The sequence below is a fragment of the Streptomyces sp. NPDC020983 genome (assembly GCF_044333485.1).
Taxonomy (GTDB): domain Bacteria; phylum Actinomycetota; class Actinomycetes; order Streptomycetales; family Streptomycetaceae; genus Actinacidiphila.
This window is the reverse complement of sequence record NZ_JBIRRA010000005.1, coordinates 439,684-495,131: the sequence shown is the minus strand read 5'-3', so window position 1 is coordinate 495,131 and position 55,448 is coordinate 439,684. Positions and strand designations below refer to the sequence as shown.

Sequence of the window (55,448 nt, the reverse complement as noted above, 5' to 3'; positions counted from 1 at the left end):
CGACGCTGCGCCACGCGGGCGGCCGTTTCCACCTGGTCTGCACGCTCGTCGACGGCCCCGGCGCCTCGGGCAACTTCCTGCTCTCCGCCGACGACCCGGCCGGCGACTGGTCCGACCCGGTGTGGCTGCCCGAGGCGCCCGGCTTCGACCCCTCGCTGTTCTTCGACGACGACGGCTCCGTCCACCTGCTCGGCACCCGCGAGGTCCCGGGTACGGGCGGCCGCACCGAGATCTGGCTGCGCGGCCTGGACCTGGAGGCCGGCAAGCTCACCGGGCCCGAGCACGTCCTCTTCACCGGCGCGCTGGTCGACGCCCGCTGGGCCGAGGGCCCGCACCTGTACAAGGTGGGCGGCTGGTACGTGCTGCTGCTCGCCGAGGGCGGCACCGCGCACGAGCACGCCGTGACCGTGGCGCGCAGCCGGGAGATCGCCGGTCCGTACGAGAACCACCCCGGCAACCCGGTCCTCACCCACCGCCACCTGGGCCGGTCCTACCCGGTGTCCGGGGCCGGGCACGCCGATCTCGTCCAGACCCCGGCGGGCGACTGGTACGCCCTCGTGCTGGCCTCGCGGATCTACGGCGGCCCGCACTCCAACCTGGGCCGTGAGACGTTCCTGGCCCGCGTGGAGTGGGAGGACGGCTGGCCGGTCCTCAACCCCGGCGAGGGGCGGCTCACCGAGCACGTCGACGTCGCGCTGGACGCGCACCCCTGGCCCGAGCCGGACACCACCGACCACTTCGACACCGCCGAGCTCGACACCGCCGTGTGGAACCTGCTGCGCGGCCCCGCCGCCGGCGCCTACAGCCTCACCGAGCGCCCCGGCCACCTGCGGCTGCGCCTGCTCCCGCAGACCCTCGCCGAGCGCGGCACCCCCGCCTTCGCTGGGCGCCGCCAGCAGCACATCGACTGCGCGGCCGAGACCGAGCTGGACTTCACGCCGGGCGCGCCCGGCGAGGCCGCCGGGATCGCGGTGCTGCAGAACGACACGCACCACATCACGCTGCTCGTCACGGCCGCCGCGGACGGCGGCACCGTGGTGCGGCTGACCGAGTACAACGCCGGGACCGCCACCGTGCGCGGCGAGCTCCCCGTCGGCCCGGGCCCGCTGCGGCTGGGCCTGCGCACCCGGGGCCAGGACTACACCTTCTCCGTGACCCGGTCCCCCGACGGGCGCCGCGACGTCGGCACGGTCGACGGCCGCTTCCTCAGCAGCCAGGTCGCCGGCGGCTTCACCGGCGTCTACCTCGGCCCGTACGCGACCGGCCCGGCCGGCGGCACGGGCCACGCGGACTACGACTGGTTCCGCTACGGCCCAGCGGCCGACTAGACCCCGCCGCCGGTGCGGGAGGGAGAGCCGTACACCCGGCGCGTGGGCCGGGTGTACGGCGCCACCGCCGGGGACGCCTTGAGGGGGGCGTCCCCGGCACCCGGTCCGCAGCCGACGGTGCGCACGCGGTGTCAGGACAGGCGGTTGACCGCCGACGTGAACAGGGCCGGGCAGCGCGCGGCGGCCGGGACGATACGGCGGGCCGACCAGGGCCGGCCGCGCAGCCACAGCAGGGAGCCGGTCAGCAGCCGGTAGTCGCGGGAGACCCGGCGCCACGCCGCGTCGTAGTCCTGCGGGCGGTCCGCCAGCACGCAGCGGACCAGCTGCTCCGCTGCCGCCAGCGCCACCGCGATGCCCTCGCCGGTCAGCGCGTCGACGTAGCCCGCCGCGTCGCCCACCAGCAGCACCCGGCCCGCGGCTCTGGCGCGCACGCGCTGCCGCAGCGGCCCGGCGCCCCGGGCGGCCGTCGCCGCCCGCACGGGCAGCCGCTCCAGCAGCCGCGGGAAGGCGGCGAGCTGGGCGGCGAAGGGGCCGCGGTCGGCGGTCAGCACCGCCACGCCCACCAGATCCGGCCCGACCGGCGTCACGTACGCCTCGGCGCGCGCCGACCAGTGCACCTCGACGACATCGCTCCACGGCGGCACCGCGAAGTGCCGGCGCAGCCCGTAGCGGGCCGGCCGCTCCCCCGCCGCGGCCGGGGCGGCGTCCGTGCCGAGCCGCAGCGCGCGCCGCAGCGGCGAGTGCAGGCCGTCGGCCGCGGCCAGGTAGCGGGCGGTCACACCGGCCGCGGTGACGCTGCGCGCGTCCTGCCGCACGCCGTCGACCCGCACCGGCAGCGTCCGCACACCGAGCCCCGCGGCCGTCGCCGCCAGCGCGGCGTGCAGCGCGGTGCGCCGTACCCCGCGGCCGGGCACGCCGCGGAAGCGGGCCTCCGCGCGGTGCCGCCCGTCGAGGTAGGCGATGCCGTGCAGCGGGGCGCCCGGGACGTCGACGCCCAGCGCGGCCAGCCGCCGTACCGCCGAGGGCATCAGGCCCTCCCCGCACGCCTTGTCCACCGGGCCCGGCCGCGGCTCGGCGACCACCACCTCCAGGCCCGCACGGGCGGCGTGGATCGCGGTCGCCAGCCCCGCCGGGCCGCCGCCCGCCACCAGCAGGTCGATCATGCGGGCGCCGCCGCCGCCAGCGCCGCGTTCTCGCACCGCAGCCGCACCACGAGCAGCGCGGCGTTCGCCAGGCTGAAGCACAGCGCCGTCAGCCACGCCCCGTGCACGAGCGGCAGGGCCGCGCCCTCCACCACCACGGCCAGGTAGTTGGGGTGCCGCAGCACCCGGTACGGGCCGCGGTCCACCAGCGGCAGGCCGGGGACGACGATCACCCGGGTGTTCCAGCGCGGCCCCAGCGTCCCGACGCACCACCAGCGCAGCACCTGCGCGGCGAGCACCAGGCCCAGCATCGTCCCGCCCAGCGCGGGGGTGAACCCGCGCCCCGCGAGGTGGACCTCGGCCAGGCAGCCGGCCAGCAGCCCGGCGTGCAGCAGCACCATCACCGGGTAGTGCCCGGCGCCGTGTTCCGTGCCGCCGCGCGCGAAGCTCCAGCGCGCGCCGCGGCGGGCCGCGACCAGTTCGAGCAGCCGTTCGGCGGCCACCAGCAGCACCAGCAGGGTGTATGCGGACATCGGCGGCCTACCAGCGCAGCAGGACGGTCTCGGAGCAGAATCCCGGCCCCATCGCCAGCACCAGCCCCGGGCTGCCCGGCAGCGGCCGCTCCCCGTCGAGCACGTCCCGCAGGATGTGCAGCACCGACGCCGACGAGAGGTTGCCCACCTCGGCGAGCGAGCGCCAGGAGGCCTCCAGCGCGCGGGCCGGCAGGTCCAGCGCCTCGCGCACCGCGTCCAGCACCCGCGGACCGCCCGGATGGCACACCCAGCCGGTCACGTCCCGCGGCTTGAGCCCGTGACCGGCGAGGAAGTCCTCCACCTCCGGCCCGACGTGACGGCGCACCAGCTCCGGCAGCTCGCCGCCCAGCACGATACGGAAGCCGCCGGCGCCGATGTCCCAGCCGAGCAGGCCCTCGGTGTCCGGGTAGAGCCGGCTGCGGGCCGCCACCACCTCCGGCCCGGCCGCCTCGCGCTCGCGCCCCACGGCCACGACCGCCGCGGCGCCGTCCCCGAACAGCGAGCCGGCCACCGCGTTCGCCGCGGAGGTGTCGTCCCGCTGGAGCGTCAGCGAGCACAGCTCCACCGACAGCAGGACCGCCACCGCCCGCGGGCGCGCCCGGAGGTAGTCGTGCAGCCGCGCGAGGCCCGCGGCCCCGCCCGCGCACCCCAGCCCGAACAGCGGCAGCCGCTTGACGTCCGGCCGCAGCCCCAGCTTCCCCGCGAGCCGGGCCTCGACGGAGGGGGCGGCCACGCCCGTCACCGAGGTCGAGATCACCAGATCCACCTCGTCCGGCGCGATGCCCGCCGCGTCCAGGGCGCCCCGCACCGCCTCGCCGCCGAGCACCTGGGCCTGCTCGATGAAGCGGTCGTTGGCCTCACCGAAGCTCGTGAGCCGCGCGTAGCTCTCGAGGGGGAGGGCGAGGTGGCGGGTGCGCACGCCCGACGCGGCGTGCAGACGCGCCAGGACGTCGTGCCCCGGCACGCGGGAGGCGCGTTCCGGCTCCCGCCCCGCCGGGCCCGGCGCCATGCTCGCGAGGGCTTCCGTGATCTCGTACTGCTCGTACCGATACGGCGGAAGCACCGCATGGACGGCGCCGATTCGCGTCATTGGCTCAGCATACGTATGACTTCGCCTGATATGTCCCCTCGCTCGGCCGTGTCGTCCCCCGGCCCCCGCCGGGCGCGGTCCGCGGCCACCCGGCGGGCGGGGGGCTGTGCGCGCCGGAAGTGCGCGACCGCCCGCGGCGCCGCGGCGGCCCGCTCGCCGCCGCCGGCGGGGGAAGCGGGCGGCGTGGGAGCCGCCGGGCCACGGAGCGGCGGGGCATGGTGAAGGGATGGGTATCCGCGGTGTGGTGAGGGCGAGTCATCCGGAGGCGTGCGCCGTGGTCACCGCGCTGGCGACCGTGCTCGCGGCGGCCTCCGGCGGCAGCACCGCGCATTGCGTGCTCCTCGGGGCCGCCGTGCTGAGCGGCCAGCTCTCCGTCGGGTGGTGCAACGACGCCGTGGACGCCGCGCGCGACACCGCGGCCGCCCGCCACGACAAGCCCGTCGCCGCGGGTGCCGTGGACCGCGGGGCGATCGCCGCGGCGGCGGGGCTCGCGCTCGCGGCGTGCGTCCCGCTCTCCCTCGCCATGGGCGTCCTCGCCGGCTCCGCCCACCTGGCGGGCGTGGCGGCGGCGTGGGCGTACAACCTCGGCGTCAAGCGCACGGCCGCCTCGTGGCTGCCGTACGCGCTCGCGTTCGGGCTGCTGCCGGCGTTCGTGACGCTGGGCCTGCCGGGCCACCCGTGGCCGCCCGCGTGGGCGCTCGCGGCGGGCGCGCTGCTGGGCGTGGGCGCGCACGTCACGAATGTGCTGCCGGACATCGACGCGGATCTGGCCGCGGGCGTGCGGGGCCTGCCGCAGCGGCTGGGCCGGCGGCGCTGCCGGGTGCTGGGCCCGCTGCCGCTCTTCGCCGCCTCGGCGGTGCTGGTGTTCGGGCCGCCCGGCCCGGCCGGTCCGGCGGGCTGGGCGGCCCTCACGCTGACCGGCGTCCTGGCGGCGGCGACCACGGCGGTGGCCGTTCCCGTGGCGGTCCCTGCGCAGGGGGCGCCGACCGGGAGCCGGCTGCCCTTCCTGACGACGCTCGCCCTCGCCGTCACCGCCGTGGCGCTGCTGGTGCTGCACGGCGGCTCGCTGGCCGCCGGCACGCGCTGAGGCGCCCGCCGCGGTGTCACCGCACCGTTCTGCGGTGCCTGCGGGCGCGCATCGCCAGCAGGTCGAGGGGGATCAGGACGAGTCCCGCCGCCACCGTCACCAGCTGGGCCACGGCGGCGACCCACTTCTCCGTGAACCAGACCGGCTCGTACATGTCCGGCACCGGGCCGAGCTTGCCGACGTCGACGTAGCGGTAGATGACGATGAGCGCGAAACCGCCCGCGGCGAGGAGCCAGCCGAAGAGGTCGGCGGGCAGCCGGCGCCAGACCAGGACGAGGAGCGCGGCCAGTGCGGAGAGGGCCGCCTCGATGCGGAAGAGGTCGCCCTGGCTGACGGTGGCCTTCACCACGTCGTACTGCGGGGCGAGGTCGGCGTGGACGTACGCGTCCACGGCGAGGCCGGCGGCGGCCAGCACGCGGGCGGTCCACTCCAGTGCTCGGTTCGCCATCGCGGGCTCCTCCACCTCGTCCTCACTCGTCCCGTCGCCCGTCGCGCCGCCGGGCGACGGGACGGTGCCCTGCACGGAGGGGGGACCCGGGAGCGGTGCCGCCTCCCGGCCAGGTTGCGTCCCCCGCGGGCGCACCGCGCGCGGCGGTCGGCCGCCCGGGGGACGGCCCGGGGCGGATTCACGCCGACGGCCGCGCCCGCCGGGGGTTCCGGCGGGCGCGGCCGTCAGGCATGAGCTGTCAGGCGTCAGGCGTCAGAAGCTGCTGTACGACTGGAGGACGTACGCGCACTGGGTGTAGATGTAACCGCTCTGGAAGTTGCGGGTGTCGGCGACGGGCGTCGCGTCGTCGCTGGCGTCGAGCGGCTTCTGCATGATGTAGGAGGTGCCGGGAGGCACGTGCAGGGTGTGCTTGGCGTAGTGCGCCTTGCCGTCCTTGCAGGCAAGGCTCTGCGCGAGCGAGTCGCTCATGTAGGCGCTGCACCCGCTGCACCCCTTGAGGGTGAAGCTGCCGGTGGTCCTGCCCGTGTAGAGGATCTCGATCGCGTCGGGGCTGTCGTTGGTGAAGGTGACGCTGATGGAGCCGCCGTTGCCGTTGCCGGGCAGCTTCTTGCCCGCCGCAGGGATCTTGGTCGCTATCTCGGCGGCGATGGCGATCCTCTGCGCGGACGCGCGGTTCTTGTCCTTCGGGTACTTGCTCCGGAAGTCGTTCAGCGTCTCCAGCGCGTCGTCGAAGCTGCCGTCCTTGTACTGCGACACGCCGCAGTTGTACATGCCGGTCTCGGAGTAGCCGGCCGCCTTGCGGACGTCGGCGTCCAGGGCGGCGGTGATGCCCGCCTTGTCGCCGGGCAGGTCGGCGGCGTCGGAGCCGAGGGTGCCCAGCTTGTCGACGGCCGCGCAGGGGTCGCCGCCCGTGACGAGCTTGCCGCTGCTGTCGATCTCCGCACGCAGCGCCGGCTCGACCTTGGCGGCCTGCGGCGACCTGGGGAAGGTGGTCAGGAGCGTGCCGAGCTTGCCGCTCTCGCTCGCGGCACCCTCGGTGAAGGACGTCAGCTCCGTCCAGCCGCATTCGTACAGGGAGGTCGCGAGCCTGTCGTCCGGCCAGGTGGCGAGCCGGCCGACGGCCTTGGCGTCGATGTGCTGCGGCACCGTCCGCAGGTAGGTGAGCGGGTCTATCGCGTCGCAGTACTTCTTCTGCTCGTACGCCCCGCCGACGGCGGTGTAGAAGGTCTGCATCCGGTCCGGCACCTTCTTGCCCGCCTTGGAGTCCGCGTGCTTGGTGTGCAGGTCGTTGTACGTGGCGAGGGCGGACTCGAAGTCGCTCCTGGCGGACGCGAACGGCTTGGCGCCGGCCGCCTGGACGAGCTTGTCGGCCTTGTCGAGCCGGTCCAGCAGCTGCTGCTGGACGGCGTCGTCCTTGGCGCCCTTGTAGTAGACGACTGCGCCGGCGGGGACGGCGAGCAGGACCAGGCCCATCACCAGCGCCAGCGGCGCCTTCGGCGGGAAGGACAGCCGGGTGCGCAGCCCGCGCAGGGCGCCGTGCACGGCGGTGAGGACGAGGAAGACTAGGTACGTCACGAGCACGCCGCCGGACACGCCGTCCGGGTCGGCGGGCAGCGCGGTGACCAGGAAGACGGCGGTGCCCACGAGCGCCACGGCGAGGGCCACCCAGCGGCGGGTCACCAGGTAGCCGATCCCCAGGCCGCTGAGGTTGAGCAGGCCCACGGCCGCGGCGCGCAGCGGGTCGGCGGGCACGGGCGGGACCGGCGGCGCGGGGGGCATCGGTGGCGGGCCGAACGGCGGGGGCGGCGGGGGCGGCGGGGGTCCGAACCCACCGCCGCCGCCTGCCCCGTAACCGCCGCCGTTGTCACCCTGCTGGCCCCAGCTCATGGCAAACCCCCCGAGAAATCCGGACCCCACCCACGGTAAGTACGCGCATACCGGCGGTGCCGAGCGCGTGAGGGCCTATTTATATCTGATGCCCGGGACAGCCCGCCGGTTCCCCCGGACGGGTGAGGATGCGGTGGCGGCGGGACGGGCGCAGTCTGGACGGAGTGACAGCCGGGGGCGGCCGCGGTGTGCGCGCCGCGCCCTCCCGGACCTCCCGACGCCGGGGAGCGGACATGGGCGAGACCGAGGTGCTGGTGGTGGGCGCGGGCCCGGTCGGGCTGACCGCGGCGCTGGAGCTGCGCCGCCGGGGCGTCGGCTGCCGGATCGTCGACCGGCTCACCGCGCCGCAGCCCCACGCCAGAGCGGTCGGGGTGCTGCCGCGCACCTTCGAGGTGTGGGACGCGATGGGCCTGGTGCGCGACGCCCTCGACGCGGCCGTGCCGCTCTACGGCCAGCTGGTCTTCGTCGACGGCCGTCCGGGCCCGCGGATCGAGCTGCAGCTGCCGCCGGACGTCCCGTACGGCTTCGCGGCCCTGCCGCAGGACGTCACCGAGCAGCTGCTGACCCGGCACCTGGAGGCGTACGGCGGCCGCGTCGAGCGGGGCACCGAACTGCTCGGCCTGGACCAGGACGGCGACGGGGTGCGGGCCCGGATCGCGGCGCCCGGCGGCACCGAGACCGTACGGGCCCGCTACGTCGTCGGCTGCGACGGCGCGCACAGCCGGACCCGGCGGGAGCTGGGGATCGCCTTCGAGGGGGACGCCTTCCCCGAGGAGTACATGCTCGCCGACGTCGAGGTCGACTGGGACCTGCCGCCCGGCTACGCCGTCCGCTCGCTGCACCACGACGCCGCGGGCGAGGTCGACGACCTGCTGGTGTGCGTACCGCTGCCCGGGCGGGGCCGCTACCGGATGTCGATGCGGGTGCCCGGCGAGCTGGCGTCCGCGCCGCCGGAGGACGAGGAGGGCGCGCACGGCCTGGAGGCCGGGCGGGCGCCGGAGCCGGCGCACATCCAGGCGGTGCTCGACCGGCTCTCGCCGCGGGAGGTCACCGCACGGCGGCTGCGCTGGTCGTCGGTCTTCCGCATCAGCCACCGGCTGGCCGAACACTACGGCGCCGGACGCGTCTTCCTCGCCGGCGACGCCGCGCACATCCACCCGCCGACCGGCGCCCAGGGCATGAACACCGGCATCCAGGACGCGTACAACCTCGCCTGGAAGCTCGCCCTCGCCGTGCAGGGCGCCGCCGCGGACGGGCTGCTCGGCAGTTACGACGCGGAGCGGCGGCCGGTCGGGGCGGAGGTGGTGGACCGCACGGTGCTGCACGCCCGGCAGGGCGGTGCCCGGGCGGACGTGCTGCGCGAGGCGCAGCTCCTCGTCTCCTACGCCGGCAGCCCGGTCGTCGCACCCCCGTCCGGCGGCGGCCCCGGGCCCCTTCCCGGTGACCGCGCGCCCGACTGCCACGGACTCACCGGCGACATCGCGGCTTATCCCGTGCGGCTGTTCGACCTGCTGCGGAGTCCCCACCACACGCTGCTGCTCTACGCCGGGGAGGACGTGGCCGCCGAGGAGCTGCGGGCCTGCGCGACGGCCGCGCGGAGCGCCGCCCGCGGGCGCGTCAACGTCTTCGCCGTGCTCGCGCCGGGGGCCTTCGGCGAGGGGCTCGGCGTACCGCGCGTCCACGACCGCGACGCGGCCTTCCGCCGCGCGTACGGTGCGGTGGCCCCCGAGGCGTTCGTCATCCGCCCCGACGGCCACCTCTCGGCCCGCTTCCCCTCCCCCGCCCCGGCCGCCCTGGCGGCCCACCTCCACGCGTCCCTGCGGGCGGCGTAGCGGGGACCACCGGGCTGCCGCGTGCGGTGGACCGCGGCCGCCCCCTGCCGGGGCCGATCGCACGGGCCCCCGCGCCCCTGACGGGCTCGCCCCCACCCGCAAAAACCGCCGCCGGGGCCCGCCGTGGACCGGCGCAGTCGCCCCGTCGCCGGCGTGGCCGCCGGTCCCCCGCGCCCCGGTGGGACCCTCAGTGGGCATGCGTGGGGGCGCCGAAGCGGGCCAGGCAGTGCCAGACCTTTTTGACCGCCTGGGGGTCGTGGTCTTCGCAGGACGCGGCGGCTCCGAGCATCCGCGGGTCGAGGAGGCCGTCGACGGCGATCCGGGCGGCCAGGTCGACGTACTCCTGGCCGCGGTAACCGGGGTGGCGGCACAGCTCGGTGACGGTGAGCCGGAAGCCGCCGTGCCATTCGACGGGGCAGCCCAGGCGCAGCGCCGCCTCCTCGACCGGGGTGCCGCGGTGGCAGGGGTCGAGGACCAGCGCCTCCACGTGCCGGTCCGGGCGGACGGGGCCGTGGATCTGCGCCTCGACGTAGTCGTCGAGGTCGTCCTGGCGGTCGGCGGGGGCCTGCGCGACGAGGGGCATACGCGCGGCCACCCCGAAGTCGGCGGGCTCGTGGAAGCTGTCCGGGTGGCAGAAGGTGGTCCGCGCCAGGGTTTCGGCGGTCAGCCGGAAGTGGGCGGAGCCGAACCGCGGTGCGCCGCCGACGGGCTTGCGGCGGAAGTTCAGCGCGCCGTGGACGGGCCGTTCGCGGGCGGGCGCGTCGTCGTACGCCCCGGCGAAGATCCGGCTCTCCCAGCGCCACCGGTCGCCCCCCGGGTGGGCGGTCAGCCGGCCGTTGCCCGTGCCCGTCACGAACTGCGAGCGGTAGACGCCGTCCTCGGCCATGGCGTCCAGGACGAGCCTGCCGCGCACCGGGCGGTCCGGGTGGAAGTTGAGGGTCACCCGCAGCGCGGGGTCCACCGGCGGGCCCGAGGACAGCCCGGCGACATGGCCGAGCGCCCGTTCCTGCGGGGTGAGGGGTCCGCGGAGCTCATCCGCACAGTGTTCCGCCCGCCGCGCGGCGGGCGCACCCGGTTTCCCTAGCGCGCCCCGGCCCGTCAGGCGGCGCAGGAGGCGGGGGCGCCGCACGGGCGGGACGGCCTCCCCGGCGGGGTGGTGGGTACGGTGCCGCTTCGCGCGCAGGACGGCGGCCTGCACGCGGAGGCGTTCCGGGTCGAAGCCCGGCGGTGCCTGCCCGCCGCCCACGAGCGCGGCGAGCAGCGCCTCCTGGGCCGCGGCCAGGGCCGCCCGCTCGCGCGCGGTCATGCGCGGCGCCCGCGCGCGACGGCGGCGCGGATCGCGGCGAGCTCACCCGCGAGCTCCGCGTCGGTCGGGTAGGCGCCGTCGCGTTCGAGGAGGACGCCGGGCAGGCGGGCCCGGCCCGCGAGGCTGGCGAGCAGGTCGAGCACGGGGGCGGGGACGGGGTGGGTGTGGGTGTCGTGCCACACCCCGTCCCGCTCGACGCCCCCGGCGACATGGACGTAGCCGAGGCGCTCCAGCGGCAGCTCCCGCAGGACGTCGTACGGGTCGATGCCGAGGTTGACCCGCGCGGTGTGCAGGTTGGCGACGTCCACGAGCAGCAGTGCTCCCGTGCGCGCGGCGATCTCGGCGAGGAACTGCCCCTCCGTCAGCTCCTCGCCGGGCCACGCGAACAGCGGGGCGATGTTCTCCAGCGCCAGCGGCACGGGCAGGTGGTCCTGCGCGATCCTGACGTTCTCGGCGACGACGGCGACGGTGTCCCACGTCCGGGGCACCGGGATCAGGTGCCCGGCCTCCCACTGCCCGGCCCGGGTGAAGGCGATGTGCTCGCTGACCAGCGGCGCGTCCAGCGCCTTCGCGCAGGCGGCCAGGTGCGCCAGCCGGGCGGGGTCGGGGCGTCCGGCGCCCCCCAGCGACAGCGAGACGCCGTGCGGCACCACCGGTACGCCGCGCTCGCGCAGCACCGCCAGGGACGGGGGGATCCGCCGCGGGTCGAGGCCCTCGGCCACGGCCTCGACGAAGTCGACGCCGGTCAGGCGCTCGACGGTCAGGTCGATGGGGCGGCGCCAGCCGACACCGAAGCCCAGGCAGGGCGCGGGCGTCATCCGCCGCACCCGCCGCAGCCGCCCCCGCAACCGCCACCGCCACCGCCGCAGCCGCCGCCCGAGTCCGTGCCACAGCCACCGCCGCCGCCGGACGCGGAACCGGTGCCGGCGCCGCCGAAGAGCGCGTGGCGCAGGTCGCCGTCCGTGACCGCGCCGGCGCCGACGAGCGCGACACCCATCACCGCGGCCGGTACCGGCAGGCCGCCGCCGAGCAGCGCGGGCGCCGGGGCCGTGGCGGGCGCGGCCACGCCGCGGGCCTGCTCCAGCATCCGCTCGGCCGCCGCGGTGCGGCGCGGCGTGGAGTTGCCGACCATCAGCATGACCACCGCGCTGAACGCCAGCTCGGCCAGCAGCAGTCCCACCGGGTGGTGCCGGTGGATTCCGTAGCCGAGCCGGCCGAGACCTGCGCAGAAGACGGCGAGCATGGGCGCGAGCGCGGCGACGGCGGAGGCCGCGCGACGGCCGGGCGCCCGCAGCAGGCCGCGCGCGGTGGCGTGCGCCACGACCTGCTGCACGGCCGCGCCCCGGGCGACGCGCGCCCGGACCGTCGCGAGCGTGGCGCCGTGCGCGCCGCTCACCGCCGCGACGACGTCGGCGGCCACGGCGTCGGCGGGCACGGGCGAGCCGCACGGCGTGATCCGGTGGTCGCGGCCGACCCGCAGCCGGCCCTCCGCGACGAGGGCGTGGACGGCGGTGTCCACGACCCGTGTGGGACCGCCGCTCAGCACGGCGACGGTGTACGGGTCCGGCGGCAGCCAGCCGCCGCCGGGCGCGGCGGCGAGCCGTCGGCGCTGTGCCGAGCGCACGAGGGCCGTGGCGACACCGGCGAGGACGAACAGTGCCGCGTAGGCGGCGAGGAAAGCGGGTCCACTCACGCTTGTCACCTCCACCCGGGGTGACGTCCCCTCACCTCCGCCCGGTTCCCCGGGCAGGGGGTGCGCACCGCGTGCGGTGAGCCGGCGGTCCACGGGTCGCGGCCCTCCCCCCACGGGATGCCGCCCGGGTGCGTCACGCGGTGCGCGGCCGGTGCGGTCCTGCCGTGTGGCGGGGGCCGCGGGCCGGCACCGGATCCGCGGCGCCGGTGCAGGGTCAGTGCAGGGTCACGGTCAGCGACTCCCCGTACGTGTGGCGGGTCGTCGCCCGCAGGGTCGTACCGCCGGAGCCCTGGCGCGCGGTGAACGCGGGGGACGGGGCGGCGGGGCGCAGGGGGCGGCCCGCGAGGTGGAGGGTCACCGTGTCCCGCCCGGTGGTGGGGTCGGCGACGGCCACCTCGACCGTTCCGCCGCGCGACTCGCGCACCAGCACGCACGCCGCCCCGTCGACGGTCAGGCGCCCGACACGGTGCCTGCCCGGCGTGAAGGTGTTGACGGCGAGCAGGCCGAGCCCGGAGTGTCGTACGGCCTGGACGCCGGTGGTGTTGGCGAGCACCGAGACGGGGCCGCCCGCGGCGTACGCCCGCAGCCGCGGCTCGTCCGCGCCGGGGAGGACGGCGTACGCGAACGCCGCGTGCGGGGCGCCGGCGGCCTGGTGGAAGCTCAGGGTGAAGACCTGCTTGGTGACGGCCGTGTCCGGGTTGCCGAGCCGCACGGTGCGCCGGCTGCGGGTGACGGTGCCGAGCGAGACCGTGGCGTCCGGCCGGTGCGGGCCGAGGAGCACGTAGCCGACCGCCGTGCCCTGCGTGGTGTCGGCGTACCGCAGCCACGCCAGCGGCGCGGTACCGGGGCCGGTGACGGGGGCGCCGTGCCGGGTGCGCCCGGTGAGGGCGACGGCGGCCGGCGCCCCGGCGATGCGCGCGTCGGCGGTCGTCGTGACGGGCCGCCCGGCACGGTCGCCGACGCCTGCGGCGAGGACCACGACCTCGTCGTCCAGCATGAACCAGGACCGGGTGGCGTCGGCGGCGCGGTAGGCGGTGAAGTCGGCGGGGAGCAGGCCGGCCTGCGCGGCGGTCCAGGCCGCGTCGGGCGCGTAGACCATGGCCGCGCTGCCGTAGGGGCCCAGGGCGGCGCCGCCGGAGTGGGCGTTGGTGCCGCGCGGGAAGTAGACGTAGGCGTTCTGGGACTCCGAGGAGGAGGTGAAGCCGGCGGCGGGGTTGTCGTACCACTGCGTGCCGTACAGCTCGGGGACGCTGAGCCGGGTCTCGTCGGGGGCGGTGACGCCGGCGAGCCGGTCGGGCGGCACGGTGGTGAAGTAGTCGACGCCGAAGGCCTCCCTCTGGTCCTGGCCGGCGAGGTAGAGGTAGTGGGCGCCGGCGCCCTGGTGCCAGGGCAGCAGGTTCTCGCCGCTCATGTACTCGTAGCCGCTGACGCGCGCGGAGCTGCGGGCGAGTACGAAGGTCCAGCCGGGGCGGCGGTGGACGCTGCGGTCCATGGCGGGGTAGGCGCGGTGCAGGGCGGCCGGGTTGATGTCGCGCGCGGGGACGGCGGGATCGGCGAGGATCGCGGCGTAGGCAGCGACGCTGACGGGCGAGACGAAGCCGGCCGGGTCGGGCGCCGCCCGGGTGACCTGCCGCAGGTGCTTGACGTACGAGGCGAGCGCGGCGGCGCGCTCGCCGGTGGCGTGGCCGGACAGGTCGGTGACGGCCTCGACGACGGGGGCGGTGTCGGCGTAGCCGGTGCCGGTCCGGGAGACGGCCCGTCCCTTGACGGCCTCGGTCATCCAGCCCTCGACGATCAGCGGCGCGAAGCTGCCGGCGACCCAGTCGGCGGCGATGTCGGCGAGGTCTGCGCCGCCGGGCGCGTAGCCGGTGCCGTCGAGGAGTTTGACGGTCTGCACGACGCGGGTGAGCAGCCCGGTGCCGTAGGAGCCGGTGTAGGCGACGGAGGAGTGCTGGAGGAAGGAGCCGTCGGCGTAGAAGCCGTCGGTGACGCCGTGCCGGAGCGCGTACGGGTCGACGGTGGCGTAGACGGTGAGCTGGTCGGTGACGGCCTTGGTGATGCGGGCGGCGTCGCCGAGCGCGGCGCCCTGCAGGACGCGGTTGGTGGTGATGTCGGCGAGGTTGGCGCCGGTGTGGAAGCGCGAGTCGAGGTCGACGTCGCCGTTCTTGCCGTTGCGCAGGTACGCGTCCATCGTGGCGACGTAGGTGGCCGTCAGCGCGGGCGCGGTGGCCGCGAGGGTGTCGCCGAGCAGCACGAGGGTGCGGCTGGCGTAGGTGGAGATGCCGATCTCCCAGGTGAACCAGTTGCCGTAGTAACCGGCCGACTGGTCGCCGTAGTAGCGGTCGTGGAGCAGGCGCAGGCCGTCGACGACGCGCTGCTGCACGGCGGTGTCGGCGAGCAACGCGGAGCCGGGGGCGCGGGTGGCGACCGCGATCTCGTACAGGTACTGGAAGGTGGTGGACAGGTGCGGGTCGCTGGTGCCGAGCCCCAGGCCGTGGAAGAGCTCGCCGGCGCCCGCGGCGTCCATGGCGGCCAGGTGCGAGGTGGCGGCGGCCTCGATCGCGGCGAGCTTGCCCGCGACCTCGGGGCGGGCGTTGGACTCGGCGGTGCCGCAGAAGACGGCGGTGGCGTTGGCGACGACGCGGGCGGCGTCGTCCGGGTCGGCGGCGTCCGCGGCGGGGATCCGCCCGGCGAGCGCCAGCAGGGCGCCGGCGGGGAGCGTGGAGAGCAGGGCACGGCGGGACATCGGCACGGCGGACGCTCCGGCGGTCGGCGGACAGCGGGGGCGCCGCGGCGGGCCGGGCGCCTGACGCATTCAAGCAACCGCGGCCCCCGCTGTCACGGGGTGCGACACGCGTCCCGCGGGTCAACCGCCGTCACGGCACCACGATCACCGGCCAGCGGCGGGACTTGAGCAGCCGGACGCCCGGGGAGCCGAACAGCCGGTGCCACAGCCCGCGCGAGGTGCCGATGACGACGGTGTCGGCGCGCAGCTCGTCGGCGACGGCCGCGAGGCCGGCCGCGACGCTCGCGGAGCGCAGCAGGTGGAATTCCCAGCGCGGCGCGGGCAGTCCGGGGGCGGCCCCCAGTCCGCCGGCGATGCGGTCGCGCAACTGCCCGGCGAGCGCGACGTCGTCGGGGGCGAGCATCCACGCGACCCCGCCGAACAGTGCGGCGGTGTGCTGCGGCAGCACGTGGACGAGCGCGAGCAGCGCGTCCTGCCGGCGGGCGAGGCCGACGGCGTAGGCGACGGCGCGCCAGGAGGAGTCGGAGTCGTCCACGCCGACGACGACCACCCGGCCGCCGCCCCGCGGGGCGGCGGCCCGATCGATTCCCACGGCCTCGCGCCGTGTCCGCCGCTACGCGGCGGGCCCGTCGGCGCCGCCCGCCCCGGCGGTCGCCTCGTCGGACCCGGCCGGCGGCTCCTCGCGCTTCTCGAAGGCCGCACCGGTGGTCCGCAGCGGGACCTCCTTGAGCATCGTGGACAGCAGCATCGCGAGCACCAGGACGCCGGCGCAGGCGAGGAAGGCGACGTTCATGGCGTCGGTGAAGCCCACCTTGAAGGGGTGGCCGAGCACCGGGTCGAAGTGGTTCAGGAACGAGGTGTCGTTGAGGTTGTCCGAACTGCCGCTGGTGAGCGTCCTGAGCTGGTCCGGGTGCGCGGCCGCGGCCTGCTGGAAGTCCTGGGTGCGGCGGGCGGCGGCGAAGGCGGAGCTGATCTTGCCGGGGACGACGGAGTAGACGATGGACAGGAAGACGGCGACACCGAGGGTGCCGCCCATCTGCCGGAAGAACGTCGTGGAGGAGGTCGCCACGCCGATGTCCTGCGGGGGGACGGCGTTCTGCATGGCCAGCACGATGGTCTGGAAGTTCAGTCCGAGGCCGGCGCCGATCAGGAACATCGCCCCGTCGGCGTACAGCAGGCTGCTGTCGGCGCCGATCTGCCAGAGCATGAGCATGCCCGCGACGAGCAGGGCGCAGCCGATGACCGGGAAGACCTTGTAGCGGCCGGTGCGCGAGGTGATGATGCCGGAGACGGCCGAGAAGACCATGATGCCGAGCACCAGCGGCAGCATCAGCAGGCCGGCCTTGGTGGGCGAGTTGCCCTTGACCAGCTGGAGGTAGAACGGGATCAGGGTGATGCCGCCGAACATCCCGATGCCGATGATCGCGGACTGGGCGGAGCCCAGCGCGAAGACGCCGTTGCGGAACAGCCGCAGCGGCAGGAGCGCCTCCTCGCCCGCCCGGCGCTCGGCGAGGAGGAAGCAGACGATGCCGACGGCGCCGATGACGTAGCAGGCGAGCGAGCGGCCGCTGCCCCAGCCCCATTCGCGGCCCTGTTCGGCGACGATCAGCAGCGGCACGAGGGCGACGACGAGCGACGTGGCGCCGAAGGAGTCGACCCTGTGCGGGCGCTTGTCCTGCTTGATGTGCAGCACCTTGGCGACGACGACGAACGCGGCGACACCGATCGGCACGTTCACCAGGAAGATCCAGCGCCAGCCGTCGATGCCGAGCAGCGAGTCCTGGCCGGCGAGCGAGCCGCCGATGACCGGCCCGAGCACGCTGGAGGTGCCGAAGACGGCCATGAAGTAGCCCTGGTACTTGGCGCGTTCGCGCGGCGGGATGATGTCGCCGATGATCGCGAAGGCCAGCGAGAACAGGCCGCCCGCGCCGATGCCCTGGAAGGCGCGGAAGGCGGCGAGCATGTACATCGACGTCGAGAGCATGCACAGCACGGAGCCGACGACGAAGACGGATATCGCGAACAGGAAGAAGGGCTTGCGGCCGTACTGGTCGGACAGCTTGCCGTAGAGCGGGGTGGCGATGGTCGAGGTGATGAGGAAGGCGGTGGTCACCCAGGCCTGTGCGGTCAGCCCGTCGAGGCTCTCACCGATCTTGTAGATGGCGGTGGAGACCACCGTCTGGTCGAGTGCGGCGAGGAACATCGCCAGCAGCAGGCCCGACAGGATGATCATGATCTGCCGGTGCGAGTAGCCTGTCTGCGGTGCGGCGGTACCGGTCTGCGCGGCATCTGCTTGGGCGCTCATAGGGTCTCTCTCTCCAGATCCTGCTTGCCCTGGGCAACGATACTGCCGTCCGTCCGAAGCTTCGAACGAACGGGCGTCAATGCCCGCCGCGCGGCCCGTTGTTGCGCATGATGCCGGTTATGACCAGCCTGACGTACTCCGCCGCCTTCATCACGTTCTTCTCCGTGATCGGGCCGCCCAAGGTCCTCCTCGCCTTCGCCGGGCTCGCCCAGCACCACCCGCGGCGGGACCTGCGCGTCATCGCGCTGGTGTCGTCGGCGGGCGCGGTGCTGATCGGTGTGGCCACCGGCCTGTCGTCGCCGTGGCTGCTGGAGCTCTTCCACATCTCGACGCCCGCGCTGGCCCTGGCCGGCGGGATCATCTTCTTCCTCTACGCCGTCGGCCTGGTGCTCGGCCTGCACACCGGGGCGGAGGCGCCGGGCGACGACGGGCCCGACCTGACCAGCGGCATGCGGCAGCTGCTGATGCCGTACGTGGTCAGCCCGCTGGCGATGACGGGCCTGCTGATCGAGACCGCCGAGCGCACCGACTGGGGCTGGCGCGGCACCGTCGTCGCGGCGTTCACCACCGTCATCGCGGTGGACCTGGTGTGCGTGCTCCTGCTCGGACCGCTGCTCCAGCGCACGCACCACACCGTCGTCGAGCTGGTGGCCCGGCTGCTGGGACTGCTGCTCGCCGCCGTCGGCGTCGACCTCGTGCTGGACGGCCTGCTCGCCCTGGGCGTCACCACGCTGGGGCACCGCTCCTGACACCGCCGGCCCGCACCCCCGGGGCAGGTGCGGGGCATCCTAAGCCCGCGGCCCGCATGTACCGCAGGAAAATGCCAGAACTCCCCTGAACGAGCGGCACCGTGCGTAACGTGCTCGTCACCGCCCGCCCGGGCGGTCGTACGGCGGCGTGCGGTGAGGGGAGAGGTGTGTCCGGGATCGACGAGTGCCTGCTGCGGGCGATGGCCCTGCCCGGCGCGCGCGGCGCCGCCCTGGTGGAGTGGATCAGCGGGCTCGCGCTCGGGTCCGCCGGCGAGGCCGCGGCGGGCGACCACGGGACGGTCGCGGCCGAGACCGCCGCCTACGCCCGCGCCACCGCCGAGCACCCGGTCTTCACCGCCGGCCACGCCGGCCCCGGCCCCGCGGCCGAGGAGGCGGTGGTGCTCACCCGCACCGGCTACCACCTGATCCGCTTCCTCGAAGCCCCCTACGAGGGCGGGGTGTTCCTGTACGTCTGGCTCGACCGGACGCAGGCGAACCTGGCGCTGGCCCTGCTCAGACTGCGGGAGCTCGCCGAGGAGCTGGTCGTGGCATGACGGCCCGCGGTGCGGGCGGCGGCGGCACGGGCGGCGCGGCGGCGCACTCCCCCATGCTCGCCCGGCTCGCCGCACAGCGCGCGACCGGCGTGCTGTTACGGGACACCGGCGCGCTCTACCTGGCCGGAGGCGAGGTGGTGCACGCCGAGAGCCCGGCGGCGCCCGGTATCGAGGTGCTGCTCACGGCCGGCGGCCGGCTCGGCCCGGACGCCTGGCGCGAGGCCGTGGCCGAGGCCGGTGCGGAGTGCGCGGTCGGGCGGCGGCTCGTCGAGCGGCACCGCGTCGCGGCGGGCGAGCTGGAGATCTGCCGGCTCGGCGCGCTGCACGACGCGGCCTACTTCGTCCTCGGGCCGGCCGCGGGCCCGACCCGCTTCCGGCACGGGGTGCGGCACTGGTTCGGCTCGGACGGCGGGGTGCCGGTGGCCGCGGTGGAGACCGAGGCCGGGCGGCGGCGGCGGATGCTGGAGCGGCTGTGGCCGCACCCCGAGCTGGACGCGGCGCCCGTGACGCCGGCCCCGGCCGCCCGTGCGGCGGACGCCCGCCCGCCGCACCTGCCGCGCGGCCAGGCCGCGGTACTGGGGCTGGCCGACGGGGTGCGGACACCGTCGGCCCTCGCGGCGCTGCTGGGGCGGCCCGCCTTCCACGCACTGGTGGACGTCCGCCGGCTGGCCGCGCTCGGCCTGGTGCGGACCCCGCAGCCGGGGGTCCGGCAGCCCGCCCGGGCTCCGGCCTGGTTGCAGAGCATCGGCGACACCCCGGACGCGGCGCTGCTGCGCCGGCTGCTGGTCGCCCTGGAGCAGTTGTGAAGGGGGCGCGGCGGTGAAGCGCCTGCTGCAGCGGCGCGCCCTGCGTGCCGAGAGGAGAAGATCGATGGCCCACGAAGCCGCGATACGTACCGAGTTGGAGGGCCTGCGGGCGCGGTTGCCGGACGTCACCGGGGTCGTCGCCGCGACCGCGGACGGACTGCTGCTCGCCGACGACGCGCCCGGCCGGCCCGCCGAGGGCTTCGCGGCGCTGAGCGCCGCCGCGCTCGGACTGGGGCTGCGGCTGGCCGACGCGGCGGGCCAGGAGCCCTTCCACGAGCTGCTGATCCGCACGGGCGGCGGCTGCGTCGCGCTCTACCCGGCCGGGAGCGACGCCGTCCTGCTCGTGCTGTCCGGCCCGCAGACCAACGTCGGCCGGCTGCACCTGGAATCGCGCCGCAGCGGCGCCCGGGTGGCCGCGCTGCTGGACGGCTCCGCCGCGCGTTCCGCGGACGGCGGCGCGCCGTGACGGCCGAGCAGCGGCCGCGGGCGGCGCGCGGGAGCCGGGCAGCCCGGCCGCGCTCCGGCGGCACGGCCTCGGCACCGGGAACCGCCCCGCAGCCGAGAACCCCCCGCCCACCGCAAGAACCTGACACACCGTCGAAGGGAAGCAGGAAGATCATGGCCAACACCGAAACCGCCCTCAAGGACGCGATGACCTCGATCGAGGGCGTCATAGGCGTGGCGCTCGTCGACTACACCAGCGGCATGGCGCTGGGCACGATCGGCGGCGGGAAGGACCTCGACCTCACCGTGGCCGCGGCGGGCAACACCGACGTGGTCCGCGCCAAGGCGCGCACCATGGAGATGCTGGGGCTCAAGGACGAGATCGAGGACATCCTCATCACGCTGGGCTCGCAGTACCACCTGATCCGGCTGCTGCGCGGCCGCGGCAAGTCCGGGCTCTTCCTCTACCTGGCCCTGGACCGCGGCCGCGCGAACCTGGCGATGGCCCGGCACCAGCTCAGGGCGATCGAGAACGACCTGGAGGTGTGAACCCCCGTGTGACGCGGGGGCCCGGCCCCGCTCCCCCCGCCGCCCGGCGCGCCGTTGCTCGCTTCGGGTGACCCGCGGCCGCCGCGCGCGGCGGCCGCGGGCCCGGCGTGGTGTGCTGGGGCCGACAGCGCGGCCGCGGCCGCGGGCGGCCGGCGGCAGGAGCGGAAGTGGGCGGCGTCCCAGCGGATCCGGACACGGAGCAGGGCGCGGGCGGGGCCCCTGAGCCGGGCGCGAGGCCCGGCGCCGGGCGGCTGTGCCTGGTGACGGGCGCGACCGGCTACATCGGCGGGCGGCTCGTCCCCGAACTGCTGGCCGCCGGCTACCGGGTGCGCTGCCTGGCCCGCACGCCGGTCAAGCTGCGCGACCACCCCTGGGCGGGCCGGGCCGAGGTGGTCGCCGGGGACGTCACGGACGAGGAGTCGGTGGCGGCCGCGATGCGGGACGCCGACGTCGCCTACTACCTGGTGCACTCGCTGGGCAGCGGGCGCGACTTCGAGGCGACCGACCGCCGGGCGGCCCGGATCTTCGGCGAGCGGGCGCGGGCCGCCGGGGTGCGGCGCATCGTCTACCTCGGCGGGCTCACCCCGCGCGGCGTGCCGCGGCACGAGCTGTCACCGCACCTGCGCTCGCGCGCGGAGGTCGGCGAGGTGCTGCTGGCCTCCGGGGTGCCGACGACGGTCCTGCGCGCGGCGGTCATCATCGGCTCGGGCTCGGCGTCGTTCGAGATGCTGCGCTACCTCACCGAGCGGCTGCCGGTGATGGTGACGCCGAGCTGGGTGCGCACCCTGGTCCAGCCGGTGGCCGTACGGGACGTGCTGCGGCTGCTCGTCGGCAGCGCCGCCATGCCCGCGGACGTCAGCCGCGGCTTCGACGTGGGCGGCCCCGACGTGCTCACCTACCGGGACCTGATGCGCCGCTACGCGGCGGTCGCCGGGCTCCCCCGCCGGCTGATCGTCCCGGTGCCGGTGCTCACCCCGCGGCTGTCCAGCCTGTGGATCGGCCTGGTCACCCCCGTCCCGGCGGGGGTGGCGCGGCCGCTGGCCGAGTCGCTGCGGCACGAGGTGGTGTGCCACGAGCACGACATCCGGGCCTACGTCCCGGACCCGCCGGACGGCCCGGTCAGGGTGGACCGCGCCCTCACCCTGGCGCTGCGCCGGGTGCGCGAGGCACAGGTCGACACGCGCTGGTCGTCGGCGGCCGTCCCCGGCGCCCCCAGCGACCCGCTGCCCACGGACCCGGACTGGGCGGGCGGCAGCCTGTACACCGACCGGCGCCAGGCGCTCGTCGACGCGAGCCCGCAGGCGCTGTGGCGGGTGATCGAGGGCATCGGCGGCGAGCACGGCTGGTACTCGCTCGGCGTGGCGTGGGCGGTGCGGGGCCTGGTCGACCGGCTGTTCGGCGGGGTCGGGCTGCGGCGCGGGCGGCGGGACGCGCAGCGGCTGCGCGTGGGCGACTCGCTGGACTTCTGGCGCGTCGAGGAGATCGAGCGCGGGCGGCTGCTGCGGCTGCGGGCGGAGATGCGACTGCCGGGCCTGGCGTGGCTGGAGATGTGCGCCGAACGGGACACGGAGGGACGCACCCGCTACCGGCAGCGGGCCGTCTTCCTGCCGCGCGGGCTGCTGGGCCACGCCTACTGGTGGGGGGTCGCGCCCTTCCACGCCGCCGTCTTCGGCGGCATGGCCCGCAACATCGCACGGGCGGCGGCGCGTTCGGACGCGCGGGAGCAGACGGGAGGCGCGGGCGGATGAGGCGCGCGGTGGTGCTCTTCACGGGCGATCTGCGGCTGCACGACCACCCGCCGCTGCGGGCGGCGCTGGCGGCGGCCGACGAGGTGGTGCCGCTGTTCGTGCGGGACCCGGCGGTCGAGCGCGCGGGCTTCGCGGCCCCGCACCGGACGGCCTTCCTCGACGCGTGCCTGGCCGACCTGGACGCGGGCCTGCGCGAGCGGGGCGGGAGGCTGGTGCTGCGCGAGGGCGACCCGGCGCGGGAGGTGTGCGCGGTGGCCGCCGAGTGCGGCGCGGCCGAGGTGCACCTCGCGGCGGCCGACAGCGGCTTCGGGCAGCGCCGGGAGGACCGGCTGCGGCGGGCGCTCACCGCGGCGGGACGGCGGCTGCACGTGCACGACACGGTCGTCACGGCGGTGCCGCCGGGCGCGCTGGCACCGCAGGGCTCGGACCACTTCGCGGTCTTCACACCGTACTTCCGGCACTGGTCCGGCTACCGGCTGCGGGACACGCTCCCCGCGCCCCGCCGGGTGCCGGTGCCGGACGAGGTGGGCTCGGCGGCGCTGCCCGGGGTGCCCGCGGGCCCGGCGGAGGGCGGGGAGCGGGCGGCCCGGCGGCGGCTGACGGGGTGGCTGCGCGGCGGCCTGGCGTCGTACGCGACGGGCCAGGACGACCTGGCGGGCGACCGGACCTCGCGGCTGTCGCCGCACCTGCACTTCGGGACGCTGTCGGCGGTCGAGACGGTGCACCGCGCGCGGTCGGCCGGGGGCGCGGGCGCGGAGGCGTTCGTCCGGCAGCTGTGCTGGCGGGACTTCAACCGGCAGCTGCTCGCCGCGCGCCCGCGGGTGTCGGCGGCCGACTACCGCACCCGGCACGACCGCTGGCGCACCGGCCGGGCGGCCGACGCGGACGCGCAGGCGTGGCGCGAGGGCATGACCGGCTATCCGGTGGTGGACGCCGGGATGCGCCAGCTGCGCGCGGAGGGCTGGATGCACAACCGGGCGCGGCTGCTGGTGGCGAGCTTCCTGACGAAGACGCTGTACGTGGACTGGCGGGTGGGCGCGGCGCACTTCCTGGACCTCCTGGTGGACGGCGACGTCGCCAACAACCAGCTCAACTGGCAGTGGGTGGCGGGCACCGGCACGGACTCCCGGCCGAACCGGGTCCTCAACCCGCTGCTCCAGGCCCGCCGCTACGACCCGGACGGCGCGTACGTCCGCCGCTGGGTGCCCGAACTGGCCGCGGTGGACGGGCCCGCGGTGCACGAGCCCTGGAAGCTGCCGGCCGCCGGCCGCAAGGGCTATCCGGAGCCGCTGGTGGGGCTGCCGGACGGTCTGGCGCGCTTCCGGCAGGCGCGCGGCCTGGACTGAGCGGCACCGGCCGGGCGTCCCGCGGGAACGTACGGCGCAACGGGGTGTGCCGGGGATATTGACCGGCAGCTGAGCAGGCCTTAAGTTGCGTCCGCAAGTTGCGTGATCGACTTCGAAAGTTTCGAGAGGCCGCTCCGCCACGCCCTGCCGTCCCCTGCCCGAAGGACCCCCATGAGAGGAACGACCCGCGCCGCCGCCGGCGTGCCGGCCGTGGTCCCGCACCGGGTGTCCGTCCCGGGCCGGGACGAGCGCGGGGCACCGGCGGCCGCGGCGGCCCGGCCGCCGCGGTGCGTCCTGGCACGGCAGGCAGGCATCGGCCTCGGCACGGCCGCGGACCCCGGCACACCGGCGGGCGGGGCGTTCCGCGCGGCGTTCACCGGCGGCGGCTCCTCCCTCGGCGGCACGGGGTCGCGAGGGGCCGGCCCGGGCCGCACCGCGGATGCCTTCACCCGCGCCCGCGGGGCGGACCCGCACGCCGCCCCCTTCGCCAACGGCCACGGCGCCCGGAGCGCGGGCCCCGGGAGCGACGCGCCGCACGGTCCGGCCGCCACCGCGGCGGGACCCGGGGCGCCCGGCGTCCGGACCGCCGTCGCCCGGGCGGACGCACGCGTCCCGCGGCCCGACGGCGGCGGGGCCGGGGCGCGGCGGCAGGCGCACCGGGCAGCGCCGGACGGCTGCCCGCGCACCACGCGCGGCGCGGGCTCCACCGCGCGGGGTTCCGCCGGCGGGCGCCTCCGGGCGCCCGGCTCCTTCCCCGGCGAGGACCGGGCGGCCGTGCCCGGCGGGTACCACCGGCCGGGGAGCGCCCGCGGCGCCCTCGCCGCGGAGCTGCGGCAGGGCCGCAGCTGACACCGCTCCCCGCCAGGACCGGGCCGGCGGCTCGGACCGGTCCTGGCGGGGTCACCACCCGGCCCGGCGCGCCGCGGGCCCGGCCGCACGGCACCCGGTCGCCCGGACGGCCCAGCCCCGGGACCGCCCGGTTGCGGGCCCCGGGCGCCCGGCCTTGACTCGACGTGACATCCGGTGGCGGCGAGAGGAGAAGCGCCATGCTGTCGGCGCGCAGCCTTTTCACGGAGATCCTCGACAACGACGAGTCCTTCCGGCTCTTCTGCTCCATCGCGGCGAGCGGAGAGTCGCAGGGCGGCTGGGAGAACGGGCGGATCGCGGCCCTGGTGCCACCCGCGCTCGCGGGACTGGCCCCGAAGATCGCCCGGCACGGGGCGGACGAGGACAAGCACGGCCGGATCTTCAACGGGCTGCTGCACGGCCGCGGTCTGGAGCCGGCGCCGGTGCCCGCGGACACCGACTACACCATGCTGCTGGAGCGGTCCGGGATCGGCCTCGCCCACTCCCGGCTGAAGGCCGACGAGCCGCTGAGCGAGCAGGACATCATCACCTACCTGGCGCACAGCCGGGTGACCGAGCAGCGCGCCTCGGAGCAGATGGCGCTGCTGGTCAAGCTGTTCGGCACCCACCCGGAGATCGGCCGCGCGGTGCGGCAGATCGCCCGGGACGAGGACAACCACCTCGCCTACTGCCACGAGGAGCTGCTGCGGCTGGCCGGGGAGGGCCACGGGCGGCTGATCCAGCGGACGCTGGAGGAGTGCGCGACGGCCGAGATCGCGATCTACCGCGACGTCAGTATCGCGGTGATGACGCACATGGGCGAGATCCTGCGCTGGCCGGCGGCGAAGTCGGCGCTGCTGCGGGCGGCGATCCACGCCGTGTACACCTACGAGCGCCTGGTGGGCCGGCGGCGGATGACGCGCCTGGCCATGCCGGAGCCGCGGCTGCGCAACGCACTGGGTGGCGGCCCGGTCGCCGCCGAGGCGACGACCTGAGCGCCACCGGGCCGGTGCGCTGACGGCGGCCCCCGGTCCGCGGACCACCGGCGCCCCGGCAGGGGGAACGGCCGCCCCTCGCGACGGCCGCTTCCCCTGCCGGGCGCGCACGTGCGCGCGCCCTGCGGACCGCGCCCTCCGCCCGGCGGCCGGACCGCCGCCTGGGGCGTGTCCGGCACATCGCGTCGTCCGCCCGGAGGGCGGGGCCGGCGGTGTCCGGTGCGTGCGAGGGCAAGGCGGAGGGAGGAGAGCGCTGGGGCACCTCCCGCCGAAGGCAGCGGGAGGGCCGCGCCGGCGACCGGCAACGCCGCAACACGGCAACGCGGCAACGCGGCAACGCGGCAACGCGGCAAGCGTGCGTGCCAGACACCGCCAGGCGGACGGGATGCGTCAGACACGCCTAGGACTCGCCGAGCAGCTCCTGCGCCGTGCGCAGCACCGTGCCGAGGGCGGCCATCAGCCCGTCGCGCTCGGCGCCGGTCAGGCCCGCGGTCACCTGCCGCTCCAGCTCCCGCCGCCCGGACTCGACCGGTTCGCGCAGCGCCCGCCCGGCGTCGGTGAGCCACAGCCGCACCAGCCGGGCGTCCCGGGCGTCGCGGCGCCGCTCCAGCAGCCCGCTCGCGGTCATCCGGTCGGCCATCTTCACCACCGTGGGCGTCGTGACGTGCAGCCTGGCGGCGACCTCACCCGGTGTTCTGCCGTCCTGCTCCCACAGCGCGGCGAGCAGGTGGTGCTGCCCGTAGTGCAGGCCGTGCCGGCGCATGTCCTCCTCGGCGAGCGCGCGCAGCGCCTTGGTGGTCCTGCTGTGCAGGTCGAGGAATTCGGGCACGAGCGACCGGCCTTCCGCCCGGAACGGCGGCACGGACCGCCCGGGAATCGATTGACGGCTAATGATTAACCGGCTAACGTTCCCCCCGAACCGATCATTAGACGGCAAACGATACGGGGAGAAGCCATGATACTGGTCACCGGTGCGACCGGAAACGTCGGACGTGAGCTGGTCAGCCGGCTGGACGCGGCAGGAGCCGCGGTACGGGTCCTGGTACGCGATCCGGTCCGGGCCGCCGCGCTGCCCGGGGGCGCCGAGCGCTTCACCGGTGACCTGCTCTCGCCGGAGTCGCTGGCCGGCGCGGCCGCCGGCGCCGACCGGATGTTCCTGCTCACCCCCGGCATCGGCACCGAGGCCGCCGGCCTCGCGGTCTCCGCGGCGAAGGCCGCGGGAGTACGCCACATCGTCTTCCTGTCCTCGACGAACGTGCTCGGCGACCCCATGCCGAAGATGGGCCGGTGGCACCACGCCCGCGAGGAGATCGTCCGCGCCTCCGGCATCCCGTCGACGATCCTGCGGCCGGGCGGCTTCATGACCAACGCACTGGACTGGCTGCCCACCATCCGCGAGGCCAACTACGTCCTCGACCCCGTCGGCCCCGGCCGGGCGGCGCCGATCGACCCGGCCGACATCGCGGCCGTCGCCGCCCTCGTGCTCACCACCGGCGGGCACGAGGGCAAGGTGTACGAGCTCACCGGCGCGGAGCTGTTCACCGTCGCCGAGCAGGCGGCGGTCATCTCCGCCACCATCGGCAGGACGATCACCGCACGCCCCGTCGGCACCCCCGAGGAGGCGGTCGCCGCCCGCTTCCCGAACGGCGCGCCCCCCGCCCTCGCCGAGGCCGTCGTGGAGGGCTTCCGCCTGATGCGCGAGGACACCGAGGGCTACCGCACCGGCACCGTCGAGGAGCTGCTGGGCCGCGGGCCCGCCACCTTCGCCGACTGGTGCGCCCGGCACGCCGGCGTCTTCCGGGCGGCGGCCGACGCCTGACCGGCCCGGCCGGGCGGCGCAGGGGCCGCGCGGGCGGGACGCACCGCCGCTCCGGCTCAGGCCGCGAGCGAGGCCGCGTCCCCCATGACCACCACCGGGTGCAGCGCCGGGTCGAGGGTCGCGAGCAGTTGCTTCATGTGCGCCTCGGAGACGCTCACGCACCCGTGCGTGGGCCCGCCGTGGTCGACGTGGAACCATATGCCGCCGCCCCGGGAAGCGCCCAGCGGCCGCGTCCAGTCCAGCGGGGACGTCCCGGGCTTGCGGTTGTAGTCGATCGCGACGACGTAGTCGAAGGAGCCGGCGAGCGGCTCCCCCTCGAAGCCGCGCCCGCCGACGTGGAAGCCGCCGGAGTGGTGGTACGGCAGCCTGCTGCCCGGATCGGCACGCAGCCCGCCGGCGTCGGAGAGCGTGAAGACGCCGATCGGCGAGCGCAGGTCGCCGCCGTGGTGGTCGGCGGTCCAGCCGTCCTTGGCGTTGTGCGCGGGCCACGCGGCGCCGTCCGGCTGCCAGCCGCCCGCGGTCCGGCGGTAGAGCACGACCGTGGCGTCCGGGGAGTCGATCCCGCGGCCGGTGACCACGACGAGCTGGCGGCTGTCGCGCGGTATGCGGGCCAGCATGGCCGGCCCGAGCCCGGCCGGCATGCGCAGCGCCGGCGTCGCCGCCGGCGCCGGCACGGTGCGGACGGCGCCCGGCGGGGTGGCCGCGGCCGTCGCCGCGTGGTCCTGCGCACGGGAGCCGACGGCCGTTCCGCAGCCGGCGAGCGCGGTGAGCGCGACCGCGCCCAGACCGGACAGCAGGACGCGCGGGGAGGGGGAAACCATGGGAAGAAGTCCTTCGGTACGGAAAACAAGTGCGGGCAGCGGGAGTTGCGGGCGCCTCCGGCGCGCCTACCCGCTTCGGGCCGCCGCAGTCGGCGGCGCGGTCGCGGCGCGCGAGGACCCCGCCGGCCGCGGGCACGAGCCGCCGCCGTCCACCGTCGCCGTACGAGAATCACTGGCCATACCCTGAGCAACCATCCGGCCCCGCCACCGGGTTGCCCCGCCACCTGGACGAATCCGCGCACGGGCGGCGGAGACAGCCGTACGGCCGTGCGGGCGCGGCGCCGCCCGGACGCCGGCACCGGCTCCCGCCGGACCGGACGCCGGGGGCCGCGCGGCCGGGAACCGGGACCCGATACCGGCCGGGCGACCGGCCGTTGGGGCGCCCCGGCCCGCGCGGGCACGCACCGGCAGGAGGGCCGGCCGGATCCCCGCCCCGCCGGTACGGCAGCGCGGCGGCGAAGACCCGCCGGGCGACCGGGCCCGGGGGCCCGCGGCCCCGGTGTCAGGGCGTCACATCGACCAGAGGCCCTTGGCCGTGGTCGTCACGCCGCCCGCCAGGGCCAGGGTGAGGATCACCACGCGGGCCCAGCGTTCCGGGACGCGCCCCGCGAGGATCCGGCCGGCCAGGGTGCCGACCGCCATGCCGGTGGCGGCCAGTGCCCACACCGGCGGCGCCAGCTGGGGAACACCGCCCTTCGCGGCGATCGAGAAGGCGTTGACCAGCACGCCGTAGAACTGCGCGTTGGGCACGAACTCCGCGACCGACCACTCGGCGTTGACCGCGTAGAGCGACACCGCGGGTCCGCCGACCCCGGCGGAGGCGTTCATGAAGCCGCTCGCCGCGCCCGCGGTGACGGCTCCCCCGCGGCCGCGCAGCGCCGGCACCCGCACCCCGCAGGCGACCACCGCGACGGCGAGCACCACCAGCAGCCCCATCCCGGTGAGCAGGCCCGGTTCGGGCACGTGGCCGAGCGCCCATGCACCGGCCGGCACGGTGCACGCCGCCGCGGCGACGAGCGGCGCCATCGCCCTCAGCCGCACCTGGCGCCAGGTGTCGGCCAGGCCCACCGCGCTGATCGCCAGTGCGGCGCAGTTGGACAGGCCCACACCCTCGGCGGGCCCCACCAGCAGGACCAGGGACGGGACGGCGACCAGCGCGAAGCCCATTCCGGTCATGCGCTGGACGGTTGACCCGGCGAGGACCGTCCCGGCCAGCGCGAGCGCGTCGGCCGTGCCGTTCACGACGCGCTGCTGCGACGGGCCAGCGCGGCCCGGGCGACCGCGGCGTAACCGGCCAGGCCCACGGCGGCGCCCGCGCCGCCGCCGAAGGCGACGGCCGGGATCAGGTCGAAGACGGTCGCGTCGCGCAGCGGCGGCCCGTCCCAGCCCGCCAGCCGCGCCGCGACCCCCGCCGCCGCGGCCGCACCGATCACCACGGTGGCCGCCGCCTTCGTCCGCCGGGACAGCCGCAGCCGGCGCGCCCCCCGGCCGGCGGGCTGCGGCCCGGCGGCGGCCCGCAGGGTACGGGCGCCGTACCAGCCGATCGCGCCGAGGCCCAGCACGGATGTGGAGAACTGGAGGTCGTAGTACAGCGGATGCCCCAGCACCGTGCGGTCCAGCACCGGCAGCAGCCGTACGCCCACCCGGCCGCCGTGGGTGAAGGCGTCCCAGGCCACGTGGGTGGCCGCGCCCGCGGCGGCGGAGAGCGCGAACCAGCCGGCGCCCGCGGCGCCGCGGCTGCGCCCGGTGGGGGCCGTGAGCGTACCGGCGGCGGCGGCCCAGCGGTCCGGCAGCAGCGCGAGCAGCGGCTCGCGCAGGAGCCAGTGCCATCCGGCGGCCAGCAGTGCGGCGACGGCGACGTCCGCGGTGGGGATGCCGAGCAGGCTGTGGGTGAATTCCCCGTAGCCGAAGGTGCCGTGCACCAGCGACTCGGTGAAGTAGGGGACATCGGGCGCGAGCGACCCGGCGACCAGCGCCGAGGCCACCAGCGGGCCGCGGGGCCGCCCACCGGGCAGCAGCGGGAGCACGGCGGCGGGGTGGCTCAGGGTGAACGGCATCCCGCCATTCTGCCTCCCGCCACCGGCGGCCTTGGTTGGGCCGCCCCGCGGGGTGCCCCCGTCCGGGCCACCCGCCGACGCGGTGTCACGGTGGGCGGGCCTGCGGCCCGGTGGGGGCGGTCGGCACGCCGTCGCCGAGGAGGGAGCCCGCAGGCGCGGCCGGTCGCGGGGCACTTGCGTGCGGCGCACAGCGTGGGTGACCCGCGGGCCCACGACGGTCGCGGGCCGGGTGGCGTGCTCGCGCCGGTCGCCGAACGGGCGGCGGGACGGGGTGGGGGCAGCCGCGTTGTCGCTGTGGACGCCGGATGCGGGCAGCCGCCGGTGCCGTACGTGGGGATGCGGGCGCCGCCGGGCAGCGCGGACCGGGTGGCCGCGGTCCGCCGGGCAGCGCGGACCGGGTGGCCGCGGCGGGCGAGGAGACCGGCTGCGTCGCCGATGGTCTCGCCGCTCCTCCGACCGCACCGCGACCGGTCCCCGGCGCGGGGGGGTGTTCGCTCAGCCGCGCTGCCGGTCCCGGGCGACGACGCGGAACACCGGTACGTCCGGCGCCGCCGCGGCGAACGCCTCGCCGGTGGGCTCGGCGACCAGCCCGTTGCGCAGGAAGGCGCCGACGCCGCGCGGGTTCTGCGCCGGGAACTCCCGCAGGACGGTCCCGCGCTCGGCGAGTGGCACCTCGACGAGGTCGACCTCCCGGCCCGCGCGCCCGCGGGTGAGCGTGCCGCGGCCGGCCGCGCGGGCGTTCTTCACCCAGTCCGCGTGCGGATACGCCTGGCAGATGTACGTGGCGCCGTGGATCGTCACCGGCGCGACCGGAGTGGTGCGCGCGATGCCCGTCGTGCGGCCGGGGACCGTCAGCAGCTGCATCGGGCCGAAGGGCAGCCCGGCACGGTGGAAGAGGACGACCACCCGGTTGCGGAACCGGTCCTTCGTGCGGATCGCGCTGCGCTTCGTCATGGCGGGCATCCTGCCACGCGGCGGGTCTGACGGGATGCCGTACCCCGGCGTCCGGCCGGGGCCGTTCGGGCGCCCCGGCCGCCCCCGTGACGGCCGGCGCGCCGCCGCCGGTCGTCACCGGGGCGGGCGAAGGACGTCCGGTGCCCGGCCGGCGAGGCGGGCCCGGGCCGCCGCGGTCGCCCCGCCGTCAGTCGCCGTGCATGCCCGCCATGTCGTACGGGTCGCTGACGCCCTCGTAGGCCAGCGTCAGCGACATGCCCTGCGAGGCGTGCACCAGGTTGTGGCAGTGGACCATCCACAGGCCCGGGTTGTCCGCGGTGAAGGCGACCTTCCACACCTCGCCCGGCCTGACGTCGAAGGTGTCCATGGTCAGCGGGCTGCCGGTCACCGCGTGGCCGTCACGGGACAGGACACGGACCGAGTGGCCGTGCAGATGCCAGGGGTGGGTGGCCAGGCTGCGGTTGACCACGGTCATCTCCACCCGGTCGCCCTTGCGCACCACCAGGGCCGGCACGTCGGGGAAGGCGTGCCCGTTGACCGTCCAGTCGCGGCCCTTGACCGGTCCGGACAGGGACAGGCCGCGGTCCAGGACGAGGGTGAAGCGGCGGTCGAAGGGGCCCGGCGCGGTGGGGCGGGCGGCGGGGCGGCCGTAGGAGAGCAGGTCCAGTACGGGCCAGGCGGCGGTGTCCGGCGCCGCCGCGGGCCTGCCTGCGCCCGGGAGCAGGCGCAGGCCGTGCGCCCGGTCGTCGTCGGCCAGCAGCGCGACGGAACCGGACGGCATCGTCAGCCGCAGGTCGTAGCGGCCGCCCGCGGCGAGGCTGAGTGCGGTCCGTGTCAGGGTGCCGGGCCCGTCGACGTCGTTGCCGTCGACCGCGGCGAGGGTGAAGGGGGCGCCGGCCAGGGTGAAGCGGTGGGTGACGTTGTCGGTGTTGATCAGCCGCAGCAGCACCGGCCTGCCGGGCGCGACCTGCCGGGTGTCGAGGGTGTCGTGGTCGCCGACCGCGGTGATCCCGTCGAAGGTGTGCACGGGGACGGCGATGTCGGCGGGCGCGGTCGCGGCCCGGCCCCGGGCGGGCCGCGGGGTGACGACGAGCGAGCCGAAGAGGCCTTTCTGCACGCCCTGGTTGGAGTCCTGGTGGGTGTGGTACCAGTACGTGCCCGCCTGGTCGGCGAGGAAGCGGTAGGTGAAGCTGTGCCCGGGGGTGACGGAGTCCTGGGTGAGGCCGACCGCGCCGTCCTCGGCGGACGGGACGTCGTAGCCGTGCCAGTGGATCGACACCCCCGCGGATATGTCGACGTTGTGCAGGGTGACCTCGACCAGGTCGCCCTGCACGGCGGTGATCGGCGGGCCGGGCACGGTGCCGTCGAAGGTCCAGGCGGCGACCTTGCGGCCGGAGGCCAGCGTGACGGTCGCGGTGCGGGCCCGGAGGCTGTAGCGGCGGACGGCGCCGCCGGGTCGGGGGGCCGTGGGGCCGGTGAGGGTGGCCACGGAGACGCCCTTGGCCGGCGGGTACACGATCGCGGGGCCGCCTCCGGCGTCGGTCGCCGGGGTGCCGGCGAAGGTGGTCAGCGCGCCGGCCACGCCGACCACGAAGGCCACTCCCCCGGCGCCGAGCACGACGCCGCGCGGCCGCCCGTCCAGCACCCACCAGGCGGCCAGCGCGAGCAGCGCCACCAGCGCGACGGTGACCAGCGCGACGGCCGCGGTGACCGGGTAGCCGATCAGCAGTGTCACCACCAGGCCCGCGAGGGCCGCGATCCCGGCGGCGAAGAGCGGTACGGCCACCGGCGCGGTGTCGCCCTCCAGGGCGCCGCGGGCGAGGGCGGGCCGGAGCAGCCGCCGGGTGGCGACGACCGCGGCGAGCGCTGCCGTGGCTGCCTGCAGCGGAAGTTCGAGCAGCACCTTCTCCTGCACGAACCACCAGCCGCCACCCGTACCGAGCAGCACGACGAGCACCACGCGCAGCACGGTCAGCAGCAGGCCGAGGCCGGTGAGGCCGGCGGCGACCGGCGCCTTGCGGGAGACGGCGGTGGCGCCCGCCGCGAGCCAGGCCGCCGCGGTGAGCGCGACGGCGATCAGGTCGAGGGTGATCAGGTCAGCAGTCACGGGCGGTGTCCTCGTCGTCCCTGTCTCGCGTCCGGTGGATGAACGTGCGCAGGCCGCACCGCTCCGGGGGTACGGAGACGCGGGGCTCCGCCCGGCCGTCCCCGCCGACAGCCCCATAAATCTAACATGCTGTCAAAGCACGCGCGCCGGGCCCCCGTACCGGCCGGCGTCCCGTCACCGCGCCCGGCGGCGGGCGGACGCGCGGATATCCTGACCGCCATGGACGACGACTCCGCGGGCCGCGGCGGCGAGGCGGGACGGCGCCGCCGCTCCGACGCCGAGCGGAGCATCACCGCCATCCTGGACGCCGCGCTCGCGTGCGTCCCGGTCGACGGGAACGTCAACATGTCGGCCATCGCCCGCACCGCGGGGGTGAGCCGGGTGACGCTCTACACGCACTTCCCCACCCGGGAGGCACTGGTCGACGCGGCCCTCGAACGGGCCTTCGCGCAGACCCTCGACACGATCGGGCTGCTCCCGCTGGACGACGGCCCGCCGCGCGAGGTGCTCGGGCAGCTGATCGGCTCCTCGTGGCAGGTCCTGGAGCGGCACCGCAACCTCTACCGGGTGGCCTCCACCACGCTGCCGCCCGAGCGGCTGCGCGGCTACGCCGGGACGGTCCTCGGCACGATCGGGCGGCTGGTGCGGCGCGGCCGGGAGAGCGGCGACTTCCGTACCGACCTGCCGGCCGACTGGCTCGTGGCGAGCGTCTACACGCTGATGCACCTGGCCGCGGAGGAGGTCGCCGAGGGCCGCCTGGAGCCGGGCGCGGCCGGCGACCTGGCGAGCAGGACGATCCTGTCGCTGATGACCGCGGGCGCCACGCCGTAGGCCGGCCGCCCAACGGCCTTACGCTGCACGGATTCCGGGACAACCCCTACTTCCCCCCGGGTCCCGGTGCGGCCGGCCGGCGGTCGCTACCCTTGACGCGCAGACAGAGTTAGCCGGTGTCGTTCCGTCACGGCCGGATTCCGGCATGCCCGCTTTCCGAAAGGACGCCCCGCCATGCGCAAGGTCTTCCTCGTCCTGTGTGTCCTGCTGCTCGTAGCGATAGGCGTGCAGTTCTACCTCGCCGGCGTCGCCGTCTTCACCAAGCCGCAGACGGACAGCACCTTCGACGCGCACAAGGTGAACGGGGAGATGGTCATCCTGCCGCTGGCCGTGGTCGCCACCGTCGTCGGCGCGCTGGCCAAGGTGCCCCGCAAGCTGATCGGCACCACCTTCCTGATCGCGCTGCTGGTGCCCGTGCAGGTGCTCATCAACACCGTGGGCGGCCGGGACGACGACCGGAGCAGCCACATGGGCACCGCCATCATGGGCTTCCACGTGATCAACGGCCTGATCATCCTGCTGGTCGCCCGCGCCGCTTTCGACGGCGCCCGGGCCCTGATGAAGTCCGGCGCCGAGCCGGTGCCCGCCGCCGAGCCCGCGGCCCCGGGCACCGGCTCCGGGTCGGCGGCCGATCCGGTCGGCTGACACCCGCACCGCCCACGGCGTCCCCTTGTCCGGTGGCCGTCTCCTCACCTGTCAGAGGAGACGGCCACCGCTGCTTTCCCGCCGCACCTCCGGCGAATGGCGGCTCCTCCCGCGGGTCGTCGAAACGGCCCGCCTTCAGTACGGTGAACTCGCCCGGCCCGGGGGCGTCCGGGTCGGATATCATGAACGGATCACTGAGTTGTACAGAACAACCGCTTCCGCGGCGGCACCTGCCGTCGCGGCGGCGCGCCGATCAGGGGTTGTCCCTCGCAGCCCACGGAGGTGGTAATGCACGCCGGACCGCACCATGTCCTGGAGATGGCTATCGACGGCCTGCTCAGGCAACGCGGTGTGCTGGACCCGTCGCGGGCGGTGCCGGGGCTCGGGGCCTCGCTCTCGGAGTCGCTCGCCCTCGGCTACCTGTCCGCCGGACCGTGCGTGCAGCACGAACTCGGCTCGTATCTGGGCCTGGAGAAGAGCACCGTGAGCCGGCTGGTGGCCGGCATGACGGGCAAGGGATGGGTCGAGCGCGCCCGCGATCCCAGCAACCGGCGCTTCCAGAAGGTGGTGCTGACCGGGGCCGGCCGCCGGGTCGCCGTCGAGATCGCCGAGGCGATGCGGCTGCGCCACGAACGCTGGCTCGCCGCGCTGTCCCCGGAGGAGCAGCGTGCCCTGGCCGTCGGGCTGCCCGCGCTGGTACGCGTCATGTCAGCGGAGTTCGAGGGCGAGGCGGCCGGCTGAGGCGGTCAGGCGCGCGCCTCGGGGACGGGGACCGGTGACGTGAGCGGGACGCCCCGTACCAGCTGCACCATGACCAGGACGACGCCCGCCGTCACGCACTGGTCGCCCAGGTTGAAGATGCCGCCGTGGCCGACCTGGATGAAGTCCAGCACCGCCCCGCGCCCGAAGGCGGGGGTGCGGAAGAGCCGGTCGGCGAGGTTGCCGCCCGCGCCCGCGAAGACCAGCCCGAGGCCGACGGCCCAGCCGGTGGAGCGTACCTCCGGCGCCTTGCGGGCGATGAACACCAGCACGCAGACCGCCAGCAGCGTGAACAGCAGCGTCGCGCGGGGCGCGAAGGAGCCCGCGGCCCCCGAGTTGCGGTAGGCCGTGAAGGTGACCAGCCCGCCCAGCACATGGCTGGGCTGGTGGCCCTCCACCAGCTCCGCCGCGACCGCCTTGGTGGACTGGTCGACGGCGAACCCGGCCGCCGCCGTGATCCACAGCGCGCGCTGCGCCACACCCCAACCCGGCACCGGCAGCCTCCCGCGTCGTCGTCGCCCGCCCACGAGCCTACGCCTGCGGCGCGCGGTCCCCCGCGGCCGTCCCGGGCCCGTCCCGCAAGGCACCTCGCGGACATCCCCCCCGAACGGCCCCGTTGCCCGGCGCCGGGGGCGGGAAGGCTTGCGGGACGACCCCTCGCCGGCTGGAGGCCAGCATGCCCGACGCATCCGAACCCGCGACGCCCCCCACGCTCGCCGGCCCGGACCTGCCCGACGACGAGCTGCGGTCCCTGGACGCCCACTGGCGTGCGGCGAACTATCTCGCGGTCGGCCAGATCTACCTGATGGCCAATCCGCTGCTGACCGAGCCGCTGCGTCCGGAGCACGTCAAGCCGCGGCTGCTGGGTCACTGGGGCACCTCGCCGGGGCTGAACCTGGTGCACACCCACCTCAACCGGGTGGTCAGGGCGCGTGGTCTGGACGCGATCTGCGTGTGGGGCCCCGGGCACGGGGGGCCGGCGGTGCTGGCGAACTCCTGGCTGGAGGGCAGCTACAGCGAGACCTACCCGGACGTCAGCCGGGACGCGGTGGGGATGGGCCGGCTGTTCCGGCAGTTCTCCTTCCCCGGCGGGGTGCCCTCGCACGTCGCGCCCGAGACACCGGGCTCCATCCACGAGGGCGGCGAGCTGGGCTACTCCCTCTCCCACGCCTACGGCGCCGCACTGGACAACCCCGGCCTGCTCGTCGCGTGCGTCATCGGCGACGGCGAGGCCGAGACGGGACCGCTGGCCGCGTCCTGGCACTCCAACAAGTTCCTCGACCCCGTCCACGACGGGGCCGTCCTGCCGATCCTGCACCTGAACGGCTACAAGATCGCCAACCCGACCGTCCTGTCCCGGCTCCCGCAGTCCGAGCTCGACGACCTGCTGCGCGGCTACGGCCACGATCCGCTGCACGTCACCGGCGACGACCCCGCCCAGGTGCACCGCGCGATGGCCGCGGCGATGGACACCGCCCTGGACCGCATCGCCGCCTACCAGCAGGCCGCCCGGGAACAGGGCTCCACCCAGCGGCCCCGCTGGCCGGTCATCGTGCTGCGCACCCCCAAGGGATGGACCGGGCCCGCCGAGGTCGACGGCCTGCCCGTGGAAGGAACCTGGCGCGCCCACCAGGTCCCGCTGCCCGAAGTGCGCGACAACCCGCAGCACCTGCGGCAGCTGGAGGAATGGCTGCGCTCCTACCGCCCGGCCGAGCTGTTCGACGAGGACGGCCGCCCGCGCCCGCAGGTCCTGGAGTGCGTCCCCGACGGTGAGCGGCGGCTCGGCGCCAACCCGCACACCAACGGCGGCCTGCTCCTGCGCGACCTGCCACTGCCGCCGCTGGACCGCTTCGCCGTCCCCGTCGACAAACCCGGCGTCAGCCTGCACGAACCCACCCGCGTCCTGGGCGATCTCCTGGAACACGTCATGGCCGCGACCACCGGACGCCGGGACTTCCGGATCGTGGGGCCCGACGAGACGGCGTCCAACCGGCTGCAGGCCGTCTACCAGGCGACCGGCAAGGCGTGGCAGGCCGGAACGCTGGAGGTGGACGAGGATCTGGACCGGCACGGCAGGGTCATGGAGATCCTCTCCGAACACACCTGCCAGGGCTGGCTGGAGGGCTACCTGCTCACCGGGCGGCACGGCCTGTTCTCCTGCTACGAGGCCTTCGTGCACATCGTCGACTCCATGGTCAACCAGCACATCAAGTGGCTGCGCACCACCCGCACCCTGCACTGGCGCCGCCCCGTCGCCTCCCTGAACTACCTGCTCACCTCGCACGTGTGGCGGCAGGACCACAACGGCTTCTCCCACCAGGACCCCGGCTTCGTCGACCACGTGCTCAACAAGGCCCCCGAAGTCGTCCGCGTCTACCTGCCGCCGGACACCAACACCCTGCTCTCCGTCGCCGACCACGTGCTCGCCTCCCGCGACTACGTCAACGTGGTGGTCGCGGGCAAGCAGCCGTCCTTCGACTGGCTGCCGATGGACGCCGCGATCGCGCACTGCGCACGCGGTGCGGGCCTGTGGGAGTGGGCGGGCAACGAGGACGTCCGGCGCGGGCCCGACGTGGTGCTGGCGTGCGCGGGCGACGTCCCCACCCTGGAGGTGCTGGCCGCGGCCCAGCTGCTGCGGCACCACCTGCCGCAGCTGGCCGTACGCGTCGTCAACGTCGTGGACCTCGCACGGCTGCTGCCCCGGGAGGAGCACCCGCACGGCATGCCGGACGCGGAGTACGACGCCCTGTTCACCCCCGACAAACCGGTGATCTTCGCCTACCACGGCTACCCGTGGCTGATCCACCGCCTCGCCTACCGCCGCCGCGGCCACACCAACCTGCACGTCCGCGGCTACAAGGAGATCGGCACCACCACCACACCCTTCGACATGGTCGTCCGCAACGACCTCGACCGCTACCGCCTGGTCATGGACGTCATCGACCGCGTCCCCGGCCTCGCCGTCACCGCCGCCCCCGTCCGGCAGCTCATGGAGGACACCCGGCTGCGCCACCACGCCTGGATCCGCGAGCACGGCACCGACCTGCCCGAAGTCGCCGACTGGAGCTGGCAGGGCTGACCGTCCGGCGCCGCTGCCGGCCGGTCAGCGCGCGGCGCGCGCCCGGCCGGCGGGGGTGTCCGGCCGCCCGGCGAGATCCGCGAGCGCGGCCAGGGCCGCGGCCAGCCCCCCCGTGTCGCCGAGGGCTTCCAGCAGCCCTGCGTGATCGGCGGCGACCCGCGCGGCCGCGCGCTCGTACAGCGCCCGGCCGCGCGGGGCCAGGTGCAGCAGCACCCGGCGCCGGTCGCCCGGGTCCGCCCGGCGGTGGACCAGGTTGTCGGCGACCATCCGGTCGACCAGCTTGGTCAGGCTCGGCGCCGGCATCAGCGCGTGGTCCGCGATCTCCGACATGGGCAGCCCGCCGGACCCGGCGACCGCGCTGAGCACCCGCCACTGCTCGACCGAGCAGCCCTCGTCGGCGAGCAGCCGGGCCTGCCGTGCCACGACACGCCGTTCGGCACGGCTGAGGACGAGCGCGAGGTCGCGTCCGGGGTGCGGCTGCGAGGGCATGTTTGCCGGTGTCCTTTCCCGCGGCTACTGTTCGGCCACACTAGGAGGTCTCCGCAAGGGTGCCGGGACCGGGTCCGTCCCTGACACGCCGTCCGCCGCGCCCTTGCCCCCACCGGAGGTGGCCGCATGCTCCCCTCGGCCCGCAGCCTCCGGACCGCGTCTTTCCACGCCGGGGCGGCCGCGCGTGACCGGGACCGGCCGCTGGCGGTGGCCCTGGTGGTGCCGCTGCACGGGCCGGGCGGCATCCTCGGACCGTCCTGCGAGCTGGCCGCGCAGCTCGCCGCGGAGGAGCTGAACGCCGCCGGCGGGGTCGCGGGCCGGCCGGTGCGGCTGGTCCCGGTGGACGGTGCGGGGCCGCCGCGGGAGGTGGCGGCCGAGGTCGAGGCACTGGTGCGGCTGGGGGCGGTCGAGGCGGTGGTCGGCTGGCACATCTCGGCGGTGCGAAGGCAGCTGGCCCCGCGCGTCGCGCACCTGGTGCCGTACGTGTACACCGCGCAGTACGAGGGCGGCGAGCGCACCCCGGGCGTCTTCCTGACCGGCGAGAGCGACCGCCGTCAGCTGGGCCCGGCGATGCGGCTGCTGGCGGAGGCCACGGGGGTACGGCGCTGGTTCACGGTCGGCAACGACTACGTGTGGCCGCGCGTCACGGCGGCGGCGGCCCGGCGGTACGCGCGGGCCTGCGGCGGGCGCGCGGTGGGCGAGGCGCTGCTGCCGCTGGGCACCGCCGACTTCGGCCCGGTGCTCCGTCGGATCGAGCGCGCGGAGGCGGACGCGGTCCTGATGCTGCTGGTGGGCGCGGACGCGGCCGGCTTCAACCGGGCTTTCGCCGCCCGGGGGCTGCCGTCCCGCTGCCAGCGGCTGAGCACCCACATGGACGAGAACATCCTGCTGGCCAGCGGCACCGAGGGGACGGCGGGCCTGTGGGCGGCGGCGGGCTACTTCGCGTCGCTGGCCACCGCGCCCTCGCTGGACTTCACCGGGCGGCTGGCCGGACGCTTCGGGCTGGACGCCCCGGTGGTGGGCAGTCTCGGCGAGTCCTGCTACGAGGGGCTGCGGCTGCTGGGGGCGCTCGCCGCGCGGGCGGGGAGCTGCGACGTCCGGGCGATGCACGCGGTACGGCAGTCGGTCGGCTACGAGGGCCCGCGCGGCGCGCTGCGGCTGCGGGGCAGCCATCTCGACCAGCCCCTCTACCTGGCCCGGGCGGACACCTTCGACTTCGCGGTCCTCTCGCAGCTGTGACCCCTCCTCCCCCGCGCACGGTGCCGGGACGGTTCCCAACCGCCCGGCGCGAGACGGGGATTGACAGTACCTTCCGCAGGAAATAGTTTCTGCGGGAAGCATCTGCCCCCGGGGGACCGTCCGTGACGGCACCGGGGCGCTCCCGCCCCCGCGGCGGCCCGCGCCCCCGCATCCGCCGGGCCCGCGGCAGAAATGCGCGCCCCGCCGCGCGGCAAAAGAACTCCCCCATCTTTTCCCTGCCTTTCTTTCTACGCGCGTCACGCATATCCCTTTCCGGTCACCCCTTTTAAAGAACCGGACATCGCCGGGAAACACGCGGGCGGGACTCTTCCAACGCCGCCGGGCCCCACGTCCGAGCGGCGGCACCACGACCCGCGGACGTGAAAAAGGGGAGTTCTCGTGACGGACACGGTCGACACCTCCGCGCCCCCCGGCGGCGCCACCGGCACCAGGACCCGCCGGTACAGCAACTGGGCGAGGAACACCACGCTGGAGGACTACTCGCTGCGCTACGCGCCGAAGTCCTTCCGCCGCTGGTCCCCCTACGTGGTGGCCACCACCGCGCTCGGCGGCATCGCCTACCTCGCCGACTTCGCCATCGGCGGCTCCATCGCGATATCGCACGGATTCGGCAGCGCGCTGCTGGCGATCCTCGCCGCCGCGGTCACCATATTCCTCACCGGAATTCCGATCTCCTACTACTCGGCCCGCTACTCCATCGACATGGACCTGCTGACCCGGGGCGCCGGATTCGGCTACCTCGGCTCGACGCTGACGTCCGTCATCTACGCGAGTTTCACCTTCATCTTCTTCGCCCTCGAAGGCTCGATCATGGCCCAGGCACTCGACCTGGGCCTGCACATCCCGCTGGCCGCCGGCTACCTGATCTGCGCGCTGATCATCCTGCCGCTGGTCTTCTACGGGATGACCGCGCTGTCGAAGATGCAGGTGTGGACGCAGCCGGTGTGGCTGGTGCTGATGGTCGCGCCCTTCGTGTCGATCGCGGTCCAGGACCCGCACGCCTTCTCCCGGTTCACGCACTTCGCCGGGAACTCGCCGACCGGTTCGTCGGTCAGCCTGCTCGGGGTGGGCGCGGGCGCCGGGGTGGCGCTGTCGCTCATCGCGCAGATCGGCGAGCAGGTCGACTACCTGCGCTTCATGCCGGACAAGACGCCCGGCAACGCCCGCCGCTGGTGGAGTGCCGTGCTGGCCGCGGGGCCGGGCTGGGTGGTGCTGGGCGCGGCCAAGCAGATCGGGGGCGCCTTCCTCGCCTTCTACATCGCCGGGCACGTCGGTCTGAGCAAGGCGAACGAGCCGATCCAGCAGTTCGTGTCGGGCATCCACACCTTCGCCGCGCCGGTGGCGCTGGGGCTGGCGACCTTCTTCGTGATCCTCTCGCAGGTCAAGATCAACACGACCAACGCCTACTCCGGGTCGCTGTCCTGGTCCAACTTCTTCTCCCGGCTCACGCACCGCCACCCGGGCCGGGTCGTCTACATCTTCCTCAACGTCGGCATCGCGCTCGCGCTGATGGAGGGCGGCGTGTTCGGCTTCCTCAACACCGTGCTGGGCTTCTACTCGAACGTGGCCATCGCGTGGATCGGCGCGGTGGTCGCCGACCTGGTGATCAACAAGCCGCTGAAGCTCAGCCCCTCCTACATCGAGTTCAAGCGCGCGCACCTGTACAACTTCAACCCGGTGGGCTTCGGTTCGATGCTGGTGGCCTCCGGCGTCTCCATCGCCGCCTACTTCCACGCCTTCGGGGCGTACGCCAAGGCGTTCTCGCCGTTCATCGCGCTGCTGGTCGCCCTGGTGCTGTCGCCGCTGCTCGCGGTGGCGACCAGGGGCCGCTACTACATCGCGCGGGTCGACGACCAGCCCGAACCGCTCTTCACCGAGGACGGGCTGCTGTCGGCGGCGACGCTGACCTGCTCGGTGTGCGCGGAGGACTTCGAGCGCCCGGACGTCGCCGGCTGTCCCTTCCACGCCGGGGCGGTGTGCTCGCTGTGCTGCAGCCTGGAGAAGGACTGCCACGACATGTGCAAGCCCGCCGGGCGCCGCGCCGGGCCGGTCGACCTCGGGATGCCCGCACGGGCGAGCGGCTGACGCCACGCCACGGCCCCCGCGGCTCCCCTGCGTCGAGCACGTGACGGGGCCCGGGCCGGCCGGAGCACCCCGCCGCTCCGGCCGCCGTGGCGGCCAGGTGGCCCGGCGCCCCGGCGAGGGGGCGCGCTCGTGACAGGGGGGCGGTCCGGCCGGGCCGCCCCCCGCGTCGCGTCCGCCCTACGCGTGGCCGGCGATGCCCCGCGGGCTGTAGTGCTCCTCCAGCCGGCGGCAGTCGTCGTCGCTCAGCTCCACCCCGACCGCCGCGACCGCGTCGGTGAGGTGCTGCTGCTTCGTCGCCCCGATGATCGGCGCGGTCACCCCGGGCTGCCGCAGCAGCCAGGCCAGCGCGACCTGCGCGGGGCTGACCCCGTGGTCCGCGGCGACGGCCGCGACCGCCTCGACGATGTGCCGGTCGCCCTCCCTGTAGAGCGTCTTGCCGAACTCGTCGGTCTCGCTGCGGGCACTGGTCGCGTCCCACGGGCGGGTCAGCCGGCCGCGCGCCAGCGGGCTCCACGGGATGACGCCGACGCCCTGGTCCGCGCACAGCGGCAGCATCTCCCGCTCCTCCTCGCGGTAGAGCAGGTTGTAGTGGTCCTGCATGCTCACGAAGCGCGTCCAGCCGTGCCGCTCCGCGGCGTACTGCATCTTGGAGAACTGCCAGGCGTACATCGAACTCGCCCCGATGTAGCGGGCCTTGCCGGCCTTCACCACGTCGTGCAGCGCCTCCATCGTCTCCTCGACGGGGGTGTGGGGGTCGAAGCGGTGGATCTGGTAGAGGTCCACGTAGTCGGTGCCGAGCCGGCGCAGGCTGTGGTCGATCTCGGTGAGGACCGCCTTGCGGGACAGGCCGCCGCCGTTGGGGCCCGGCCGCATCCGGCCGTGCACCTTCGTGGCGAGCACGATCTCGTCGCGGGACGCGAAGTCGCGCAGCGCCCGGCCGACGATCTCCTCGCTGGTGCCGTCGGAGTAGACGTTCGCGGTGTCGAAGAAGTTGATGCCCGCCTCGACGGCCTGGCGCACGAAGGGCCGGCTCGCCTCCTCGTCGAGGGTCCAGCTGTGGTTGCCGCGGTCGGCGACCCCGTAGCTCATGCAGCCCAGGCAGATGCGGGAGACGTCGAGTCCGGTGGTACCGAGCTTCACATAGTCCATGGCCGGAAGCCTACGTTCCCGCTCGCCGCGCCTGCCGCGGTGTCAGGCGGCGAGTGCCGCGCGGGCCGCGGCGGCCGCCTGCCGGCCGTAGCCGGCCCCGAACAGGACGGTGTGGACCAGCAGCGGGAAGAGCTGGTGCAGCGGCACGCGGGCCTCGGCGCCGGGGGCGAGCGGAGCCGCCTCGCCGTAGGCGGCGAGGACGCGGTCCAGGTGGGGGCAGCCGAACAGCCGCAGCATCGCGAGATCCGTCTCGCGGTGGCCGCCGTGCGCCGCCGGGTCGATGAGCCGTACCTCGCCGTCCGCGCCCCACAGCACGTTGCCGCTCCACAGGTCGCCGTGCAGCCGGGCGGGCGGCTCGGCGGGCCCGGCGATCTCCGGCAGGCGCGCGCACGCCCGCTCCACCGCGGCGGCCCCGGCGCCGCCGAGGTCCCCGGCGTCCACCGCGTCGCGCAGGTACGGCTGGACGCGGTGCTCGGCGTACCAGCGCGGCCAGTCGGCGCCGGGCACGTTGCGCATCGGGGCCGCGCCGATGTACGCCTCGGCCGGCCCGCCCGGCGGGGCGGCGCCGAACGCGGGCGCGCCCGCCGCGTGCAGGGCGGCGAGCGCGCGGCCGAAGCGCTCGGCGGCGGCGGGGGTCGCCGCGCCCTCCGCGACGTGGTCGGTCACCAGCCACTGCCCGTCCCTCCCGCGGACCGCGGGGACCCGCACCGCGCGGGCAGCCGCGAGCCACTCCAGGCCCGCCGCCTCGGCGGCGACCGCGCCGGGGGCGGCCGCGTGCTTGGCCATCACGGTGCGGCCGCCGTCGACGCCGACCTCCACGAGCGAGCCGGTCACCGGGCGTTCGGCGGTGGCCCGCAGCCCGGTGAGCCGGGTGACCGCCGCGGCCGCGGCGCTCACGCGTCCAGGTGCTCGCGCACCCACTCCAGCAGGCCGGCGGACGCGTCCTCGATCATGACCAGCACGGCGTCGAAGCCGGCGGGGCCGCCGTAGTACGGGTCCGGTACGTCCGTGCCGTCCGCGTCCGGGTCGAACGAGCGCAGCAGCCGCACACGTGACGGGTCGTCGACGAGCGCGCGCAGCGCCTTCTCGTGACCGCGGTCCATCGCGACGAGCAGGTCCGCGCCCAGGTGCCCGGTACCGACCTGGGCGGCGACGTGCTCGACGGGGTACCCCTGCCGGGCCAGCGCCTCCCCGGCCCGCTCGTCGATGCCCTCGCCCTCGTGCCAGTCCCCGATCCCGGCGCTGCTGACCCGCACCCGGTCGGCGAGGCCCGCCTCGCGCAGCTTCTCCCGGAAGACCAGTTCCGCGGAGGGCGAGCGGCAGATGTTGCCCGTACAGACGAAGCAGATGTGCACGGCCCCAGCCTACGACGGCGCCCGGCGTCAGCCGGGCGGCCTCCGGCCGATGGTCATGCCGGGCCGGCGGCGGTGGACGGTCAGATACGTCAGGCCCTCGCTCCCGGCCGACAGGGAGCGGTGCGAGCCGTGCGGGAGCCACGCGAGGGAGCCCTCGCCGAGCGCCTGCGGCGCCTCGCCGCCGGCGAGTTCACCACTGCCGCCGAGCACGAGGACGAGGACGTCGAGGTCCGGCTCGACGTGCGGGGCGACCCGCGCGCCGGGCCCGAGCCGCACGACGTTGGCGTCGAGCTGCCGGCCCGGCTCGCTGAGCTTCCACAGCACGCCGCCGGGATCCCCCGCGGCCGCGGCCGCCGCGGCGGCGTCGCCCACCACCCTGGCCCGCTCGTCCCCCGCTCCGGACGGTGGCGCCATCTGTGCCTCCCTGGGCCGCTGACAGTCCCCGAATTATTACATGTAGCATTCGTGAAAAATGCCGGGCCCCGGTCCGCGGGGCTCACCGCAGCCGCCCGTGCCGTGGCGGCGGTACGGGGTGTCGCCGGCCGCACCCCGGGAGGAACCGGCCGCGGCCCGTGGCGCCGTGGGGATCCGCCCCTGCGGGGCACCGGCGGAGGGAGGCGAGATGGCGGGGACGCAGGAGCGGCCGCGCGGCGTGCGGCGGCGGGCCGTGCTCGACGCGGTGCGCGCCGCGGCCGAGCCGCAGGGCGTCGCGCAGCTGGCCGCGCGGCTCGGCGTGCACGCCAACACCGTCCGCTTCCACCTCGACGCACTGGTCGCCGAGGGCGCCGTCAGCCGCCGCACGCAGCGTCCCGAGGGGCGCGGGCGGCCGCGTACCGTCTACACCGGCGCTCCCGGCATGGACCGCGGCGGCGCCCGGGGCTACCGGCTGCTCGCACAGGTCCTCGTCGGCGGGCTCGCCGCGAAGGACACGCAGGGGCGCGCCGACGCGGAGGCCGCGGGCCGCGCGTGGGGCGGCGCCCTGGCCGGCGCCCGGCAGACCCCGGCGCCCACCGCCGCCGCGGCCACGGCCCGGCTCACCGCGCTGCTGGCCGACCTCGGGTTCGAGCCCGCCGTCGAGCCGGACGCGATCCGGCTGCGGCACTGCCCCTTCCTCGAACTCGCCGAGGAGCACGGCCAGGTGGTCTGCTCCGTGCACCTCGGCCTGATGCGCGGGGCGCTCGCCGCCATGGGCGCCCCGCTGACCGCCGGGCGCCTCGAACCCTTCGCGGCGCCCGGCTCCTGTCTCGCCCGTCTGGCCCCCGCGGGGCCCCGCCCGGAAGGAGCGCCCCGATGAGCTCCGGCGCCGCCGCCACGGCAAACGCGTTCGTCTTCGTCTGGCTCGGGATGGTGCTGGCCATCTCGTTCATGGAGACCCCGCTGAAATTCCGCGCGCCCGGTGTGACGGTCCCCGTCGGACTGGGGATCGGGCGGCTCGTGTTCCGCGCGCTCAACGCCGCCGAGGCGGCCCTCGCGGTGGCGGTGCTCGCCACGCTGGCCACCGGCGGTGCCCCCGCCGCCCCCACCGCACTCGCAGCGGCCGTCACCGCCCTGCTCGCCGTCCAGGTGGGCGTGGTGCGCCGCCGCCTCACGGCCCGCACCGACCGCGTCCTGGCCGGCGAGGACCTCCCGCGCTCCCGCCGCCACCTCGCGTACGTGGCGTGCGAGGTCGCGAAGGTGGCGCTGCTGATCGCCCTGGGCGTGGCGGCGGCCACGTCCTGAGCGGCCGCCCCCGCACCCGGCCCGTGACGGCGGGCCGGCCCCACGCCCGCCGCGCCCTAAGCCGCTGCGCCCGCACCCAGCCCGTAACGCCAGCAGGCCGGCCCCACGCCCGCCGCGCCCTGAACCGCTGCCCCACACCCGGCCCGTAACGCCAGCAGGCCCCGGCACCAGCCCCACCACCGCAACCGCGCCGACCACCGAACCACCCCCCACCCGGCTCCGCGGGTCCCGACGCCCGACGACCGGCGGCCAGGCCGAAGCCCGCGAAGGCGACCACGGAACCGCGACGGGCGCGCTGCGTCGCACGGCCCGTGCGGGGCTCGCGGGCCGGGCGCCTGTGCGCCCGGAGGGTCGCCGGTCGTCGGGCGGCGCGACCCGGAGCGAGCCGGTGGGCTCGGGGCAGCGGGCTCGTGGTCGCTGAGCGAGTCCACCACCGCCTCGGCTCCCAGCCCACGAGCGCGCCGTCGCCGAGAGGGTCCACCACCGCGTCGACGCCCGGGGCGCCCGCTCGGCGTCGAGGAGAGCCGGGCCCCTGTCGTGTCCACCGCGCGGGCGTCGCGCCCCCCGCCCTGTCCCGGGCGGCCACGTGGGGCGAGGGCCCCGAGTCCTTGCCGGGCCGGACGGGTGGGGCGGCGGCCCCGGGCGTTCACGCGTCCCCGGTCGCGTCGACGCCCGGGGCGCCCGCTCGGCGTCGAGGAGAGCCGGGCCCGTGTCGTGTCCACCGCGCGGGCGTCGCGCCCCCGCCCTGTCCCGGGCGGCCCCGTAGGGCGAGGGCCCCGAGTCCTTGCCGGGCCGGACGGGTGGGGCGGCGGCCCCGGGCGTTCACGCGTTCCCGGTCCCCAGCCCCGCGGCCTGTGCCGCCTCGTGCAGGACGTCGCGGATCATCGCGGGGGTCACCGTTCGGGTGGAGATGTTGCGCCGGCTCGGGTGGTAGCAGCCGAACAGCAGCAGTTCCCCGCCACCGTCCTGCGCCCGCAGCCGTACCCGGGCGCCGTGGCCGAAGGCGGGGCGCGGGCGCGGCAGCAGCCAGCCCGCGTCGGCGAGCACGGGGAGCAGCGCCTGCCAGCCGAAGCCGCCCAGCACGACGGCGGCGCGCAGGCCCGGCCGCAGCAGCCGCATCTCGCGGGCCAGCCAGGGGCGGCACGTGTCGCGCTCCGCGGTGGTGGGCCGGTTGTCGGGCGGCGCGCAGTGCACGGGAGCGGTGATGCGCACGCCGTGCAGGGTGAGCCCGTCGTCCCGCGCGACGGAGGTGGGCTGCGACGCCAGGCCGAGCGCGTGCAGGGCCGCGTAGAGGACGTCGCCGGAGGGGTCGCCGGTGAACATCCGCCCGGTGCGGTTCCCGCCGTGCGCGGCCGGGGCGAGGCCGACGACGGCGAGCGCCGCGTCCGGCGGCCCGAAGCCGGGCACGGGTCTCGCCCAGTACGTCCGGTCGTGGTAGGCGCGGCGCCTGACCCGCGCGACCTCCTCGCGCCATGCCACGAGCCGCGGGCACGCCCGGCAGCCGGTGACCCGCGCGTCCAGCGCGGCGACGTCCGGGGCGGAGGCCGCCGCCACGGCCGGGTGGCCTGGGTCCTCCGGCCCTGCGCTCGGCCCCATCCGCTGCTCCGCCTCTCGGTGCGTCTCCGGTCCCCTCGTACGCGGCGCCCGCGCGCTGCCCTGCCGGGGCGCCGGGCCTGCGCGGGCTGCGCGAACCACCAGCGCCGGGCGGCGGCCGGTACGGACCGTACCGCCCCGCCGTGTGCGGGTCGCAGCCGAAGACGCTCCCGCGGCGCAGCCGCCCGGCTACCACGCGTAGATGCGGGCCATGATGTCGTGGCGGGCGGCGCCCTGGGGGCCGGGGTGGGAGATGACCACGGGGAGGCCGTCCGGGTCCCGGCCCTCGATCATCCGGACGCCGTCCTCGCTGTCGCGCGACGACACGTGCGCGGCGCGCTGCTTCAGGACGCGCTCGCAGCGGTCCAGGTCCTGCGGGCCGTCGGCCGTCCAGATCACGTACTGGACGCCGATCGCCCCGAGCGGGTGCTCGCCGCCCGGACCCATGACGCGCAGGTACAGCTGCGCGTCGCCCGCTCCGACGAGGAGCGCCGCGGTCGCGGTGCGGACGGTTTCGGTCATGAGGAGGAGTTCCCGGTAGAAGTCCACCGACTGGCCGAGATCGCGGACGAACACGACCACGGAGGACAACTGGGGGCCACGGTCGGCCGACGCATCCGATGCCATGCGGAGCCCTTCGTGCGCGTTCGCCGGCAATGCTCCTGCTCACGCTACAGGCGCCCCGTCCGGATCGCCCGGTACGCGGGGACCGGTCCGGGGCGAGTGTCCTGGTACCGGGCGGGGGGCCGGGGCGCTACCGTCGGGGGTGTAGCGGAGGCGCTGTCGCCGGACGCCGCCCGGATGACGGGCGGGGGCGGGGGCGGCGCCGTCGGCCGAGCCGGGAGTGACCGCATGACCACACCGCAGGACGTGCTGATCACGAGCCTGGACGTGCCGTCCAGCCGCCCCGTGGAGACGGGCGACCTCTCGCTCGTACTGGCCGGGGCGGAACTGATCGACCTGCTCGGCGACGGCTCCGTCGCGCTGGACGGCGAGCTGATCGTGCCGGGCCTGGCCCGTACGCCCGCCGACCGGCTGCTGGTGGACGCGGCGAGCGCGCTGGTGCGGCGGCCGCCGTACGAATCGGCGCAGGACTGGCTGTGGCGCCGCGGCGAGGGCCTTGCGGCGGTCTATCTGGCCGTCATGGAGGAGGCCGGGCAGGTGGCCCGCCGGCACCGCCGGATACTGCCGGGCCGTCCCGGGCCCGCTACGGCCACCGACACACCCGCGCGCCGCCGTGCCGCGGAGCGCTGGCGCTCCGGCGACCCGGTGCTGACGGTCCTGGCGGGCGCCCTGGGCATCCAGCCGGGGCCCGCCGCCGCGCCGCCCGTGATCGGTGACGACTCGGTGGAGGCCGTCCTCGCGACGGTCGGCGACGCGGTCGTGGAGCTGGACGCCGTGCGCCAGCGGCGCAGGATCGAGCAGGCGGCCTTCGACAACATCTGGCGGGGCGGCTGACGGGCCCGGTGCCCGGCGCGGGCCCGGCTCAGTCCTCCCCCGCCTCCAGCGCGGCGGCCAGCACCTCGCGGGCCGCTTCGTCGAAGGCCACCAGGAGGATTCGCTCCACCGCGGTGGGGCAGGACCGCAGCGCCGTCACGGCGGTGCGGGCCGCCTCGTGCGCCGGGTAGCCGTAGATGCCGGTGGAGATGGCGGGGAAGGCCACCGTGTGCGCCCCCACGGCGTCCGCGGCGGCCAGGCTCTCGCGGTAGCACGAGGCCAGCGTGGCGGCCTCGCCGCGGGTGCCGCCGTGCCAGACGGGCCCGACGGTGTGGATGACGTGCCGGATCCGCGGTGCGAGGTCGAAGGCGGGTGTCGTGCGGGCCTCGCCCGGCGGGCACGGCGCGAGTGCCCTGCCCGCGGCGGCGAGCCGGGGTCCCGCGGCGCGGTGGATCGCGCCGTCCACCCCGCCGCCGCCCGTCAGGGACTGGTTCGCCGCGTTGACGACGGCGTCCACCTGCAGCTGCGTGATGTCACCCTGCACCACTTCGATCCGTGTCATGCCCCGATCCTCGCATCCGCGCCCGCACCGGGCCCCGGCCTCCTGACATCCGTCAGGGCACCGGGGCCGCGGACAACGGGGCGACCGGCGCCCGGGGGTCACGCCTCGGTGCGCACCAGGAGCACGGACACGGGGGCGGACTTCGCCACGCCGCGGCTCACGCTGGTGTGCAGCAGCGCGGAGATGCCGTTGTAGTGGCCGGGGCCGACGGCGATGAGGTCGCTGCCGATCGCTGCCGCGCGCTCGACCAGGATGGCCGCGAGGTCCTCGCTGAGCCCCTCGTCCACCTCGCCGTCCGCGGTGACGCCGTCCGCCCGCAGCCGGGCGAGCGCGTCCTCGACGACCTGGCGCCCCTCGGCGGGCTCCTCCGAGGTGTAGACGCCGCCGGAGATCCCGTCGGTCACGACGTGCGAGGGCCGGACATGGATGACGTGGACCGCGGCACCGGTGAGCTTGGCCAGGGACGCGACGGTGTCCAGCACCCCGGTGCCGTGCGGGGTACCGTCGACGGCGGCGAGGATGTTCTTGTACATGAATCAACTTCCTTGTCCGAAAGGGCCCCAGGGGTTCGTGGCCCGCCCTCATGGCTCAGCTTCCGGACAGGGACGTGCATTCCCCCCGGCGACGTGACGACGGCCACGTCACCGCATGAGCTCGACCGCCATGCCGAGGACGCCCGCGGCGAAGACGGCGACGACGAGCAGGATCCAGATGACCGGCCCCCTCCCCCAGCCCCGGCTCAGCGCCACGCGCTCGGGCGCGTCGAGCGAGGAGACGCCGGATTCGGCGGGCGCGGTGTGCCCGTCCCGCTGGACGGAGTCCTCGGGGACGCTCAGGCCCTCGTCGGGCAGGTGCGGGTTGACTGGCTGTGGTGCGTGGGTGACCGCCATGGTGGCCTCCGGTGGTTCCGGCGGTGGGGTTCCCCCTCCGGCCGCTCCCGGTCGGGCGCGGCCCCGGGTCGTGCCTGCGCACCTCGGCTACCCGCTGCCGCACGGGTGAACCGCGCGGGGCGCAAAGGGGATCTTCCACGGCAAGCACGGCCGCTTCCGCGGAAGTGCTGGCTGCGCGTCAGCTTGCTCCGTATTCTCCGGACGTCATCGGCAGCCGCGATCCGGCTGCCGCCCCTCTCCGTTGCGGAGTGTGCATGACCCGACACGAGCACGAGGTAGAACGCCGGACGCTGTTCAAAGTCGGCCTGGGCACCGCGGTCGCCGCGGTCGTCGGCACGGAATTCGCGCTCCCCGGCGCCGCGCAGGCGGCGCCGTCCGGCGAGTTCCCCTGGATCATCGACTGCGACAGCTGGGGCGCGCGGCCCCCGTCCAGCACGATCCAGATCACCGGCAACACCACCAACAAGATCATCCTCCACCACATGGCGTTCCCCAACGTCACGGACTACTCGCGCGACCACGCGCTCCAGCTGGCCCGGGACTGCCAGGACCTGCACATGGACCACAACGGCTGGGCGGACACCGGCCAGCACTTCACCGTGAGCCGCGGCGGCTACGTCCTGGAGGGGCGGCACCGCAGCCTGGAGACCCTGGACGCGGGCGGGCACCAGGTCGTCGCGGCGCACTGTCCCGGCGAGAACGGCAACGCGATCGGCATCGAGAACGAGGGCACGTACATCACCGAGACACCGCCCGACGCGCTGCTGGACTCGCTCGTCCAGCTGTGCACCGCGGTGTGCCGGCAGTTCCGGCTCAACGCGTGGGACATCTTCGGCCACTGGGACTTCCGGCAGACCGACTGCCCCGGCATCGCCTTCTACGCGCAGTTCCCGATGATCCGCACCCGCGTGCTGCACGAGCTGGGCGTCCCCGCCTCGGCGGCGCCGGCGCGGCGCTGGCCGGACATCTGGCGCTTCGTGGACAGCCCCGTCGTCCAGGTGGGCCAGTACCTGCTGGACGCGGCGGGCTACACGCTCACCGCCGACGGGGTCTTCGGCTACGACATGAACGCCGCCCTCGCCGACTTCCAGACCACCCACGGCATCCCGGTCACCCCGGACGCCACCTTCGACACCGCCACGTGGGAGGCGCTGGCCCCGCCGCTCGGCAAGGACGCGACCGGGCTGCCGGTCACCGCCCTGCAGTTCATGCTCGCCCGCAAGGGCTACGCGGACGTGACCGCAAGCGGCACGTACGACCACGCCACGATGAAGGCCGTCCAGTCGATGCAGCGCCTGCACGGGCTGCACCCGGACGGCAAGGTCGACCTGAGCACCTGGTGCGCGGTCGTCGGCGGCACCGTGCGCGAGTCGCTGTGCGGCTGAGCCGGCGGGAACGGCCGCGGGCCGGCCGGGGTCACCCCCGGCCGGCCCGCGGCACCGTACCGCCCGCGGCGGTCAGCCGCAGGTCAGCGTGGGCGTCCCCCAGTCGCCGTGGTCGCTGCCGTTGCCGTCGCCCGCGTCGCCGACCCTGAGGTCGAGGACCTGTGCGCCGGTGACGTCGACGTCGATCGGCACGGCGGCCTGCTTGCCGCGGATCGTCCGGGTCGTCGTCAGCACCTTGCCGTCGGCGAGCACCGAGAAGGTGACCGTGCCGCCGCCGTTCGTCTCGTCGTCGACGCCCACCTCGGCCGTCAGCCGCGTGCAGGTGCCGGCCAGGTAGAGCTGGACGTCGCTCACCGAGTTGGTGCCCAGCCCCTTGGCGTAGGTCTTGCCCGCGATGGTGAGCGGCTTGCCGTCGCCCGCCGCCTGCTCGCCGACGCTGGTGTTGCGCTCGACGGGCCCCCAGCCGTTGCTGGACGCGATGAAGGGCAGGTCGCTCACCGCGTTCTGCCCGGTGGGCGGCAGCGGCGGGATGGCCTTGACGATGCGCTCGTCGCCGGCCGTGGCCACCTTGCCGCGCTGCAGGCCGGACGTGCCGACCTTGACCGCGGAGGCGTCCGGCAGCGTCCCGGTGGGCGGGGTGACCGTCCAGCGGATCGCGGCCGAGTGCCCGGGCGCGACCAGCGCCACGTCCGCGGGCTCCGCGGCGCTCGCCGTCCAGCCGTCCGGCAGCGTGAGCTTCGCCGTGAGCGCGGTGACCGGCGGCTGGTCGGCCGGTACGGCCACGGTCGCGGTGGCGGTGAAGCTCTTGCCCGACTGCACCGTGCCCGGCACGTCGAGGGTGACGTCGCTGCCCGGCGCGGACGGCATGGCGTAGACCGCGTGGCTGTAGCGCGGCGCGGCGTTCTGCGCGACCTTCAGCGGCGAGGTGTAGCTGCCGTAGTTCGTCAGCGCCACGGTGCCGAGGCCGCCGGTGCTGCCGTCCAGGTTCCACACGGCGATGGCGACGGTGTTGTCGCCGTTGGGGTCGAGGATGCCGTTGGGGATCGGGAAGGAGTGCTGCGGGCCGAGGTAGTTGACGTAGTTGCCGACCTGCCAGCCGTTCACGAAGATCGTCGCGCGGTACTGCCGCTTCGGGTCGTCGGTGAAGGTCAGGCCGACCGAGGTGTCCTGGCCGTGCGGCAGGTCGAGGGCGACGTCCGTGCGGTACCAGGAGACGCCCGCGCGCGTGTCGGTGGCGGGCAGCGAGACGCTGCTCCAGGAATCGTCGGGGTAGCCGGGCAGCGGCCAGCCGGCCCGCTCGCCGTACAGGCCGCCGTTGTTGAGCGGGCCGCGGGCGGTGTCGACGAGGTCCTCACCGCCGCGGACGCCCTGGATGCGCCAGGTGACCGGGCTGAGCGGCGCGCCCAGCAGGGCGGCACCGGTCAGGCCGCGGGCGGTCTTGTTGCCGTTGGAGGAGTTGTAGTCCTCCTCGTGGCCCATGTTGACCGTCAGCACGGAGAGGACGTTGTCGGTGCCGTCCCCGGTGGGCCTGAGCGCGCCCGCCGGGAAGGTGAAGTCGGCGCTGCCGGTGGTGGAGCTGCCGAGGAAGGTGCCGTTGAGCCAGGCGGAGAAGGCCTGCGCCCTGCCGCCGGAGTCGGACACCAGGTGGATGCCGGTCTCGGAGCCGGAGGTGCGGAAGCGGCCGCGGTACCACGTGTTGCCGGTGTGGAAGCCGTAGTCGTCGGCGTAGAGCACCGGGAGCGAGGTGATGCCGGACGAGCTGTTGGTGGTGGTCCTGTCGGCCACCTGCCAGCGCGAGTCGTCGAACCCGGGAGCGGCCTCGGGGGATTCCTCGGCGTGCTTCCAGTTCGTCAGCGCGGGCAGCTGGACCGCCTTGGCGGTGGGGATCTGCCCGGTGCGGCTGCCGGTCGCGGAGGTGTCCGTGCGGACCTCCTTGCCGTTCCAGGTGACCTGGCTCGCCGCGGTGAAGACCTCGATGTCCTTGGCGTCGGCGTTGTCACCGGTGAGGTCCACGGCCGTGCCGCCGTCCCTGCTGGTCGCAGTGCGCAGCAGGTGGCTGCCGCGGACCAGCACCGGGCCGGCCGCGGTGTCCTGCCGCCAGAAGGTCTCGGCGGTGGGCTTGTCGCCGAGCATGAGCAGCGCCGGACGGGAGCCGCCGCCGCTGATCGAGACACGGATCAGGCCGTCGTGCTTGTAGTTGAGCCGCAGGTCGCCGGTGGCCGCGTCCCAGGTGGTGGTGACGTCGCCGCCGCTGCTGGTCACGGTGGGCTCGGAGGAGTAGCGCAGCACCGTCTCGCCGTCGCTGCCCTTGTCGCCGTAGAGCACCGAGACGTCCCGGTCGCCGATGGCGGCGGTGGTCATGATCTCGGAGGTGGAGTACTGCAGCTGGGTGCCGCCGAGCTTGTAGTCGGCGACGATGACGTGCGAGTCGCGGCCGTCGAGGGTGATCGCGGTGCCGGGCTGCTGCGGGACGACGGGGTAGGTCGCCCCGGTGGTGGCGCCGCCCACGGGCACGTCGACGGCGTCGATGGAGACGAAGTTGTCGGTGGAGCCGGACGCGTGGCTGCCGGTGACGACGATCTTCAGGGTGTGCGGGCCGTCGGACAGGCCGCTCTTGGCGAAGACGACCGCCTGGGCCTCACCGCCGGAGTCGTCGACGGTGGCCTCCTTCGTGCCGTCGACGTAGACGTCCGCGTAGCCGTGGTTGTCCGTCTTCGAGCCGATCCAGCGCACCGCGGTGCCGTTGAAGGGAACGGTGACGGAGTCGCCCTTGGTGCTGGAGAAGGACTCGGTGTTCTTGTAGTCACCCGCGGTGTAGCTCTGGTTCGCCACGTGCGACCAGGTGCCGGTGTAGCTGAGCGCGGGGTCGGTGTCGTCGTGGGTGTAGCTGGTGCCGGCGGACGACTGGGCGTTGAAGTCCAGCGCGATGTGCGTGGTGTCGGTCGTCGTCGCGGTGGAGTCGCCGTGCCGCAGGACGTGGAACTGCGTCCTGGTGTCGGGGTTCATCCGGGCGGTGTC

51 protein-coding genes and 1 pseudogene (2 of these 52 only partly in view) are annotated in these 55,448 nt (G+C 75.7%); 23 read left to right on the top strand and 29 right to left on the bottom strand.

Going from position 1 to position 55,448, the window contains the following annotated elements; translation table 11 throughout:
- Positions 1-1,328, top strand: partial view of a glycoside hydrolase family 43 protein gene (locus ACH4SE_RS13840; RefSeq protein ID WP_398543574.1) — the 3' portion only. It extends 229 nt beyond the left edge of the window; the window shows 1,328 of its 1,557 coding nt (coding positions 230-1,557); its start codon lies off the left edge, out of view; the stop codon is at positions 1,326-1,328.
- 131 nt (positions 1,329-1,459) lie between these two features.
- Here the strand turns inward: ACH4SE_RS13840 and ACH4SE_RS13835 are convergent, their stop codons facing one another.
- From ACH4SE_RS13835 to ACH4SE_RS13825, 3 genes are read right to left on the bottom strand one after another with little or no spacing between them, the layout of a single operon-like run.
- Positions 1,460-2,491: an NAD(P)/FAD-dependent oxidoreductase gene (locus tag ACH4SE_RS13835; protein WP_398543573.1), complete on the bottom strand. Its 1,032-nt coding sequence runs from the start codon at positions 2,489-2,491 to the stop codon at positions 1,460-1,462.
- Positions 2,488-3,003: an isoprenylcysteine carboxyl methyltransferase family protein gene (locus tag ACH4SE_RS13830; protein WP_398543572.1), complete on the bottom strand. Its 516-nt coding sequence runs from the start codon at positions 3,001-3,003 to the stop codon at positions 2,488-2,490. Before ACH4SE_RS13830 ends, ACH4SE_RS13835 begins: the two co-directional genes overlap by 4 nt.
- Before the next feature lie 7 nt (positions 3,004-3,010).
- Positions 3,011-4,093 carry a type III polyketide synthase gene (locus ACH4SE_RS13825; RefSeq protein WP_398543571.1) on the bottom strand — a complete coding sequence of 361 codons (1,083 nt, stop codon included), beginning with the start codon at positions 4,091-4,093 and terminating at the stop codon, positions 3,011-3,013.
- A 244-nt stretch (positions 4,094-4,337) separates the two neighbouring features.
- Here ACH4SE_RS13825 and ACH4SE_RS13820 point away from each other — a divergent pair, with 244 nt between their 5' ends.
- A complete protein-coding gene (locus tag ACH4SE_RS13820; protein WP_398543570.1) occupies positions 4,338-5,180 on the top strand; it encodes a UbiA family prenyltransferase in 843 nt (280 codons plus the stop codon).
- 16 nt (positions 5,181-5,196) lie between these two features.
- Here the strand turns inward: ACH4SE_RS13820 and ACH4SE_RS13815 are convergent, their stop codons facing one another.
- Together ACH4SE_RS13815 and ACH4SE_RS13810 are read right to left on the bottom strand one after the other, a co-directional pair.
- A complete protein-coding gene (locus ACH4SE_RS13815) occupies positions 5,197-5,628 on the bottom strand; it encodes a hypothetical protein (RefSeq protein ID WP_398543569.1) in 432 nt (143 codons plus the stop codon).
- A gap of 252 nt (positions 5,629-5,880) precedes the next feature.
- Positions 5,881-7,380 carry a hypothetical protein gene (locus tag ACH4SE_RS13810; protein WP_398543568.1) on the bottom strand — a complete coding sequence of 500 codons (1,500 nt, stop codon included), beginning with the start codon at positions 7,378-7,380 and terminating at the stop codon, positions 5,881-5,883.
- Positions 7,381-7,748: 368 nt separating this feature from the next.
- Between ACH4SE_RS13810 and ACH4SE_RS13805 the strand changes: the two genes are divergently transcribed.
- Positions 7,749-9,347 (top strand): FAD-dependent monooxygenase, encoded by a 1,599-nt coding sequence (locus tag ACH4SE_RS13805; RefSeq protein WP_398543567.1) that lies wholly within the window; start codon positions 7,749-7,751, stop codon positions 9,345-9,347.
- Between the two features lie 187 nt (positions 9,348-9,534).
- Here ACH4SE_RS13805 and ACH4SE_RS13800 read toward each other — a convergent pair whose 3' ends face one another.
- From ACH4SE_RS13800 to ACH4SE_RS13775, 6 genes and pseudogenes are all read right to left on the bottom strand, one after another.
- Complete coding sequence (locus ACH4SE_RS13800) at positions 9,535-10,290, bottom strand: DUF3626 domain-containing protein (protein ID WP_398543672.1); 756 nt, start codon at positions 10,288-10,290, stop codon at positions 9,535-9,537.
- Between the two features lie 225 nt (positions 10,291-10,515).
- A pseudogene (locus ACH4SE_RS13795) lies at positions 10,516-11,471 on the bottom strand (DUF692 domain-containing protein); the annotation flags it as partial.
- Positions 11,468-12,346, bottom strand: coding sequence for a TIGR04222 domain-containing membrane protein (locus ACH4SE_RS13790; protein WP_398543566.1), 879 nt, complete (start codon positions 12,344-12,346; stop codon positions 11,468-11,470). The gene ACH4SE_RS13790 and the pseudogene ACH4SE_RS13795, both read right to left, overlap by 4 nt.
- A 214-nt stretch (positions 12,347-12,560) precedes the next feature.
- Positions 12,561-15,092, bottom strand: coding sequence for a polysaccharide lyase family 8 super-sandwich domain-containing protein (locus ACH4SE_RS13785; protein ID WP_398543671.1), 2,532 nt, complete (start codon positions 15,090-15,092; stop codon positions 12,561-12,563).
- A gap of 130 nt (positions 15,093-15,222) precedes the next feature.
- Positions 15,223-15,684 carry a universal stress protein gene (locus ACH4SE_RS13780; protein ID WP_398543565.1) on the bottom strand — a complete coding sequence of 154 codons (462 nt, stop codon included), beginning with the start codon at positions 15,682-15,684 and terminating at the stop codon, positions 15,223-15,225.
- 21 nt (positions 15,685-15,705) lie between these two features.
- Positions 15,706-17,397: an MDR family MFS transporter gene (locus ACH4SE_RS13775; RefSeq protein WP_398543564.1), complete on the bottom strand. Its 1,692-nt coding sequence runs from the start codon at positions 17,395-17,397 to the stop codon at positions 15,706-15,708.
- A gap of 119 nt (positions 17,398-17,516) precedes the next feature.
- Between ACH4SE_RS13775 and ACH4SE_RS13770 the strand changes: the two genes are divergently transcribed.
- The 9 genes from ACH4SE_RS13770 (at position 17,517) to ACH4SE_RS13730 (ending at position 25,434) form a co-directional block, all read left to right on the top strand.
- Positions 17,517-18,146 carry a MarC family protein gene (locus ACH4SE_RS13770; RefSeq protein ID WP_398543563.1) on the top strand — a complete coding sequence of 210 codons (630 nt, stop codon included), beginning with the start codon at positions 17,517-17,519 and terminating at the stop codon, positions 18,144-18,146.
- A gap of 167 nt (positions 18,147-18,313) precedes the next feature.
- Positions 18,314-18,700: a hypothetical protein gene (locus ACH4SE_RS13765; protein ID WP_398543562.1), complete on the top strand. Its 387-nt coding sequence runs from the start codon at positions 18,314-18,316 to the stop codon at positions 18,698-18,700.
- A complete protein-coding gene (locus ACH4SE_RS13760; protein WP_398543561.1) occupies positions 18,697-19,506 on the top strand; it encodes a transcriptional regulator in 810 nt (269 codons plus the stop codon). Before ACH4SE_RS13765 ends, ACH4SE_RS13760 begins: the two co-directional genes overlap by 4 nt.
- 64 nt (positions 19,507-19,570) lie before the next feature.
- On the top strand, positions 19,571-19,972 hold the full coding sequence (locus ACH4SE_RS13755; protein WP_398543560.1) for a roadblock/LC7 domain-containing protein: 402 nt from the start codon (positions 19,571-19,573) through the stop codon (positions 19,970-19,972).
- 152 nt (positions 19,973-20,124) lie between these two features.
- On the top strand, positions 20,125-20,499 hold the full coding sequence (locus tag ACH4SE_RS13750; RefSeq protein WP_398543559.1) for a hypothetical protein: 375 nt from the start codon (positions 20,125-20,127) through the stop codon (positions 20,497-20,499).
- A 260-nt stretch (positions 20,500-20,759) separates the two neighbouring features.
- Complete coding sequence (locus ACH4SE_RS13745) at positions 20,760-22,247, top strand: SDR family oxidoreductase (protein WP_398543670.1); 1,488 nt, start codon at positions 20,760-20,762, stop codon at positions 22,245-22,247.
- Positions 22,244-23,593 (top strand): cryptochrome/photolyase family protein, encoded by a 1,350-nt coding sequence (locus tag ACH4SE_RS13740; RefSeq protein ID WP_398543558.1) that lies wholly within the window; start codon positions 22,244-22,246, stop codon positions 23,591-23,593. The genes ACH4SE_RS13745 and ACH4SE_RS13740 overlap by 4 nt, the downstream gene beginning before the upstream one ends.
- A 171-nt stretch (positions 23,594-23,764) precedes the next feature.
- Positions 23,765-24,442: a hypothetical protein gene (locus tag ACH4SE_RS13735; RefSeq protein ID WP_398543557.1), complete on the top strand. Its 678-nt coding sequence runs from the start codon at positions 23,765-23,767 to the stop codon at positions 24,440-24,442.
- A 197-nt stretch (positions 24,443-24,639) separates the two neighbouring features.
- Entirely contained in the window at positions 24,640-25,434 is a 795-nt protein-coding gene (locus ACH4SE_RS13730; RefSeq protein ID WP_398543556.1) for a ferritin-like domain-containing protein, read from the top strand.
- A gap of 400 nt (positions 25,435-25,834) precedes the next feature.
- Here ACH4SE_RS13730 and ACH4SE_RS13725 read toward each other — a convergent pair whose 3' ends face one another.
- On the bottom strand, positions 25,835-26,263 hold the full coding sequence (locus ACH4SE_RS13725; protein ID WP_398543555.1) for a MarR family winged helix-turn-helix transcriptional regulator: 429 nt from the start codon (positions 26,261-26,263) through the stop codon (positions 25,835-25,837).
- Positions 26,264-26,389: 126 nt separating this feature from the next.
- On the opposite strand from ACH4SE_RS13725, the gene ACH4SE_RS13720 reads away from it, so the two are divergent.
- Positions 26,390-27,253: an SDR family oxidoreductase gene (locus ACH4SE_RS13720; protein WP_398543554.1), complete on the top strand. Its 864-nt coding sequence runs from the start codon at positions 26,390-26,392 to the stop codon at positions 27,251-27,253.
- 56 nt (positions 27,254-27,309) lie between these two features.
- On the opposite strand, the gene ACH4SE_RS13715 is transcribed toward ACH4SE_RS13720, so the two are convergent.
- The 5 genes from ACH4SE_RS13715 to ACH4SE_RS13695 form a co-directional block, all read right to left on the bottom strand.
- Positions 27,310-28,074 carry a L,D-transpeptidase family protein gene (locus tag ACH4SE_RS13715; RefSeq protein WP_398543553.1) on the bottom strand — a complete coding sequence of 255 codons (765 nt, stop codon included), beginning with the start codon at positions 28,072-28,074 and terminating at the stop codon, positions 27,310-27,312.
- A 510-nt stretch (positions 28,075-28,584) separates the two neighbouring features.
- Complete coding sequence (locus tag ACH4SE_RS13710) at positions 28,585-29,316, bottom strand: sulfite exporter TauE/SafE family protein (protein WP_398543552.1); 732 nt, start codon at positions 29,314-29,316, stop codon at positions 28,585-28,587.
- A complete protein-coding gene (locus ACH4SE_RS13705) occupies positions 29,313-30,131 on the bottom strand; it encodes a DUF4184 family protein (protein WP_398543551.1) in 819 nt (272 codons plus the stop codon). The genes ACH4SE_RS13710 and ACH4SE_RS13705 overlap by 4 nt, the downstream gene beginning before the upstream one ends.
- A gap of 495 nt (positions 30,132-30,626) precedes the next feature.
- Entirely contained in the window at positions 30,627-31,085 is a 459-nt protein-coding gene (locus ACH4SE_RS13700) for a nitroreductase/quinone reductase family protein (RefSeq protein ID WP_398543550.1), read from the bottom strand.
- 187 nt (positions 31,086-31,272) lie between these two features.
- On the bottom strand, positions 31,273-33,192 hold the full coding sequence (locus ACH4SE_RS13695) for a multicopper oxidase family protein (protein WP_398543549.1): 1,920 nt from the start codon (positions 33,190-33,192) through the stop codon (positions 31,273-31,275).
- 219 nt (positions 33,193-33,411) lie between these two features.
- Here ACH4SE_RS13695 and ACH4SE_RS13690 point away from each other — a divergent pair, with 219 nt between their 5' ends.
- The 3 genes from ACH4SE_RS13690 to ACH4SE_RS13680 all read left to right on the top strand — a co-directional run bounded on the left by ACH4SE_RS13690 (position 33,412) and on the right by ACH4SE_RS13680 (position 35,409).
- Complete coding sequence (locus ACH4SE_RS13690; protein ID WP_398543548.1) at positions 33,412-34,023, top strand: TetR/AcrR family transcriptional regulator; 612 nt, start codon at positions 33,412-33,414, stop codon at positions 34,021-34,023.
- Between the two features lie 174 nt (positions 34,024-34,197).
- On the top strand, positions 34,198-34,668 hold the full coding sequence (locus tag ACH4SE_RS13685; protein ID WP_398543547.1) for a DUF6220 domain-containing protein: 471 nt from the start codon (positions 34,198-34,200) through the stop codon (positions 34,666-34,668).
- A 288-nt stretch (positions 34,669-34,956) separates the two neighbouring features.
- On the top strand, positions 34,957-35,409 hold the full coding sequence (locus ACH4SE_RS13680) for a MarR family winged helix-turn-helix transcriptional regulator (protein WP_398543546.1): 453 nt from the start codon (positions 34,957-34,959) through the stop codon (positions 35,407-35,409).
- Between the two features lie 5 nt (positions 35,410-35,414).
- Here the strand turns inward: ACH4SE_RS13680 and ACH4SE_RS13675 are convergent, their stop codons facing one another.
- A complete protein-coding gene (locus ACH4SE_RS13675) occupies positions 35,415-35,921 on the bottom strand; it encodes a signal peptidase II (RefSeq protein ID WP_398543545.1) in 507 nt (168 codons plus the stop codon).
- Between the two features lie 182 nt (positions 35,922-36,103).
- Here ACH4SE_RS13675 and ACH4SE_RS13670 point away from each other — a divergent pair, with 182 nt between their 5' ends.
- On the top strand, positions 36,104-38,506 hold the full coding sequence (locus ACH4SE_RS13670; RefSeq protein WP_398543544.1) for a phosphoketolase: 2,403 nt from the start codon (positions 36,104-36,106) through the stop codon (positions 38,504-38,506).
- Between the two features lie 24 nt (positions 38,507-38,530).
- On the opposite strand, the gene ACH4SE_RS13665 is transcribed toward ACH4SE_RS13670, so the two are convergent.
- The gene (locus ACH4SE_RS13665) at positions 38,531-38,995 is read right to left on the bottom strand and encodes a MarR family winged helix-turn-helix transcriptional regulator (RefSeq protein ID WP_398543543.1); all 465 of its coding nucleotides are present in this window, start codon (positions 38,993-38,995) and stop codon (positions 38,531-38,533) included.
- Positions 38,996-39,121: 126 nt separating this feature from the next.
- Between ACH4SE_RS13665 and ACH4SE_RS13660 the strand changes: the two genes are divergently transcribed.
- Complete coding sequence (locus ACH4SE_RS13660) at positions 39,122-40,234, top strand: substrate-binding domain-containing protein (protein ID WP_398543542.1); 1,113 nt, start codon at positions 39,122-39,124, stop codon at positions 40,232-40,234.
- A 399-nt stretch (positions 40,235-40,633) separates the two neighbouring features.
- Positions 40,634-42,340: a purine-cytosine permease family protein gene (locus ACH4SE_RS13655; protein WP_398543541.1), complete on the top strand. Its 1,707-nt coding sequence runs from the start codon at positions 40,634-40,636 to the stop codon at positions 42,338-42,340.
- Between the two features lie 177 nt (positions 42,341-42,517).
- Here ACH4SE_RS13655 and ACH4SE_RS13650 read toward each other — a convergent pair whose 3' ends face one another.
- Genes ACH4SE_RS13650 through ACH4SE_RS13635 form a run of 4 tightly spaced genes read right to left on the bottom strand, consistent with a single transcriptional unit; the run spans position 42,518 to position 45,258 of the window.
- Positions 42,518-43,489 (bottom strand): aldo/keto reductase, encoded by a 972-nt coding sequence (locus tag ACH4SE_RS13650; RefSeq protein ID WP_398543540.1) that lies wholly within the window; start codon positions 43,487-43,489, stop codon positions 42,518-42,520.
- A gap of 42 nt (positions 43,490-43,531) precedes the next feature.
- Positions 43,532-44,386 (bottom strand): fructosamine kinase family protein, encoded by an 855-nt coding sequence (locus ACH4SE_RS13645; RefSeq protein WP_398543539.1) that lies wholly within the window; start codon positions 44,384-44,386, stop codon positions 43,532-43,534.
- On the bottom strand, positions 44,383-44,844 hold the full coding sequence (locus ACH4SE_RS13640; RefSeq protein WP_398543538.1) for a low molecular weight protein-tyrosine-phosphatase: 462 nt from the start codon (positions 44,842-44,844) through the stop codon (positions 44,383-44,385). Before ACH4SE_RS13640 ends, ACH4SE_RS13645 begins: the two co-directional genes overlap by 4 nt.
- 27 nt (positions 44,845-44,871) lie before the next feature.
- Positions 44,872-45,258 carry a cupin domain-containing protein gene (locus ACH4SE_RS13635; RefSeq protein WP_398543537.1) on the bottom strand — a complete coding sequence of 129 codons (387 nt, stop codon included), beginning with the start codon at positions 45,256-45,258 and terminating at the stop codon, positions 44,872-44,874.
- Positions 45,259-45,466: 208 nt separating this feature from the next.
- Between ACH4SE_RS13635 and ACH4SE_RS13630 the strand changes: the two genes are divergently transcribed.
- Complete coding sequence (locus tag ACH4SE_RS13630) at positions 45,467-46,138, top strand: helix-turn-helix transcriptional regulator (protein ID WP_398543536.1); 672 nt, start codon at positions 45,467-45,469, stop codon at positions 46,136-46,138.
- Positions 46,135-46,563 carry a hypothetical protein gene (locus tag ACH4SE_RS13625; protein ID WP_398543535.1) on the top strand — a complete coding sequence of 143 codons (429 nt, stop codon included), beginning with the start codon at positions 46,135-46,137 and terminating at the stop codon, positions 46,561-46,563. Before ACH4SE_RS13630 ends, ACH4SE_RS13625 begins: the two co-directional genes overlap by 4 nt.
- An 822-nt stretch (positions 46,564-47,385) precedes the next feature.
- On the opposite strand, the gene ACH4SE_RS13620 is transcribed toward ACH4SE_RS13625, so the two are convergent.
- Positions 47,386-48,159, bottom strand: a complete 774-nt coding sequence (locus ACH4SE_RS13620; RefSeq protein ID WP_398543534.1) for a uracil-DNA glycosylase — start codon at positions 48,157-48,159, stop codon at positions 47,386-47,388.
- A 186-nt stretch (positions 48,160-48,345) separates the two neighbouring features.
- Positions 48,346-48,783, bottom strand: coding sequence for a VOC family protein (locus ACH4SE_RS13615; RefSeq protein ID WP_398543533.1), 438 nt, complete (start codon positions 48,781-48,783; stop codon positions 48,346-48,348).
- Positions 48,784-49,008: 225 nt separating this feature from the next.
- Here ACH4SE_RS13615 and ACH4SE_RS13610 point away from each other — a divergent pair, with 225 nt between their 5' ends.
- Positions 49,009-49,614: a GPP34 family phosphoprotein gene (locus ACH4SE_RS13610; protein ID WP_398543532.1), complete on the top strand. Its 606-nt coding sequence runs from the start codon at positions 49,009-49,011 to the stop codon at positions 49,612-49,614.
- A 28-nt stretch (positions 49,615-49,642) separates the two neighbouring features.
- Here ACH4SE_RS13610 and ACH4SE_RS13605 read toward each other — a convergent pair whose 3' ends face one another.
- The 3 genes from ACH4SE_RS13605 to ACH4SE_RS13595 all read right to left on the bottom strand — a co-directional run bounded on the left by ACH4SE_RS13605 (position 49,643) and on the right by ACH4SE_RS13595 (position 51,045).
- The gene (locus tag ACH4SE_RS13605; protein WP_398543531.1) at positions 49,643-50,155 is read right to left on the bottom strand and encodes an O-acetyl-ADP-ribose deacetylase; all 513 of its coding nucleotides are present in this window, start codon (positions 50,153-50,155) and stop codon (positions 49,643-49,645) included.
- 98 nt (positions 50,156-50,253) lie between these two features.
- On the bottom strand, positions 50,254-50,688 hold the full coding sequence (locus ACH4SE_RS13600) for a universal stress protein (RefSeq protein WP_398543530.1): 435 nt from the start codon (positions 50,686-50,688) through the stop codon (positions 50,254-50,256).
- A gap of 108 nt (positions 50,689-50,796) precedes the next feature.
- Positions 50,797-51,045 (bottom strand): DUF6480 family protein, encoded by a 249-nt coding sequence (locus ACH4SE_RS13595; RefSeq protein ID WP_398543529.1) that lies wholly within the window; start codon positions 51,043-51,045, stop codon positions 50,797-50,799.
- 254 nt (positions 51,046-51,299) lie between these two features.
- Between ACH4SE_RS13595 and ACH4SE_RS13590 the strand changes: the two genes are divergently transcribed.
- Positions 51,300-52,430, top strand: a complete 1,131-nt coding sequence (locus tag ACH4SE_RS13590; RefSeq protein WP_398543528.1) for an N-acetylmuramoyl-L-alanine amidase — start codon at positions 51,300-51,302, stop codon at positions 52,428-52,430.
- A 72-nt stretch (positions 52,431-52,502) separates the two neighbouring features.
- Here the strand turns inward: ACH4SE_RS13590 and ACH4SE_RS13585 are convergent, their stop codons facing one another.
- On the bottom strand, positions 52,503-55,448 hold the 3' portion of the coding sequence (locus ACH4SE_RS13585) for a beta-galactosidase (RefSeq protein ID WP_398543527.1). The gene runs 1,236 nt beyond the window's last position; the window shows 2,946 of its 4,182 coding nt (coding positions 1,237-4,182); its start codon lies beyond the right edge, outside the window — the gene reads right to left on this strand; its stop codon occupies positions 52,503-52,505.

Bases quoted from the DNA above. Each gene is read 5' to 3' on its own strand.
- ACH4SE_RS13755 (WP_398543560.1), top strand. From the start codon at position 19,571: ATGGCCCACGAAGCCGCGATACGTACCGAGTTGGAGGGCCTGCGGGCG.
- ACH4SE_RS13825 (WP_398543571.1), bottom strand. From the start codon at position 4,093: ATGACGCGAATCGGCGCCGTCCATGCGGTGCTTCCGCCGTATCGGTAC.
- ACH4SE_RS13665 (WP_398543543.1), bottom strand. From the start codon at position 38,995: ATGCCCTCGCAGCCGCACCCCGGACGCGACCTCGCGCTCGTCCTCAGC.
- ACH4SE_RS13630 (WP_398543536.1), top strand. From the start codon at position 45,467: ATGGCGGGGACGCAGGAGCGGCCGCGCGGCGTGCGGCGGCGGGCCGTG.
- ACH4SE_RS13600 (WP_398543530.1), bottom strand. From the start codon at position 50,688: ATGTACAAGAACATCCTCGCCGCCGTCGACGGTACCCCGCACGGCACC.
- ACH4SE_RS13670 (WP_398543544.1), top strand. From the start codon at position 36,104: ATGCCCGACGCATCCGAACCCGCGACGCCCCCCACGCTCGCCGGCCCG.
- ACH4SE_RS13680 (WP_398543546.1), top strand. From the start codon at position 34,957: ATGCACGCCGGACCGCACCATGTCCTGGAGATGGCTATCGACGGCCTG.
- ACH4SE_RS13700 (WP_398543550.1), bottom strand. From the start codon at position 31,085: ATGACGAAGCGCAGCGCGATCCGCACGAAGGACCGGTTCCGCAACCGG.
- ACH4SE_RS13760 (WP_398543561.1), top strand. From the start codon at position 18,697: ATGACGGCCCGCGGTGCGGGCGGCGGCGGCACGGGCGGCGCGGCGGCG.
- ACH4SE_RS13785 (WP_398543671.1), bottom strand. From the start codon at position 15,092: ATGTCCCGCCGTGCCCTGCTCTCCACGCTCCCCGCCGGCGCCCTGCTG.
- ACH4SE_RS13690 (WP_398543548.1), top strand. From the start codon at position 33,412: ATGGACGACGACTCCGCGGGCCGCGGCGGCGAGGCGGGACGGCGCCGC.
- ACH4SE_RS13750 (WP_398543559.1), top strand. From the start codon at position 20,125: ATGGCCAACACCGAAACCGCCCTCAAGGACGCGATGACCTCGATCGAG.
- ACH4SE_RS13635 (WP_398543537.1), bottom strand. From the start codon at position 45,258: ATGGCGCCACCGTCCGGAGCGGGGGACGAGCGGGCCAGGGTGGTGGGC.
- ACH4SE_RS13625 (WP_398543535.1), top strand. From the start codon at position 46,135: ATGAGCTCCGGCGCCGCCGCCACGGCAAACGCGTTCGTCTTCGTCTGG.
- ACH4SE_RS13685 (WP_398543547.1), top strand. From the start codon at position 34,198: ATGCGCAAGGTCTTCCTCGTCCTGTGTGTCCTGCTGCTCGTAGCGATA.
- ACH4SE_RS13805 (WP_398543567.1), top strand. From the start codon at position 7,749: ATGGGCGAGACCGAGGTGCTGGTGGTGGGCGCGGGCCCGGTCGGGCTG.
- ACH4SE_RS13610 (WP_398543532.1), top strand. From the start codon at position 49,009: ATGACCACACCGCAGGACGTGCTGATCACGAGCCTGGACGTGCCGTCC.
- ACH4SE_RS13615 (WP_398543533.1), bottom strand. From the start codon at position 48,783: ATGGCATCGGATGCGTCGGCCGACCGTGGCCCCCAGTTGTCCTCCGTG.
- ACH4SE_RS13620 (WP_398543534.1), bottom strand. From the start codon at position 48,159: ATGGGGCCGAGCGCAGGGCCGGAGGACCCAGGCCACCCGGCCGTGGCG.
- ACH4SE_RS13590 (WP_398543528.1), top strand. From the start codon at position 51,300: ATGACCCGACACGAGCACGAGGTAGAACGCCGGACGCTGTTCAAAGTC.
- ACH4SE_RS13595 (WP_398543529.1), bottom strand. From the start codon at position 51,045: ATGGCGGTCACCCACGCACCACAGCCAGTCAACCCGCACCTGCCCGAC.
- ACH4SE_RS13770 (WP_398543563.1), top strand. From the start codon at position 17,517: ATGACCAGCCTGACGTACTCCGCCGCCTTCATCACGTTCTTCTCCGTG.
- ACH4SE_RS13660 (WP_398543542.1), top strand. From the start codon at position 39,122: ATGCTCCCCTCGGCCCGCAGCCTCCGGACCGCGTCTTTCCACGCCGGG.
- ACH4SE_RS13830 (WP_398543572.1), bottom strand. From the start codon at position 3,003: ATGTCCGCATACACCCTGCTGGTGCTGCTGGTGGCCGCCGAACGGCTG.
- ACH4SE_RS13705 (WP_398543551.1), bottom strand. From the start codon at position 30,131: ATGCCGTTCACCCTGAGCCACCCCGCCGCCGTGCTCCCGCTGCTGCCC.
- ACH4SE_RS13740 (WP_398543558.1), top strand. From the start codon at position 22,244: ATGAGGCGCGCGGTGGTGCTCTTCACGGGCGATCTGCGGCTGCACGAC.
- ACH4SE_RS13730 (WP_398543556.1), top strand. From the start codon at position 24,640: ATGCTGTCGGCGCGCAGCCTTTTCACGGAGATCCTCGACAACGACGAG.
- ACH4SE_RS13650 (WP_398543540.1), bottom strand. From the start codon at position 43,489: ATGGACTATGTGAAGCTCGGTACCACCGGACTCGACGTCTCCCGCATC.
- ACH4SE_RS13815 (WP_398543569.1), bottom strand. From the start codon at position 5,628: ATGGCGAACCGAGCACTGGAGTGGACCGCCCGCGTGCTGGCCGCCGCC.
- ACH4SE_RS13735 (WP_398543557.1), top strand. From the start codon at position 23,765: ATGAGAGGAACGACCCGCGCCGCCGCCGGCGTGCCGGCCGTGGTCCCG.
- ACH4SE_RS13720 (WP_398543554.1), top strand. From the start codon at position 26,390: ATGATACTGGTCACCGGTGCGACCGGAAACGTCGGACGTGAGCTGGTC.
- ACH4SE_RS13835 (WP_398543573.1), bottom strand. From the start codon at position 2,491: ATGATCGACCTGCTGGTGGCGGGCGGCGGCCCGGCGGGGCTGGCGACC.
- ACH4SE_RS13715 (WP_398543553.1), bottom strand. From the start codon at position 28,074: ATGGTTTCCCCCTCCCCGCGCGTCCTGCTGTCCGGTCTGGGCGCGGTC.
- ACH4SE_RS13775 (WP_398543564.1), bottom strand. From the start codon at position 17,397: ATGAGCGCCCAAGCAGATGCCGCGCAGACCGGTACCGCCGCACCGCAG.
- ACH4SE_RS13605 (WP_398543531.1), bottom strand. From the start codon at position 50,155: ATGACACGGATCGAAGTGGTGCAGGGTGACATCACGCAGCTGCAGGTG.